A 57,671-nucleotide genomic window follows, 5' to 3' on the forward strand; every position below is an offset into this window, starting at 1 on the left:
ATAGATGGCATGCTTGTCGTCCCTACATCTGTTTTTGCTCGGGATAATAAAACTTATTTATTTTAAAGTCCTCCCATTCGTGGTAATCAATATCCTGGACTATTTTATTCATAAATTCTGCACATTCTTGTTTGCAAAGGTAGATGCCAAATAATGATTCACTTCTATTGACTAAAAAAGTCCTGCTACTATCAAAAAGTCGCACCAAATCCTTCCATGACCCTAAAACAAGTAATTCGTCACGATTTTTAATGGTTTGGATTACTTTGAAATTTCCTTGAACGCTTGATATTTTCATAATGATAAAAAGTTGATGCTGAAATAATTAAACAAATTTAAACAATATCACAAAGTGACTCAATAAGTATAAACACGTATATTTTATAGGAGCATTACTGAAACTTGGTGTTATTCTATGATATCACGATTCTTCTGAGCCCATATCAACAAAGAATTGTGTTTTTTTTCTAATTGTAACTTGACAATCATATTGCTTCTATGCTTGTCAACAGTACGCTCGGAGATAAAAAGTTTATTAGCAACATCTTTAGTAGAAAACCCCTCAGCGATTAATCTCAGGATTTTTACTTCTGAAGGAGTCAATGGATTTTCATCCGATTGGAATTTGTTTTTTTTCATCCCTTCAAAGATTTTCTCACTAAAAAATTGACCTCCATCTAATACGATGGCGACCGCTTTTGAAAGGTCGTCAAGTGCAAATTCCTTTAGAATATACCCGGATAAGTTCAATTCCTTTGCCTGATGATAGAGGTAAAGCTCCTTATGAAGGGTGAGTAAAATGACCTTCGTTTTGAGTTCTAATTTCTTGCAATCTGTAGCTATTTCGAGTCCCGTCTTATTTGGCATTTCCATGTCCAAGATGGCAAGTTGAGGCTTGAATTTGATAATTTGATCAATAGCACCCTGTCCCTCATTGGCAGTACCTACGATGTCCAATCCAATCTCGCTCAGGAAATCTTGCAATCCCTTCAATAAAATTGGATGATCATCCGCTATTACTACCGTTGGCTTTTGATTAGGCATACACGATAAAACTTAAACTGGTTCCAACCCCCTTTTCACTGTTGATTTTCATGCTTCCTTGAATAGAAGCAATTCGTTCTTTCAGTGTTTTCAGCCCGAGGCTTTGAAAGTCATTCAATTTTTCAGAAAAATCAAACCCTTTTCCGTTGTCTTCAATTTTCAATTCGACTCCTTTTTCAGTTCTTTTGAATAAAACCCGCAATGCGCTAGCTTCAGAGTGCTTTAAGACATTGTTAATTGATTCCTGCAAGATTCGATAGAGTTGTAATTCTTGTTCTTTTTTTAAGACTCCCCTTAATTCCTCTATTTCAGATGATACAAATATGTCAGTTTCTTGGTCTATCTGATGCAGCAAATGTTCGGCTGCTTTACTTAGGCCTAACTTTTCTAATTGCATTGGGTGAAGTGATCGGGCAATTGATCTTAGTTCGCTGATTGCAGTATCTAGCAGTTCTCCCGTTGTATTGTCTTTAGAGAGAGCCACTTTATTCTTGATCAAAAGTAAGCTTTGGCCTAAGCCATCGTGAAGATCTTTCGATATCCTTACCCGCTCTGCTTCTTGATTTTTTAGGAGCTCCTGAGAAAATCTCGATTGCATTTCTTTCTTCTTTTTCTCATGCTGCAAATTTTTCCAAAGGAAAATCAAAACTGCGGTTAAAATAAAGATAAAGACAATAACTGCTATAACTGTAAGTCTGGTCTTGTTTCTCTGGCTGATGGATTCTATCTCCTGGGTCTTTGCCAGGATTTCTTTTTCTTTTCTTTCTGTTTCGTACAGTGTTTGGTAATATGAAAAAGTGGCGGCTTGATTGGCAGCAAAAATTGAGTCTGTATAATTAGTCAATTCCTGGTTAATTTGATAGGCTTTGGCAGACTGTCCCAACTCGTTGTAGGTATCACCCAATAGCCGGTATGCTTTAATTAAATGATCCATGTTTTTAGATTCTTTGGCTGAACTGAGTGACTCTTGAGCAAGTTGATTTGCCTGAGAGAGATTACCTTGAGAATATGCTAATAGGGCTTTTGCATTAAGAAAAACAGGATTGGTGGTAGCTATTTCAGGCACTTGAGGAATCATTTCTTTTGCCTTGTCAAAATATTCTTGTTGCTTTTTTAAATCTCCATGTTCTCCATAATAGTTGCTAAGTGAAAGCTTGATCATGCATTCTGTATAGTAATCCCTAGGGTCAAAAGGAGTTAAAGAGTCTGCCTTGAGAAGGGAGGCTAGCTGATCTTTGTATCGTCCTTGTTTACCAAAATCTTCAGATTTATTATACAGCTGGATCGCAACGTTAAAACGGCTAGAAGTCTCTTCGTATGTTGAGATCAGCGAATTTCGAATTTTTTCTGCTTCGTTGTAGATTGCAAATTTACTGAACAATATAGCCATCCCACCATCAACATAATTCACATACTCACTATCCCCCAGTTCTAGATAGATATCTCTGGCAGTCTGATAATCTTGCAGACCGCCAAGTAGATCGCCTTTGTAATCCCTTGCTTGACCGCGGAAAAAATATGAATCTGCAATGAAAATAGAATCCTTTTCACTAAATCTTTCAATGGCTACACTATATTCAGTAATAGCCGAATCAAATTGTTCCAAACTAAAATAATCACCCGCAAGTTTCAGGTGAAGATTTCCTTTGTCTTGAGATTTGCTTAGCTCGTCTTCATGAGTAATTGCTCTCTTCAGCAGTTGCCTTTTCAGCTCAGGAATTTGAATAGATGAAGGATGGTTAATATAACGCAATACATGATCAGCCATGAGGTCATATTTGCCTTCTTTTTCACTGAGGTTGATCAATTCGCTCAAATAAACTCCTGCGATAGAATCACTGGGTTTTGATGCTTCGAAAAGTGCAATTAATTCATCGAGATTATTTCTCTGAATCGTGTCTTGTGCGGTTTTAGCGAGGGAGCTAAGGATTGTAGAAAAGGTAGCTAGTACAAAGCCCAATGAGAAGATCAATCGAATCATTTTTAAAGATAGGAAAATCAACAATTTGACGGCTACATGTTTGGTTTGGAATAGCAATTGTTTTTTAGAAGAAAAAAAGACACCGTTTAAACGGTTAAATCTCATGTTATCCTGACAATTTTCCATAGGAAAAGTTTTAAAGAGTAATCCAAACCTTAGACAGAAATACGGGTTTACATAAAGACAGTGTTCTTCTATTTCATTGATAATTAGCTGTTTAATCCTCGAATCGAGGTATGCCTTGTTTTCCTATACCATTTCAACCAAGTATTATGAATAAAGTTACCCCTATATCCATTCTTTTAATTTTAATGATATGGAGCTTTGATGCCTTTTCTCAGGAGATCCGAGTGAAGGGCAAAGTGATGGATGGAAAGCGTGAATCTGCGCTAGAGTTTGCAAATATTGCATTGCTTTCACCAGAAGATTCTGCTGTTGTCACAGGTGGAATGAGTGAATTAGATGGGAGTTTTGAGTTTTCTACCGCTGCAGGAGATTATATTTTAAGAGTTGGTTTCATTGGCTATTTGGAATTTCATGAAAAAATTGCCTTAGCAGAAAATAAAAATTCCGTGAATCTAGGTACGATCACGTTGGTAGAAGATGCTCAAAATCTGGACGAAATAGTAGTTGAGGGTGTGACTTCGATGTTTGAATCGGACATAGATAAGCGAACCTACAATGTGGAAAACAGTATTGTGGCAGAAGGACAAACTGCTTCTCAATTGCTCAGCACCTTGCCATCTATACAAGTGGATGATGAGGGAGGAATTACGATGCGTGGGAGCGGAAATATATTAATCTATATTAATGGGCGTCCGTCAAATCTTTCTGGTGATGATGCAGAGAGTATTTTGTCTCAATTTCCTGCGAATAGTATCAAATCTGTCGAGTTGATAACAAATCCATCTTCGCGATATGATGCGACTGGGGTCGGTGGGATTATCAATATCGTATTGAAGAAAAATGAGAAGACTGGCTTCAATGGGCAAGTGAATGCCTCAATTGGAACACGAGAAAAATATCAGGCTGGAGTCAATTTGAATTATGGAACAGAGAAAGCTAATTTTTATGCATCCTACAACTGGCAGGATCGCCGCCAACTAGAAACTGGTGAAGGAAGTAGAACTAACTACTTGGAGGAATTTTCCCCTAAACTTGAACAAGTTCAGGATGGTTATGAAGTTGAGAAGACACATTTAATCAGAGCTGGGGTAGATTATAATGTCTCTGATAGAGGGTTATTGGGAGTTTATTTTCAAGGAAATTTCGATGATGAGGTAGAATATGCAAAGATCACACAGCTTAATTTAAGTGAAACTAGTTCTGTGGATTCTAGTTTTATTCGGATCAATGACGAGTTGAGTAAAAGTGGCAATTACGAAGGAGGGATTAATTATACATGGGATATAGATTCACTGGGACAAAAGCTATTCACGACGGTTTCGTATTCCTACGATAATCGTGAGCAGACAGAATTTTACAATCAGGAATTTTTTAATGCAGATGGCAATTCTGACCCTACCAAAAGACTTGTTCAAACAAATGACAGACCCAGAATTAGCAATCTCTACGTAGCTCAATTGGACTACGAGAAGCCTTTTGTAAACGGAGCTTCCATAGAAACAGGTCTAAAAGCCACACTTGGAAACTGGCAATGGAGTCAGCAATTTGCGCAAGGAGATGAGTTCACAGACTTCCAACCTGTCGTAGTGGATTCTTTGACAGATACTTTTGATTTTGATGAGCATGTCTATGCAGCATATTTTACCTATAGAAATACCAAAGGTAAATTTGGCTATCAGCTGGGCTTGAGAGGAGAATACACTGAGACTTTAGGAGAAACTGTAAGGGACCAAGAAAGTATTCCAAATAATTACTTCAATGTCTTTCCAAGTGCTTTTTTTAGCTATACCCTTGCGCCAGAAAATGAACTTACTTTGAATTATACCCGAAGAATTTCCAGACCAAGTATTTGGGATTTAGCACCGATTTATAGAGTGAGAGATCAGTATAATTTCAGTATTGGAAATCCTTATCTACAACCCGAATTCACAGATAGCTATGAAGTAGGCTACATGAAAGGTTGGGAAAAATACTTGTTGAATGCCACGGTTTATCATCGCTATAGTACTGATGTAGAAACCAGAATCACTATTCTTACCGACGATAATGTGGCTATTCAGAGCCGTCAAAATGCAGACACGAGATCTAGTACAGGTTTTGAGTTGATTAATCAGATCCAGGTTTTCAATAATTTAGATGCAACTTTGACTGGGAACCTATTTTATTCCAAGATCAACGCTGAGAATATTGAGGAAGATTTTAGCAATGAGAATTTCAGCTGGACTCTGAATTTGCTGGCAAATTGGTTAATTCCAAATTGGTTTAATGTACAGGCTCAAGGTAATTATCGGGGTCCAATTGTATTGCCTCAAGGTCAAATCGAACCTCAATACAGTTTGAATATTGGACTACGTAAGGACATATTTAATGGTAAAGCAACTATTTCTGCCAATGTCAGCGATATTTTCAATACAAGAAACTTCAGAATTACGACAGCTAATCCTCGATTTGATGCGAAGCGTGTATTCCAGCGTGAAACTCGAGTAGGCACACTTGCTTTTACCTATAGATTTGGAGGGTTCAAAGAGAACAATGGTGAAAATAACAGCCGACGAGAAGGCGGAGATGATTTTGGCGGAGATGATTTTTAGAAGAGGATAAGGTATTTTACTTTTATCCATGAGCCTATTAACAGAGCAAATTAAAGCATTGCTGGAAGACAAAGCCATCCCTGAGAAGGCAGCATTTTTTCCGCGGTTTTTTAAGTCTATGCCTGGCGGCTACGGAGAAGGAGATAAGTTTCTTGGAGTTATAGTTCCAGAGCAGCGGAAAGTAGCCAAGGCAGTTTATAAGGAGATAAGTTTTGGGGAGATAGAGGAACTTTTACATGATGTTTATCATGAAGTAAGACTCACTGCTATCCATATTCTCGTGTATCGTTACCAAAACTTAAAGACAGACTATGATCGAAAGGAGCTGGTGGATTTTTATTTATCACAACTTGATTATGTAAATAACTGGGACTTAGTCGATAGCTCATGTTATCATATTCTGGGGCATTATTATTTGAATAGAGAAAAAAATCTCTTTTATAAATTGGCAGAAGCAGATCACCTCTGGAGGCAACGGGTAGCCATGATCAGTTCTTATTTTTGGATCAAGAAAGGTTATTATGAGGATGCTTTGGCCCTGGCTGAAAAGCTGCTTTATCATGATCATGACTTAATTCATAAAGCTGTCGGCTGGATGCTCCGGGAAATCGGCAATATGGATTTTGAAGTGGAATTAGATTTTTTAAGAAAGTACTATATCACGATGCCCCGAACTACATTGAGATATGCAATTGAGAAATTTGATCCTCAGTTAAGACAGCAGTTAATGGCGGGAAAGTTATAATGATGATTTTTTACCAACTAAGCCAAATGAAATTCGTGATTAAGGAAACTTTTGTCATTCAATATGCTTTAATCTTATTCAATCTTAGAAATAAACAATCCCCTATTTATGCAAAGACCCGATTTTAACGTCGAAGAAGTAAATAAAATTATCCGTGGACGTAGATCCATGTTTGCGGCTCAGTTCAAAGAAAATGACCCTGTGGACGATGCTATCATTGAAGAACTGTTAGAAAATGCACGCTGGGCTCCCACTCACAAATTAACTCAGCCATGGAGATTTATAGTATATACTGGAGATGGTTTGAAGAAGTTTGCTGATTACCAGGCAGACATGTATAAGCGTCGTGCGGAGAAGAATGGGACTCCGTTTTTGGAGGCTACTTATCAGAAGTTTAAGGAGGGGCCTTTGAAAGCTTCTCATGTGATTGCAATAATCATGAAAAGATCTGAGGGCATTCCTTTGATGGAAGAGATAGCGGCAGTCTCGATGGCCGTTCAAAATATGTATTTAACTGCTTCTGCTCATGGACTGGCAGCATATTGGGGAACTGGCGGCCCAACCTTCTGGCAAGAGGCAAGAGAAGATTTTGGCTTAGAAGGCGAAGATGCATTGATGGGCTTTTTCTATGTGGCAAAGCCATCATCTGATACTTGGCCGGAAGGTAAAAGAGAGCGTATGGATGAAAAAGTAGCTTGGATCAGAGAATAATTATTTCATAAAAAGCAGCAATGAAACTGAATCATTGCCGCTTTTTTATGAATGTTCTGATTAGAAGCCTACGAAAGCCGGTGGCTCAACCCCTTCAGTTCTAAGGTAAGCTATGGCCGAACCTCTGTGATGTGTGGAGTGATCCATCAGTAAAGCCATCACCTGCCGTCTAGTTACATTGCTGCCAAATACTTCAATAGACTCTCCAGCATCAGCGTCTGAAAGCGCTTTCATGGTATCGGTGCCATAGTCGTAGCACTTTCCTACATAAGCAGCCAAATCAGCCTTTGAAGCGGTTGCAACATCAATGGTGAATCCAGGATCACCTCCTTTTAAGAACCCTTGTGAAATTCCAACGATAGCATTACCAATGTGATGGATTTGCTCTTTGAAAGACATGGCTGAAGGATCAGTTTTGTAATCCATGCCAGATTCAGGCATTTTATCAAGAACATCTAGTGTGAATTGCTTACTATTTTCCCATTTGCTGAGGAACTCGTCTTTCGTGGTTTGTGCAGAAACGGCTGTAGAAGCCATCATAAAAATGGCAACTAGTATGTTGCCAGAGAAGAATTGAAGTGCTTTTTTCATTTGAATAGAGGTTGGTTATTTTCTTAAATTTCAAGTATTCCCAAACCAAATCAAACACTTTGTCTAATTTTAAACCATGTTAAGAAAATTGTGGATCGGATTGTTGTTAGTTGGCATGGTGAGCTGTGATGAGACTTATTTGCCAAAACCACCGGGCTATAACCGTATTGATTTGCCAGATCATTCTTTTGAGAGACTGTCTGAGGGATACCCTTATCAAATCGCCTATTCAAGTTATTCGAGAGTCGAAGCGGATTCTTTCAATTTAGCTGAGGAAGCTTGGGTCAATTTAAATTATGAAGACTTTGGTGCGAAAGTACATTTGACATATAAGCGAATCGATGGGGATAAGGTCAATTTTAGACAATTATCCAATGATGCTTTTCGCCTAACGTCACAGCATCAAGTGAAAGCTTATGGTATCGAGGAAGCAGTTCTCTTAACTCCCGAAGGATATACAGGCGTTATAGCAGAACTTACAGGCGAAGTGCCTACTCAGTTTCAGTTCTTTGTAACTGACTCCACAAAAAATTTCCTGCGAGGTGCTTTATATTTCAATACAGCGATGAAAAATGATTCTCTTGCTCCTGTAATAGAATTCATCAAGGAGGACATGGCCCACTTGATGAATTCAGTAAAATTTGTTGATTAACTCAGCTTTTTCCAGGATCGGATAATGATAATTCCTCCTACTAGCGCAATGGCTCCAGCAATAAATCCTGCCATCATATTTCCGTAGATGAAGAATCCTGTGGAGAATAAAGCTGCATAGACCATTACCGATCCAATCATCATCAAACCGATTTCTTTCGGTAATTGACCAATGACTTGCTTTTCGGCTGGATATCTATCAAGTACTTTTTTCCAACCAAAAGCTGCCGGAGTTACTTTTCTGTAGAAGGAAAGCAATACTTCGTCCTTTTCCGGAGCCGTCATGAACGTAACGATCAACCAACCAATCGTAGTAATACTGACACTATAGATTAGTTTCAGGTATGCCTGGTTTTCTGGGATCATGATCCAGTTCACTTTTGGATTGACCACCTCGAAGAAGATAGCCACTACGAATGAAATCGCCATAGCTGAGATTTCTGTGTAGGCGTTGATTCTCCACCAAAACCATCTTAGGATAAAGATTAGGCCTGTTCCGGCACCGATTTGAAGGAGAATGTTAAATGCATCCAATGCACTGGAAAGGGCTAGTGCCAAGACTGCAGAAAGTATCATTAACACTACTGTGGAAATTCTACCCACAGCTACCAATTCCTTGTCTGACGCCTCTGGCTTCATAAATCTCAGGTAGAAATCATTTACTATATAAGATGATCCCCAGTTTAGGTGTGTAGAAAGCGTGGACATGACTGCCGCAATCAGTGAAGCTAACACAATGCCTATCAAGCCTGTTGGGAGAAAGGTGAGCATGGCTGAATAAGCCAAATCGTCGCCTAGTTTATCTACAGGAATATTTGGGAAAGCAGTTTGTAAATCAGATATATTCGGGAAAATGATCAGAGATGAAAGTGCAATCAAAATCCACGGCCAAGGACGCATTGCGTAGTGAGCTATGTTGAAAAACAACGTGGCACCGATGGCATTCTTTTCATCTTTGGCAGAAAGCATACGCTGGGCGATGTATCCACCCCCTCCAGGCTCAGCCCCAGGATACCAAGTAGCCCACCATTGGATAGCGATTGGCATCAAAAAAAGTGGGATGTAGGCGTTAGGATCAGAGAAATCAGGGAGAAAGTCTAGCTTATCAGCCACATTCTCGTGTGTCAATAGATTATTCAAACTTCCAATCTCAGGAAGGTCAATGATAAAGTATGCTGCACCAAATGATCCTATCATCGCGATAAAAAACTGGAAGAAGTCAGTTAGCAATACACCTTTTAATCCACCAAGAGAGCTGTAAACTACCGTAACAATTGAAGCTATCAGCAAAGTCTGAACTGGTGTTAAGCCAAGCATTACGCCACCGATTTTGATAGCTGCTAGAGAGACAGTTGCCATAATTACCACATTGAAGAATACTCCTAGATATATGGCACGGAAAGCTCTCAAAAAAGCAGCTCCTTTGCCAGAATATCGTAATTCATAGAATTCTAGATCGGTCGTAACCTCAGATCTTCTCCATAATTTGGCATAAACAAATACGGTAAGCATCCCTGTCAGCAAGAAAGCCCACCATGCCCAGTTTCCTGCAACACCGTTTTTTCGTACGATATCTGTCACCAAGTTTGGTGTATCCGCAGAGAAAGTAGTCGCAACCATAGAAACACCTAATAACCACCACGGCATATTTCTACCGGAAAGGAAAAATTCTTTGGCCGAGGAACCAGCTTGTTTCGATGTGTAAAGCCCTATCAGTAGTGAGATGACAAAGAAAGCGGCAATGATCGCCCAGTCAATAGAGGTTACATTCATAGCGGATGGATTTAATATGTTCTTTAATTTTTTTCAGAAAATAGCTTCTACTTAAATAATAAATTTTACTAAAGTATTTATTTTCCAGCAAATGGAAAAAATCTGACGCAGAAGTTTACTTAGATTTTACCGTATTCGCTCAATTTCAAAATAAATGTATGGATAAGATTAATCTTTATGGTGAGATAGACTGAATTCATTAGGTACTTACTTCTGCTTTCGTGCTCCTCAGATGAAAATCTAGTGGTAGGTAGCGAAACCTCATTCGTTCTAGTTTAGAATGGTGTTAGTGGGTTAAGAGATGTTGTAATCTCTGATGAAATCGAGCATCACGCAAGCAGCGACACACAGTGGGATGATTACAAGTATGCTAGATTCCATATGGCCTTTATAATCAAATTATAATCAAATGAAATATTTTATTATAGTTGGACCGAATCTGTAGAACGACAGAGGGAGAAGGTACTACAATAGCATTGATCAATAGGCAAATTTTCTTATGCCAATAATTCGGATTTGCTCGCGATACTATAGCTTTGGGCCATGATTAAAGAACACATTGCGGGCATTCTAGCCAAGTATACATTTAATTCATTCGAAAATTTTGAATTCCAAGCCTTTGGAGCGGGTTTAATCCACGGAACCTATTTGATAGAGGCTGGAGATTTGAAATTTATTTTGCAGGAATTCAATAACAGTGTGTTTCAATATCCTGAGCGAATTTCGCACAATCAGCGCCTTGTCAAAACGCAAGGCGATGAAAATCAGCTACAATTCCAGTTGCCTTTGCCCATTCTTAATTCGGATAAAAAATTGATTACGGAATGGAATGGGAAGTTATTTCGGTTATTCGACTTCGTATGTGGACGTACTATTCAAGAAATTTCAGCTTTAGAGCAGGCATATTTGGCAGCAAAGGCTTACGGGGTTTTTGCGGATTGGGGAAAAGCAGTCGATACTAATCAGCTCCAAGAGTCTATCCCAAATTTTCACCGCTTGGATTTGCGGTACAAAAAGCTTCAGGAAATCGCAAGCGAAAAAGGAAAACTTCCTGCGGAGGATCAGGAAGTGTTGGATTTTTACTTAGGAGAAAGCGAGCTGATCGCTGAATACGTAACCTATCAAGCTGTCCTACCGAATCGATTGACGCACAACGACACCAAAATCAACAACCTGATTTTTTCTCATGATTTAAAAAAAGTGGCAGCTTTGGTCGATTTGGATACGTTGATGAGTGGGTATTTAATGTATGACTTTGGTGATTTGGTACGTACAGTTGCTTGCTCTAAGTCAGAGACCAGTCGAAATTGGGATGCTATCAAAATTGAAATCCCAGTTTTTGAGCAGTTGCTAAAAGGCTATTGGGATGGAGTAAAATCTATAGCTACAAGGGAAGAATCGAGATCTTTGCTACTTGCAGGAGAAGTGATGACCTGCATTATGGGATTGCGTTTTTTTACCGATCACCTACAAGGCAATGTTTATTACAAAGTGGAGTACCCAGAGCAGAATTTTCATAGGGCAAAAAACCAGATGACTCTGCTGCAAAGCCTTCAGGTAAATAAGCCAGATTTGGAAAAAATCTGGAAATCTGTCACGCTATCGTGAAATAGAATTCAGACAATTCCAGTCATTTTCATTGGCAATTGGGCTGAGTGGGTTTAATTTGCCTATCCCAAAAATCAATTTTCCTTGCCAGGTTTTTTTGACACCAAGATAGAATTTCTCAAAGGAGTTGGTCCTCAGCGTGCCGCTCTGATCAACAAGGAGTTGAATATTTTCACCTTCGGGGAACTGCTACAGCTTTATCCGTTTCGCTACGAGGACAGGACAAAATTTTTTAAGATCCGGGAGCTTCATTCAGAAATGGAATCTGTGCAGGTGATTGCCAAAATCCGAAAGGTAGAGCTGGTAGGAATGGGCAATAAAAAGCGTCTGGTTGCTCATGTGGCTGATGAAACCGGGGAGATGGAAATGACCTGGTTCAAAGGAATTGCCTGGGTTCAAAAGAATATCGTCGCAGGAGCAGCTTATGTTTTTTTGGGAAAACCTGCCCAGTTTGGTAGAAAATGGAGTATAGCGCATCCTGAGATGGAGCCGCTGACCACTGGCAATGAGAAAAGAAATAATTTTCAGCCTATTTATTCTACTACCGAAAAGCTAAGAGCCAGATTTTTGGATTCCAAAGGGATTTCCAAAATCATGGAGCAGTTGGTTCAGGTTTGCTTTCCTCATATTCAAGAGACCCTATCCGCTGAGATTTTGGGACAATATCAATTGATTGGAAAAAGGGAAGCAATGCGCCAGATTCATTTTCCCACAGAACCAACTCTTTTGCAAAGGGCTAGAAAGCGTTTGAAATTTGAAGAGTTCTTCTATTTGCAGCTCCGTTTGCTTATGCTGAAAGTCGCCAGGACAGAGAAGTTCCGAGGGCAGGTATTGAATAACACAGAGTTACTTACCCAGTTTTATACCCATCATATTCCGTTTGAGCTCACCAATGCCCAGAAGCGGGTAATCCGTGAATCCTACGGGGATATGAAGTCGGGGAAACAGATGAATCGTCTGATACAAGGAGATGTTGGTAGTGGGAAGACAATGGTGGCTTTTATCTGTGCTTTGATAGCAATCAGCTCTGGAGCACAAGCATGCTTGATGGCTCCGACGGAGATTTTAGCGACACAACATTATTCTGGTTTGAAAGAATTTGCAGATATGATGGGGTTGAAAGTGGCACTGTTGACGGGCTCTACCAAGAAATCTGCCCGCACGGTTATTCACGGAGAACTGCAATCCGGAGAATTGAAGATTCTGATCGGTACCCATGCGCTTTTGGAAGATGTAGTTCAGTTCCAAAACTTGGCATTGGCAATCGTTGATGAACAGCACCGTTTTGGAGTGGCTCAGCGGGCCAAGCTTTGGGCAAAGAATGAAGAATTCATCCCTCATGTATTGGTCATGACCGCTACCCCAATTCCCAGGACGTTGGCGATGACCCTATATGGCGATTTGGATGTGTCTGTGATTGATGAGATGCCTGCTGGACGCAAGCCAATTCAGACGGTACATCGCTATGATAAAGACCGACTAAAAGTGTTTGGCTTTATCAATACGGAAATCAAAAAAGGCAGGCAAGTTTACATCGTCTATCCCCTGATCGAGGAATCCGAAAAAATGGATTTGAAAAATGTAATGGATGGCTACGAAAGTATCTCCAGGGCATTCCCTAATTATCCGATCAGTATAGTGAATGGTTCAATGAAGGCCGATGCAAAAGATTATGAAATGCAGCGCTTCGTCAAGGGTGAAACTAAGATCATGGTAGCGACAACAGTGATAGAAGTAGGCGTGAATGTACCCAACGCTTCAGTTATGATTATTGAAAATGCGGAACGCTTTGGGCTATCTCAGTTGCATCAATTGAGGGGAAGAGTAGGAAGAGGTGCTGAACAGAGCTATTGTGTGCTGATGAGCAAGTATGAGCTTTCTAAAGACTCTAGGGTCAGGCTGGAAACAATGGTTCGTACAAACGATGGTTTTGAAATCGCCGATGTGGATTTGAGATTGCGCGGTCCCGGCGATTTGATGGGAACCCAGCAAAGCGGGATAACCGATTTGCTGATTGCTGATCTGAGTAAAGATGCCCCGATATTGACTTTGGCTAGGGATGCAGCGCAACAGCTATTGACTGTTGATCCTGAGTTGGTTCAGCCTGAAAACCTGCCTATTCTCAGACAAATCAAGCAGCAGAAGAAGCATGCAGTGAATTGGAGCAGGATCTCTTAGTTACTTCTTCTTTGAAAACAATCCTGCAATTCTTCTAAAAATCTGCTTTTCCTTTTCCCAGAAGAAGTTAAACTGACCGAAAATAAAGCCATAGATCAACAGAAAAATCTGATATAAAGGCAACACCAGCAAGAGATATAAAAAAGTGTTGACAAAGCCGCCTTTCTCGACCCCGAAAAAATCCAAGATTGGGTTTTTGATAAAGAGAATAGTAAAACCCGTACACGCAAAAACAACCAAAACTAAAACTACCTGAAGTAGGCTATCCAATTTCCACTTGGTTTGTAGGCGCTGAAGAAAGCCTGGCTTATCGTTTTTCACTGACATCTCCCAAAAGTAATAAGAATCAGTCTAAATAATCCTGAGATTTGCATTAGGTTTCTTAGTACGTAATCGAAATCCTAATGCATATTCAGTATTTGATAGCCGGCGCTTGGCCGGCTATCATTTTACCAAGTAAATAGGTCTTGATTAAGACTTTGTAATGCTTCTTTTTTGAATTTGGAATCAATCAGTACCGAGACATTGTGACGGCTACCCCCAAAGGATACCATCCTTACGGGATAATCAATCAAGGAATCGATGACGGATTGAATTGCGCCCTTGCTTTCCGAAACCATATTTCCCACAATGCATATGATCGTCTGGTCCCGATCTACTTCCACAGTACAGAACGTTCCCAGCTCTTCCATAATATGTTCCAAATGACTTAAGTCATCAATCGTAACTGATACTGCTACTTCGGAAGTAGTGATCATATCGATTGGTGTTTTATATTTTTCGAAAATCTCAAATACCTTTCTTAAGAAACCATAAGCCAAAAGCATGCGGCTGGATTTGATTTTGATAGCTGTAATGCCATCTTTGGCAGCAATAGCTTTGACTCCTATTGACTCCACCTTTGCTTTGATCAGCGTTCCATGAGCCTCTGGCTGCATGGTATTAAGCAATTTCACCGGTACATTGAATTGCTGCGCAGGCCAGATCGATGCAGGGTGAAGGATTTTTGCTCCAAAATAGGCAAGCTCGGCAGCCTCGTCAAATGACATTTCGGCAATTGGCCGCGTTTTATCAACGATTCTAGGATCATTGTTATGCATCCCGTCTATATCGGTCCAGATCTCACAGGCTGTGGCTTGAATTGCTGCCGCTACCAACGACGCAGTATAATCGCTTCCGCCACGCTTCAAGTTATCAACTTCATTCAGGTGATTTTTGCAAATAAATCCCTGGGTGATAAAAATAGCATCGTCCGGATGCTGGGCAAGGATTGCCTTCAAGCGATCTGAGATTTTCTGCAATTCCGGTTCGGCATTTTCATCAATACTCATGAAATCCAGTGCGGACAAGAATACCGCAGGAATCTCGAGTTCCTCCAAAAGCGAATGAAATAGCTTGGTAGAAAGCAATTCACCTTGGGCTAGAATATCACGGTTGATCGCTTCATTGAAGGAGATTTTCAGTAGGATATTCAGAAACTCAAAGTGTTCTTTGATGATTTCCTGGGCTTTTTCTCTAGCAGCTTCTGTATTGACAAGCTTGGGATAAAAGTCATTGTAATGAGCGTGGAGTTCGTCTATTCTGGATTTTGCCAGAACTTTATCTGCTGATGCCAAAGCTTCGCCGATGCCTACCAAGGAATTGGTGGTGCCTGAAAGAGCAGAAAGAACTACGATTTTTGATTCATCACCACGGGTGATCAGGTCTTTTACCTGGTGCATGCGTTCTGGACGACCCACAGAGGTGCCTCCAAATTTCATGATTTTCATAAGGGCTGTAATTATAGGTTAATAGGTTTTTGTTCTTAGAATCCAAGCATTTTCACAGCAGTGATAGCTGCTTCATCGCCTTTGTTGCCGTGCTTTCCTCCAGCTCGATCCATGGCTTGTTGTTGAGTATTTGGGGTCAATACTCCAAAAATCACCGGCTTGTTATATTTCAATGCAACATTGGTAATGCCATGAGCAACCGCATCGCAGATAAAGTCAAAGTGCTTGGTCTCTCCCTGGATCACGCAGCCTAGGCAAATCACCGCATCGATGCTTTCTTCCTGGGCTAGCCATTGGGCAGCAAGCGTGAGCTCAAATGAGCCAGGGACATTTTTACGGATGATGTTTTCTTTTTTTGCTCCGTTATCCAAAAGTGTCTGGTAGGCACCAGAATAGAGTGCTTCGGTCACATCTTCATTCCATTCGGAGACGATGATTCCAAAAGTCTTTTTACTGATATCCTTTAAATTTTTGGAGGAATGTGCGCTGAGGCTTTTTAGGGAAGTTGCCATATAAGATAACTTTTGAAGTTTTAGATTTAATAACCAAGATGTAAGTATCAAGAAATGGGCTCGAATAGCCAGGATGTTAATATTAATGACTCGGTTAAATCTGGAAAAGGAAAGTTTTGGGAAATGAGACGAAATAAACAAAAAAAGAGTAAGACCGCAGGGCCTTACTCTTCAAGTATGCTATTCAAGAAAGCATTACTTAGAGGCAAGACCTTCTAAGCGAGCTTTATGTTTTCGTGCAGCAGAAAATTCGAATGACTCGAAATACGTGTCTTCGATTTCGCCATAGGCAGCAATTGCTTCGGGGATTTTACCTGCTGCTTCATATGCTATGGCAAGCTTAGTCAAATACTTAGGTGTGAAAAACTCGTTCTCATCGTATTCAGCCGCTTTTTTGTAGCTAGCGATAGCTTGGTCTGTATTTCCAAGCTCCATATGGGCGTCTCCTATTAAAGAATAAGCTTTTGGTTGCACCAAGAAGTCATCTGCTGAAAATTGCTCCAATTCAGTGATTGCTTCTTCGTATTTTCTCTCAGAAAGATAGATTGAGCCAATGTAAAAATGTGCAAGATTTGCAGCATCTGTTCTTGGGTAGTCATCTACTATGTTCAGAAAGCCTGCATTAATACCGTCGCCATTCAAGGCAAGCTGAACGCTGTCTTGCTCGTAGAAATACACTGCTTGGAACATTTCCTTTTGTGCTTTCTCATTTTGGTTTTGGTTATTGATCTGGAAAAATAGAATTCCTCCAATCAAAATCACTGCTGCGATTAATACACCAGCTAGTACCTTACTATTCTTCTTTAAAAAAGCCTCACCTCTACCTAATCTTGTTGCTATCTCGGAAGGATCTTCCAAAATATCATTGTGATGATCTGGGTGTACTCTTTTAGTTTGTTTCGTTGCCATGCTACTCAAATTTCAGCCGCAAATATACGGTTTTTATAATTTCCACAAAGCCCAATAAAAAAGCCATGAAAGCTTTCTGTCTTCATGGCTTTTAAGACATTATGTTTTATTGATTTATTCCATTACAAATGGATAGTCTTCTTGGATGTAAACATCCTTGAAAGCATCCTGTCCGTCCGGCCAAGGTGATTCTTCAGCGAATTTCACTGCGTCTGTTACTTTTTGTTTTACGCCTTTGATAATTTCCTCGATCTCTTCTTCGCTGAGAATATTATTTTCTTTGATGGTCGCCAGTACTTGTTCTACTGGATCACGTTGCTTGTATTCCTCTACTTCCTCTTTGGTTCTGTATTTCTGAGGATCGGACATGGAGTGTCCTTTGTATCGGTAAGTTCTCATCTCAAGCAAGGTTGGGCCATCACCTCTTCTTGCTCTGTCTGCAGCTTCAGCCACAGCTTCGTGTACAGCTTCTACATTCATGCCGTCAACTGCAAATGATGGCATGTCGTAAGATTCACCTAAAGTAGAAAGGTCTTCCACATTAGAGGATCTTTTTACAGCAGTACCCATTGCGTAACCATTGTTTTCAATAACGAAAATCACTGGAGTTTTGTAAAGCATAGCCAAGTTTAATGCTTCGTGAAAAGCGCCTTGACGTACGGCACCATCACCCATGTAGCAAATTGCCAGGTTTTTAGTGCCTTTATATTTCTCGGCAAAGCCCATTCCAAGTCCCATAGGAATTTGGGCTCCTACGATTCCGTGACCTCCCATGAAATTTTTCTCTTTATCAAAAATGTGCATAGAGCCACCTTTACCTTTGGTAGTCCCAGTCGCTTTACCGAAAAGCTCAGCCATGATCGCTCCTGGGTCAGTACCTAATCCAAGTGGGTGAGCATGACAGCGATAAGCAGTAATCCACTTGTCGTCTTTGGTCAAAGCAGAAATAGCCCCAGAAGCACATGCTTCCTGACCAATATATAAATGACAGAATCCTCTGATTTTTTGTTGACCGTAAAGTTGCCCCGCTTTCTCCTCGAACCTCCTCATTAAGAGCATGCTCTCGTACCAGAAAGTGTAAGTTTCCTTCGAATATTTTACTTTAGACTTAGTTGCTACAGTTCTCTTTGCCATATCGTAATGATGAAAATATGCTAATTTTAGGTCTCAAATATAATCAACCCACCCTAAATAACAGGCTACCGCCGAAATAATTACCCAAACTCATGCACTTGAAGTCTCTCGAACTCTTACAATTCAAAAATCATGAGAAGACTCGACTTCAATTTTCCAGCGAGATCAATTGCTTTGTGGGATTGAATGGGAGTGGAAAAACCAACGTACTGGACGGAATTCATTACCTGTCTTTGACCAAAAGCGCGGTGCAGTCTAGCGATAGTCTGAATGTACAGCACGAGAAAGATTTCTTTGCGATTAAAGGTCAGTTTGAACTGGCAGAAGCAAAGTCACTGGAAGTGAGATGCACAGTAGAGTTGGGGAAGAAGAAGCAGATCTATCAAAATGGTAAGGCGCTCTCCAAAACTTCTGAGCATGTAGGGCTTATTCCTCTGGTATTAATTGCTCCAGATGATACTGAGCTGATCAAAGGAGGAAGCGAGGGACGAAGAAAGTTTTTTGATGGGCTGATATCTCAGCTTGATCATTCTTACTTGGATCAGTTGATTCGATATCATCATTTTCTCAAGCAGAGAAATGCTTTGCTAAAGAAATTTGCTGAGACCGGCAGAAGGGATCTGACACTCTTAGATAATTACGATACTGAGCTGATTGAACTCAGCTTGAGACTAGCCACTCGGAGGAATGAGCTATTGACAGAAATGGCACCTTTATTACAGAGTCACTACTCCGAAATTTCTCAAGGGCAAGAATTAGTCAGCGTGATATACGAAACAGAGGCTTTACGTGAGGACTTCGCGGACTATTTTAAAAGCCTTCGGAAAAAGGACATGATAACCAAGAATAGTAATGCTGGCATTCACAAGGATGATTTTGGCTTTATGATAGGGGAGCACCCTATCCGTAAAATTGGTAGCCAAGGACAACAGAAATCCTACATAATTGCACTCAAATTGGCGCAGTTTCAGATTTTTGAACAGGATAGAGGGGAAAAGCCACTATTGCTATTAGATGATATCTTTGATAAGCTCGATGATTTGAGAATTGCACAATTGATAAAACTAATCTCTCAACATGCGTTTGGGCAGATATTTCTAACAGATGCCAGACCCGAACGGTCAAGAAAGATTTTAGCTGATCTGGATGCTGAGGTTTCTTTCTTTTCCATAAAAGAAGGACTTCTTAGTCAGGATGATGTTTAACTAAAAAGAGGAGCTCCGGCTCCTCTTATCTTATTTCCAAAGATCAGCTGGATAATCTCCAGCGTCATGTAATTTTTTCAGGGAATCGATCACTACAGGTTTGTCTTCAGTGTACGTGACTCCAAACCAGATTTTTCCACCTTCTAATATTTCAAATGCTGCTTCATCAGCTTGAATTAGATTGTTAGCGACAGTTGGGATGTAGAATTCAGACTTGAGATTATCGAGGTTTGCGGGAAGAAACTCATTCCACATTTTTTCGATAGCTGCAAAAACATCTTGGTGGAATCCCCAGAAGTTCATGCTTACTGGAGTGTCTTCAGCTATTTCCAAAACTTCACCTTCTCCTTTGCTAACTATTTTGTTACCTTCTCTTGCGATAGATGTTCTTTCTACCATTCCGATTAGGTGGCCATTTTCATTGGTTTCGCAAACGCCGCGGCTGACGGTGCCATTTTCAGAAAGCACATTCTGAATAGCATAGCCTACCATTGCATGAAGATCTGGTTTAACCTCTGAGGTTAGAAATTTACCTATTGCATCAAAAGCTTCCTTTCCATAAAAATCATCTGCATTGATCACAGCGAAAGGTTCTTTGATCGCATCTTTTGCACATAGTACAGCATGTGCAGTACCGAAAGGCTTTTTGCGCTCTGCTTGCTTCAATTCAGCGGGAACAAAGCTGTCCAGCGATTGAATCACAATGTCAACTTCGATTTTGCCTTCAAGTTTTGGTAGAAATTTTTCTTTGGCTACATCGAGAATTTCTTCTCGTACGATAAATACTACTTTGCCGAATCCGGCTCTGATTGCATCAAAAATTGAATATTCAAGAATTGTCTCTCCGCTAGGACCAAATCCATCGATTTGTTTATTCCCGCCATAGCGGCTTCCCATGCCTGCTGCAAGTACTAATAAGGTTGGTTTCTGGTTCATAGTAGGTTCTTAAAACGATGGCAAAATTAAGTGTTTATGTCAGGGGGACAAGTGGATTTAAGTGTTTCGTAAAAAGTGATAGGTTTTACATTGAACCATGATTTAAATAATCGAAAGCTTCTTCAATAGATAATAGATGTTTTACTATCTATTTTATTTCGAAATCACATAAAAAAACGAATATGTAGGCAAATCATTACCCTTACTATGCTTTTTATTTAATTTTCTGTTTAGTTTTATGCCATAAATTTAAAAAACCATTAGACCCATTGAAAAAATGAAAAAAATTGAAGCGATTATCAGGACTTCCCGCTTTGACCAGATCCACGCCTGTGTAGCTGGACTGGGGGTGAAGTTTCTCACCTTTTACGAAGTAAAAGGAATGGGCTTGGAGCATGCCAGGCTTGAGATGTACCGTGGTGTTCCTTACGAGCCCGCTTATATCCCTAGGACCAAGATTGAAATCGTTACAGTAGAGGAACTGGTAGAACCTGTGATCAACTGTATTCTTGCAGAAGGAAAGACAGGTCAGGTTGGTGACGGAAAAATCTTCGTCTATGATGTGCTCGATGCCTACCGAATCAGAAACAGCGATACTGGAGAGCAAGCACTTTAATTTTATTCATTCATCCACCGAACCTATTATATCAAATGCAAGACTTATTTACCGTCAATAACTTATGGATGATGATCGCCACTACCATGGTTTTCATCATGCACTTGGGTTTTGCCAGCTTGGAAGCTGGACTTACCCGTTCTAAAAACACCGTTAACATCTTGTTCAAAAACACAATAATCCCGGCAATTGGACTTTTAACTTATGCTTTTGTTGGATTCAACCTGATGTATCCAGGAGCAGAATATGCCGGATCATTCTTTGGATTTGCAGGGTTTGGACTTACACTTCCAGACGGTTGGGATACCAGCAACTACAACGCGGGCTATACCTACTTTACAGATTTTATCTTCCAAGCCATGTTTGCAGCTACAGCGGCTACGATTGTGTCTGGAGCAGTGGCTGAGCGTGTGAAACTTGGGCCATTTATCTTTTTCTCTTTTCTCTATGTAGGAATTTGTTATCCGATCGTAGGGATGTGGAAATGGGGTGGAGGATTTCTTAATACACTAGAAACGCCATTTTATGATTTTGCCGGATCCACGATTGTACACTCTGTAGGTGGCTGGGGAGCTTTGGTAGGTGCTGCACTTTTAGGGCCAAGAATTGGCAAATATACTTCGCGGGGTATGACAGCGATTCCAGGTCATAGCATTCCATTAGCCACCTTAGGCGTGTTTTTATTGTGGTTTGGATGGTTTGGTTTCAACGGCGGATCAGTGCTTAGCGCCGATCCAGGATTGGTGTCCAAAGTTTTTGTGACTACTTCGATGGCTGCTGCTGCTGGAGCTTTTGGGGCACTGATCGTTTCTTACTTGATGTTCAAGACATACGATATCACTATGGTGTTAAATGGTATTTTGGCTGGCCTTGTTGGAATCACTGCAGGCGCTGATCAAATGGGAGTTAATTCCTCGATTATCATTGGACTGATCGGTGGTGGGTTGATCGTTTTGGCAGTTGTTTTCTTTGATAAAATCAAAGTAGATGATCCTGTAGGTGCGATTTCAGTTCACTTGGTCGGAGGTATCTGGGGTACTTTGGCAGTTGGCATCTTCGGAGATTTGGCTAGTGTAAGTCAGTTTTTCTCACAATTGATTGGCGTCGCTGCGGTAGGCTTGTTTTGTTTGGTTTTTGCCGGAGCCATTTTTTTCGTCCTGAAAAAAACCATAGGCATCAGAGTAGATGAAGCAGAAGAGACGGAAGGCTTGGATATCAATGAGCACAGCATGCGTGCATATCCAGACTTTGCAACAAAAGATTAACTATAGAATACCACTACCATAAATGAAAAAGCCCCGTTCCAAAATTTTGGACGGGGCTTTAATTTATAATGCTGGTTCAAAATATCTTATGAGAATTACATGATGGACTTTACCAAACATGAGGTAACACCAATCCTTGAATTCCTGAATTTCTGTGGGTGAAATTAACCTCAATCCTTTTCTCAGCTCTCGTTCAAATAAATATTTTGAAAAGCTGACCTTTTGTAAGATAGTCTTCACATATTCGATCATAGTCTAAAGAGTTTAAGGTTTTAACTGATTTTAAGTTTCAATACGGAGGCATTTGTCTATATGTTGCGTTATTTTAGAAATCAAATAGTAGAATATTCCCTATTTTCGCAACCATGATTAAAACGCTTGCCCGATTCATTTTCGTATGTAGCCTTTTCCTTATTTCAGGAATGGCTATAGCTCAGGATGTTCAAATTGAGCTTGGTCCTGCTGAGATCGGTTTGAATGAAACTTTCACAATTAAAGTAACACTTAGCAACGAAAAAATCAAATCCTACGATCAGTTTCCTGAAATCCCAAGTTTTCAAAAACAAGGAATCTCCCAGTCTTCTTCGATGAACCTCATCAATGGTCAAATGAGTAGTTCTAATAGTATCATCCAATACTACAAACCAAGTAGAAAGGGTGACTTTACGCTGCCTTCTTTTGAGCTTAACATCAATGGTCAAGCCTATTCTTCCAATGGAAAAAAAATAACAGTAGGAGATGCAGCAAATGCAATTAGTGGACGTGGCTCTGCTACTGATCCCTTTGCGGATTTCTTCGGACGGTCAGCAGTAGAGGATCCAGAGTATATAGAGCTGGAAGATGATGCTTTTTTCTCGGTGTCTGTGGACAAAGAAGAGGTTTATCAAGGCGAAGGATTCAACATTAGTTTGGCTTTTTATATGTCTGAATCCAATCAAGCTCAGTTTAATTTTCATGAGCCGGGCAGGCAACTAGATGATATTTTAAAGGCAATAAAGCCTACAAATGCATGGGAGGAAAATTTCAACATCAGCAATATTGATCGTGAACTAGTTACGATCAATGGAAAAAGATGGTCGAGGTTTAAAGTATATGAGGCTACCTTTTTTCCTTTTTCCGAAGGAGAAATAGTCATCCCAAGAATTCCTTGGGAAATGATCAAATATAAAATTGCTAAAAACCCGACTTTTTTTGGGGCAAATAGACAGGAGGACTTCAAGACCTTCTACTCCAGTCCAAAGACAATAATAGTCAAGCCACTTCCGCCTCATCCATTAAAGAATGAAGTGAGCGTAGGGCAGTTTCAGATTAGAGAAAACATCTCAACTATTGAAGTAGAAACAGGACAGGGTTTTGACTATAACTTTGGAATAAGTGGTGTAGGAAATATCAATGCGATCTCAGCACCAAAAAGAATACCTACGGCCAATCTGAACACCTATGATCCAAACGTCCGCCAGCAGATCAATCGAGGATATGGAAGAGTTTCCGGTATAAAAGAATTCAATTATTACATCACTATTAATGAGGCTAGCGAAGTTGATTTGGGCAAAAACTTTGAATGGGTTTATTTTGATCCAGAGCGGTCGGTTTATGACACGTTGAGACCTCAGGCAAAAATTACCGTAGCAGGTGAGAGTAAGGTCAATCAGGCGATTTCGAGTCAGCGATTAGGCGGACTTTATGATCGAATATCCACAGAAGACAATCAGTTTTTAAACGAGAAATATAAATACTATTTTACGGTCGCAATCAATGTTTTGCTACTCTTAGCAGTGGCATTGCTGGCTGTATTGATAATTAGAAAGAGATAATGGGCAATTCATTTGGAAAGCTATTCAAGATCACCACATTCGGTGAATCACATGGACTAGCTTTAGGGGTTATCATCGAAGGATGCCCAGCAGGACTGAAAATAGACGTGGATAAACTTATAGCAGAAATGCAACGAAGGAAACCAGGTCAGTCCAAGATTACCACTCAGCGTAAGGAAGAAGATGAATTTGAGATCAAATCCGGAGTTTTTGAAGGCGTGACTACAGGCACTCCTATCGGAATTGTGATCAATAATTCAGACCAGAAAAGTAAAGATTATTCTCATATCTCAGATAAATTTCGACCATCCCATGCTGACTTCACTTACTTTGAAAAGTACGGGCTAAGAGATTATCGCGGTGGGGGAAGAAGCTCAGCCAGAGAAACTGCCGCTCGCGTTGTAGCTGGCGCTATTGCAAAGCAGCTATTGGAAACAAAAGGAATTACTATCCAAGCCTATGTCTCCCAAGTTGGTGATTTGAAGTTGGCTAAAAGGTATACTGAATTGGATCTTGCCAAAGCTGAAGAGAATATTGTGAGATGCCCTGATCCTGTGATCGCTGAGGAAATGATAGAATTGATCGATTCGGTAAGAAAAGATCGGGACACTATTGGTGGTGTAGTGAGCTGTGTTATTAAAAATACCCCGGTAGGAATTGGTGAACCTGTATTTGATAGACTGCATGCGGAGCTTGGCAAAGCAATGCTAAGCATCAATGCAGTGAAGGGCTTTGAATTTGGAAGTGGATTTGAGGGAGTGAAAATGCGTGGTTCTGAGCACAATGATACTTTTGTTCAACAAGGAGATAAAGTGCGCACTCTGACCAATTATTCCGGTGGAATTCAAGGCGGTATTTCGAATGGAGAAGATATTTATTTCAATGTGGCTTTTAAGCCTGTAGCTACTATTATGACAGATCAAGATTCAGTGAATGAGTCTGGTGAAGCGGTGGTAGTTTCTGGGAAGGGGCGTCATGATCCCTGCGTAGTACCTAGAGCAGTACCGATTGTGGAAGCAATGGCTGCATTGGTCATAGCTGATTATATTTTGTTGTCAAAAAGTAATAAACTGCAAGACTTCTAAACCCATTTATATGTTTAAAAAGATACCCTTACATACCCAAATTATCATCGGACTTGTTCTGGGGTTGATTTTTGGTTTAGTAGTCATTAAGACTTCAATTCCCAATTCCTTCACTATAGATTATATCAAGCCATTTGGTACAATTTTCATTAATGGTTTGAAAATGATTGCTGTGCCATTGGTGCTGGCTTCACTCATTGTAGGAGTTTCTAATTTAGGAGATGTTTCCAAATTGAGCAGGATCGGCGGAAAGACTATAGGAACATATTTAGTCACAACAGTTCTGGCAGTGACCATAGGTTTGGTATTGGTGAATGTTTTTAAGCCAGGCAAAAGTTTACCTCCAGAAACTCGTGAAAATTTAATGAGTCTGTATGAAGGTGATGCAGGTTCCCGAGTTGGTCTGGCAGCGGAATTACAAAAGCAAAGTCCATTGCAGCCTCTTGTGGATATTGTTCCTGAAAATGTATTTAGAGCTACCACTGATAATGCCGCTATGCTGCAAGTGGTGTTTTTCGCCATCTTAGTAGGTATTGCTTTGCTTCAAATCCCAAAGTCAAAGGCTGGTCCTGTGATTGCGTTTTTTGACGGATTGAATGATGTTATTATCCAGATTGTAAACTACATCATGATGATTGCTCCTTACGGGGTGTTTGCCCTGATGGCTTCGCTGATTGTAGAGATTGCAGGAGACAACCCGGATTCTGCAGTTCAGTTATTGATGGCATTGTTGAAATATAGCTTGGTGGTATTAGGAGGGCTATTTACCATGATTTTGGTAGTATATCCTTTGATTTTGATGGCCTTCACCAAAGTGAAATACAAGGATTTTTTCAAGGCGATCAGGCCAGCTCAATTGCTTGCTTTTTCTACAAGTTCAAGTTCTGCTACACTTCCAGTTACCATGAAGCAAGTAGAGGAAGAATTAGGTGTGTCTGAAGAGATTTCCAGCTTTGTATTGCCTTTGGGTGCTACAATTAATATGGACGGAACCAGCCTATACCAAGGTGTTGCAGCGGTGTTTATTGCGCAGGCTTTAGGCATGGAGCTGAGCCTGACTCAGCAGCTAATGATTGTTCTGACTGCGACTCTCGCATCCATAGGTTCTGCTGGAGTTCCTGGAGCCGGACTGATTATGCTGATTATCGTATTGGAATCGATTGGTGTACCTGCTGCTGGTATTGCATTGATTATCGCACCAGATCGTATTTTGGATATGTTCCGAACAGTGGTGAATGTCACCGGGGATGCCACAGTTTGTACGATTGTGGCAAGTACTGAAGGAGAATTGCCGGATGGATTGATAAGAAAATCAAATCCACTGACTCCAAATGAATAAAAAATATTATAAGTAACAAGGTTATCCGCAATGATGCCAATAGCCAAAATTTCTTTGCTCACCCTGTTGGAAGACCGAAGACAGGTGACCGAAGTGGCCTCGATTCTAGAGTTTACCATCTCTTATATTGCTTTTGAACCCCTACTGGCAGAAAAGCAGATATACATGTAGTTTATAAAAACAAAATGGTCCCATCGCAATGTGACAGGACCATTTTTTATTGTAAGGAAAAACTGAAATTTACTTCAGACTTCCTGTCATTTCTTCAGGTTTCACCCATTCAGTGAATTGCTCAGAAGTAAGCAGATTCAAAGAGATTGCTGCTTCTCTTAAACTTGTACCTTCTTTATGTGCTTTCTTGGCAATTGCAGCGGCATTTTCATAGCCGATATGCGGATTCAAAGCTGTCACCAACATCAATGAATTCTCGAGATGTCTCTGGATCATCGCCGTATTTGGGGCTATACCTACCGCGCAGTGATCATTGAATGACACACATGCATCCCCTATCAGACGGGCCGAATTTAGGAAGTTAGAAGCAATCAAAGGCTTGAATACGTTTAATTCAAAGTGACCATTTGAGCCACCGATGGAAATAGCTACATCATTTCCCATCACCTGGGCGGCAACCATAGTCAGGGCTTCCACCTGTGTGGGGTTTACTTTGCCGGGCATAATGGACGACCCAGGTTCGTTTTCGGGAATTAAAATCTCGCCAATTCCTGATCTTGGTCCAGAAGAAAGCATCCGTACATCATTTGCGATTTTCATCAGGGAAACGGCCAATTGCTTTAAAGCACCATGAGATTCTACCATGGCATCATGAGCTGCAAGTGCTTCAAATTTATTTTCCGCAGTCACAAATGGCTGTCCTGAAAGCTCAGCAATCTTTTTGGCTACCAGCTGAGAATATCCTTTAGGAGTATTAAGGCCAGTTCCGACAGCTGTTCCGCCCAAAGCTAATTCTGACAAATGAGCTAAGGTGTTTTTTAGGGCTTTTAAGCCATGATTGAGCTGTGCTACATATCCACTAAACTCTTGACCTAGCGTAAGTGGAGTCGCATCCATAAAGTGTGTACGACCGATTTTTACCACATCCTTGAAAGCTTCAGCTTTTTCGGCTAAGGTATCCCTGAGTTTTTCCACACCAGGAATCGTAGTTTCCATCACCATTTTGTATGCAGCAATGTGCATAGCTGTTGGGTACGTATCATTGGATGACTGAGACTTATTTACATCGTCATTTGGGTGGATTTTCTTTTTAGCATCTTCTAAAGAACCACCAAGGAGTACATGCGCACGGTAAGCGATTACCTCATTGGAGTTCATGTTGGATTGAGTTCCTGATCCAGTTTGCCAGATTACTAGAGGGAATTGATCATCGTGCTTTCCTTCCAAAATCTCATCACATACTCTGCCGATGATATCAGCTTTTTCCTTATCCAAAACACCAAGCTCAGCATTGGTCTGGGCAGCGGCTTTTTTCAAAATAGCGAATGCATAAGTAATCTCTATCGGCATACGGTTTTTCTCGCCACCTATTTTGAAATTGTTAATGGATCTTTGGGTCTGTGCGCCCCAGTATTTGTCAGCAGGCACCTCTACAGGCCCCATGGTGTCTTTTTCTATGCGGATGCTCATATGATATGTTTTATTGAATCTTTTTGTGGCGCTAAATTAAGTCTTAGCGCCATTTATCCCTAAGAATACAAGCCTTAATCCTTCATTTGGAAATCGATCAGCTGGTGAAAAACTTTGCGCGAAGCTTTCACCTGTCTGTTGAAGAAATACATGGCTACGATATAATTGCCTAGGCCAATTATAAAACTAATACTGGCATAGGCGTAATTGGGAAGGAGGAATGAATAGAACGCTGTGAAAGCGAGTAAAATGATAGACCAAAATGCTATGAAAAAAAGTGCTCCAGGGAACAAACGATAATCAATAAACAAAATACACCCTCGGGGAGTAGTTTCGATTTTGCCCAAAATCAGAGGAAGAAATGTGTCAGCTCTGTTCACCACTTTTGAAATTCTAAACCCATTTTGTCCTATCAAACCATTGAAAATAATTCCATCCTTGCTCAGTGATCTTTGGTCCAAATAATTGACTTCTCGAGTCACACGATTCAAATGTCCTAGCACTTCCTCTTTGGAAAGAGCACTGACTAAGGTTTCGCTATCGTAGGGCAAAAGGTTCAAGATTCGTTATTTAACTGCAATACAGGAGATTTCTACATTAACATTTTTGGGAAGCTTACTTACTTCTACTGTTTCTCGGGCTGGAGGGTTCGATTTAAAGTAATGACCGTAGGCTTCGTTGATTGTGCCAAACTCATCCATGTTTTTGATGAAAATGCTACACTTGACAATATCGTTAAAAGTAAAATCAGCTGCTCTAAGAACTGCTTCTAAATTTCTCATTACTGCGTGAGTTTCCTCTGTGATGTTCTCATTGATTAACTCTCCGGTCTCAGCATCCAAGGCAATTTGTCCGGATACATACAGCGTATTCTCAGCCAATATTGCCTGAGAATATGGACCAATTGGTGCTGGAGCCTCTTTTGTGAATATGATTTTGTTCATTTGATTATAATTTTTACACTTTTCACTACTTACCGCATACAAACAATTACTTCATCTTCGCTTCATTCCAATATACATCCATTTCTGCCAAGGTCATCTCACTCAGTTTTTTGCCTGAGTGCTGAGCAGCGGATTCTAAATATTGGAATCTCTTTATGAATTTCTTATTGGTTCTTTCTAGGGCTTCTTCCGGATTGATATCTATAAATCGTGCGTAATTAATCAGAGAAAATAACAAGTCCCCAAATTCTCCGCTAGCTTTTTCGCGGTCGATTTCTGCATCATTGGCCGCGTTAAATTCTTCTTTGAATTCCAGCATTTCCTCTTCTACTTTCTCCCAAACCTGACTTTTTTCTTCCCAGTCAAAACCAACTCCACGGGCTTTTTCCTGAATTCGCATGGCTTTGATCAACGCAGGAAGTGACTTTGGGACGCCACCAAGTACAGATTTGTTTCCTTTTTCTGTAAGCTTTATTTTCTCCCAATTTTGCTTCACAGCTTCTTCGTCTTCAGCCTGGGTATCTCCGTAGATATGGGGATGTCTTCTGATTAGCTTTTCACAAAGCGCATCAATCATCGTTTTCATGTCAAAGTTGCCTTCTTCTGATCCGATTCTTGCATAAAACACGATGTGGAGTAGAATATCTCCCAACTCTTTTTTGATCTCACCTGAATCCCCTTCAAGAATTGCATCAGAAAGTTCAAAAGTTTCCTCTATGGTCAAATGTCTGAGACTTTCTGTCGTTTGTTTTTTATCCCAAGGACATTGCTCCCTGAGCTCATCCATGATAGTTAGTAATTTGTCAAAGGCAGCCAATTTCTCGGCTCGGGTACTCATATTTGTCATGGGTGAGGAAACTATGCTGTAATTAGGAACGTTTTCGAAGTAAAGCCTTAAATTTGCGCAAATTTATCCGTTATGACAACCGTATTTCTAACACTTGGTTTCGTTGCTTTATTCTTCATTTTGATGTCGGTGAGGCTTTTATTCCTTAAAAACGGCGAATTCAAGGGTACCTGTGCCTCCCAAAATCCTTACCTGAATAAAGATGGAGGAACTTGTGGTTATTGTGGAAAAACTGTAGATGCAAGTAGCAGCTGTGGCAATCCAGACAATGAAGTGGACAAGGTTCTAGCTAAATTCAAGTAAAGTGGTCCTGTCAATTGGCAGGATTTATCAGTTTTTAACCTAATCAAATTACTGTACGTGTCACTAATTAAATCAATCTCTGGCATCAGAGGAACGATCGGTGGTAAAGCCGGCAATGGCCTAACACCCATAGATATTGTCAAGTTTGCTTCTGCATATGGAGCATGGGTTCTTGAGCAAACAAACAACCCTAAAGTAATCATCGGCCGAGATGCCCGTCTCTCTGGTGAGATGGTATCTGGATTGGTTTCTGCCACGCTTCAAGGCTTGGGTATCCATGTGATCGACCTGGGTTTGAGTACTACCCCTACTGTAGAATTTGCTGTTCCTTTGGAAAAAGCTGGTGGCGGAATTATCCTTACTGCCAGTCATAATCCTGTCCAGTGGAATGCACTTAAGCTTTTGAATGATAAAGGTGAATTCATTTCAGATGATGAGGGAAAGGCTATTTTAGAGAAAGCTGAAAAAGAGGATTTCTCTTTCGCTGAAGTGAAAAAACTCGGTAGCTATTCTCAAATAAACGATTACATCGAGCGCCATGTGCAGCATGTGCTGGACTTGGAATTGGTAGATGTTGAGGCCATTAAAGCGAGAAATTTCAAAGTTGTAGTGGATGCGGTAAATTCTACGGGAGGCATTGCTGTCCCTATGCTCTTGAGAGCTTTGGGTGTGACAGAGATCGAAGAGATGTACTGCACTCCCGACGGGCATTTCCCTCATAATCCTGAGCCACTTCCTGAGAATTTGAGAGATATCTCCCTGAAATTGGAGCGAGGAAGTTATGATTTAGGTATTGTAGTAGATCCGGATGTGGATCGCTTGGCTTTTATCAATGAAGACGGATCAGCATTTGGAGAAGAATATACTTTAGTAGCAGTAGCCGATTACGTGCTTTCAAAGACTTCTGGAAATACGGTTTCAAATCTGAGCTCTACCCGAGCACTGCGCGATGTGACGGAGAAAAGAGGTGGAGTATATACTGCTGCTGCGGTAGGCGAAGTAAATGTAGTAAATCAGATGAAAGCGGTAGATGCCGTGATTGGAGGCGAAGGTAATGGTGGTATTATCTATCCAACTTCACATTATGGTCGGGATGCTTTAGTTGGGATCGGCTTGTTTTTGACACATTTGGCAAATTTTGGTAAAACAATTTCAAGACTAAGAGCATCTTATCCGAACTACCATATTTCTAAAAATAAAATCGAATTGACTCCGCAGATAGACGTCGATACTATTTTGCTTGAGATAAAGAAAAAGTATAAGAGCCATCCTATCAATGATATAGATGGGGTCAAAATCGAATTTGAAAAGGAATGGGTACATTTGCGAAAGTCAAATACGGAACCCATTATCCGTATTTATTCCGAGTCTGAATCCGAAGCCACGGCTGAGCATTTAGCTAAAAAACTTATTGCAGATATCAAAGAAGTAGTTAACGCTTCTATGATTTGATATACACACAGTAAAGAATATACAACCCAATACTAGTAGAATGAAAGTTTATTTAGACAACGCCGCCACCACAGCGATGGACGATCGGGTGATCGAAGCCATGATTCCATTTATGAGAAATCACTATGGTAACCCTTCTTCTGTCCACAGTTTTGGAAGAGAAGTAAGGACAGCCATAGAGCGGTCTAGAAAGAAGGTGGCTGAGTTACTAAATGCGACACCGGCAGAAATTTTCTTCACCTCAGGTGGTACCGAAGCAGATAATACTGCGATAGTATGCGGGATCGAAAGTCATGGCATTACCCATGCGATTACTTCCCCATTGGAGCATCATGCAGTCCTGCACACCTTAGAAATATGTGAGAAAAAGGGGCATATCAAGCTTAGCATTTTGGATGTGAATGATAGGGGTGAACTGGATATGAATCAGCTTGAAGACTTGCTGAAAGCACATCCAAAAAGCTTAGTTTCTCTGATGCATGCTAATAATGAAATTGGAAACATAAATGATTTGAACCGCATTGGTCCCCTTGCCAAGGAATATGGCGCATTTTTCCATTCCGATACCGTACAGACCATGGGTCACTATGTCCATGACTTGAAATCCCTTCCTATAGATTCAATAGTGGCTGGAGGGCATAAATTTCACGGCCCGAAAGGTTCCGGGTTTCTATATGTGAAAAAGGATAAGAAAATCCATCCATTGATCCATGGTGGAGCACAGGAGAGAAATATGCGTGGAGGTACCGAAAATGTTATCGGGATTATCGGAATCGCAAAAGCGCTGGAAATTGCCTATGAAGACATGGCTGAGCATCAACTTCACGTGGAAGCAATCAAAAAACATTTTCTCCATAGCCTTACCCAAGAAATTCCAGGAGTAGATTTCAATGGACTTTCTGCCGATATGGATAATAGTCTTTACACTGTTTTGAGTGTGAGTTTGCCACCATCGGAAGTCAATAGTGGTATGTTGCTTTTCAATCTTGATCTGGAAGGAATATCAGCTTCTGGTGGATCAGCCTGCAGTTCTGGAGCAACAGTAGGGTCGCATGTACTTAGGGCGATCAAGCATACCCCAGACCGAGATGCCGTCCGATTCTCTTTCAGTCGATTTAACACGATAGAGGAAGTCGATTATACCGTTGGGAAATTAAAAGAATTGTACACTGTGGAAGTATAAGATAAGGAGCTCAAAAGGCTCCTTTTTTATCCTGCTTATTAGCTTCATTTTCCTGTATATCCTATCGCATAGGGAGTCCAAATCTCATAGATGGGATCACCCTTGGAGCTAAGTCCGCTGTGATGCCACTCTCCATCGATAACCTCATAGTTGAAGTCAAGACTAGCGCCTACTCGGCTATCATCTCGGGAAAAGAACGTGATATTTTCAATGTATTTCCCACCTTCTGCAGTATAAGTTCCCCCGCCTGTTCCAGAGAATTCTTTAGTCTCCGAATTAAAAGCTATCCATTGAAATCTGCCTCCGCTCAGGATTTTGACAGTTCTTCTAGCTCCGGGAGTAGATCTTGATATTTCGTCATTTCTTTTTCTGCCCGTGATCACCCAGTTTCCGGTTAGATCGTCTTTCGCATCCGATACTTTTTCCCAGATTTCTACAAGCATTTTTCCATTGATTCTGGCCGAGATTACCATCTTTTCATTTACCCAGTCCAAGGTATAGCGATTTGATGTCCCTACTTGTTCGGGATCCAGTGTAAAAAAATCCAGAGTCTCAACATATTCCCCTTCCTGATAAGTAAAAGGACCGCCACCCGCACCATGGAAATGATTGTCTTCAACACGCTTAGACCCAAAAGCGAAATAATCATCTTGATAGATCTTGATGTATTCCATGTCTTTAACTTCCTGACCATCTTGATGAGTCAGTTTCCATGCCCCATTAAATTCCTGGGCATTCACTATGCCGACTAAGAATATTGCTGAGAAGAAAAGTAGTGTTGATTTCATGATTTCGGGAGAATTTTTACGTCTATTAATCTCAACAAGATTCCGCATAAAACCAATGTAATATTAATGATGTGGCCTATTTTCCTGATGAAAAGTTAAAATTTGCCTCGGTTTAAGTTGAATTTTCCGTATATCGTTTTTTCAAAATTGAATAGGGGGTATGTGAATTGATAATTGGATTTTCTCTCTATTTTTAGTTTTCATTCACCCAATTTTCTACTATGCTAAAGCGCGGAATCCGCAAATGGGATCTGGTTTTCCTGATAATTAATTCTGTGATTGGAGCAGGTATTTTTGGATTACCGGCTAAAGCATTCGCACTTTCGGGGCCTTATTCTTTGCTGGCTTTTGGAGTTTGTGCGGTGGTGATGCTAGTACTGATTCTCGTATTTATGGAAGTAAGTTCTCGCTTCGATAAAACGGGTGGCCCCTATCTCTACGTCAAAGAAGCCTTTGGCAGCATGCCTGCCTTTGCCGTAGGATGGGTTTTGATGTTGACTAGACTATTCAGCTATGCTACACTTGTTAATTTGTTGGTAATTTACATGGCCTTTTTTTCTCCAATTTTTCAAAAGGAATGGATGAGGATAGTCATGATAGTGGGTATAACCGGCGCATTGACAGGGATTAATTTGCTGGGAATAAAGGACTCCACTCGAACCACTAATATTCTTACGATTTCCAAGCTGGTACCCTTGACTCTTTTTATTGTGGTAGGGCTTTTCTTTTTGAATTCAGATGCATTTGATTTTAGTTCTCCACCAGCGATGCCTGAATTTGCTAATTCAGCTTTACTTTTGATTTTCGCCTTTGGTGGTTTTGAAGCGGGTTTGGTGATTTCCGGTGAAGTTGTAAATCCTCGTAAAAACCTTCCTTTTGCCCTTATGACAGGAGCACTTATTATTACGGTTTTCTATGTATTGATTCAAGTGGTAGCCATTGGGACCCTTCCTGAGTTAGCTACTTCTGATAAACCTCTTGCCGATGCCGCTTCTCGAATCATGGGCTATGGCGGAGGATTGTTTATTACCATAGGTGCGATAGTGTCTATTTTAGGGACACTGAATGTACAGATCCTCAGCGGCTCAAGGTTACCTTTTGCATTAAGTGAGTCTCAGCAATTCCCCAAACTATTCTCCTTCATACATCCACGATTCCACACACCTTCTGTTTCAGTTATATTTTTTGCCCTTCTGATCATTATCGTGGCCACGGTCTGGGATTTTATGGGGTCACTCGCTATTTCTGTGATTGCCCGATTGCTGATTTACTTACTGGTCTGTGGTGCATTGATTCGCTTGCGCAAAAGTCAGCCCAACGCAGATTATTATAAATTAAAGTTCGGAATTCCACTTGCAATCGCTGGAATAGCCGCCACCGTTTGGCTTCTCAGTAGTACCCAAATGGAAGAAATCACGGACATGGCACTTTGGACTGCCTTGGGATTCGTGATATATGGAGTTCATAAGATTTTTTCCAAAAAGTAGAAAACGGTCAGGTTCAGAGGGATAGGACTAGTGTGCTACCAAACCAATTTTATTTTTTGTTGACGGGGTAATTGTTTCTCTGTGATCTTTGCTCAGATTTGCCGATATTTTGTTTTCAAACCCAACCCAACCCAAGCTATTTCATGAAAGCCTTCCTACCTGCTGTTTTAAGCTCCCTTTTAATTTTTTCTGCTTGCCAGTCTAAAACCACTGAAATTGACTACACCGAATGGTCCCACTATGGCGGGCCAGAAGATGCTTCTCGCTATTCATCTCTGACACAGATTACAAAAGAGAATGTCTCTCAACTAGAAGTAGCGTGGACATACAATACGGGTGATGTTACGGAGCGATCACAAATCCAGTGTCAGCCAATAGTAGTAAATGGGCTTCTTTATGGCACTACACCCACGTTGGATGTGTTTGCAGTTCATGCCGCCACCGGTGAGGAAGTGTGGAGATTTGATCCTTTCGAAGTCCTGGGGGGTGAGAATTCTTGGGCAGGGACTAATCGTGGCGTGACTTATTGGGAAGATGGTGATGATAAGCGCATACTTTTCGGAGCAGGAAATTGGCTGATGGCTGTGCATGCCGAGTCGGGGGAGCCTATCCTTAGTTTTGGAGAACAGGGGAAGGTTGATCTTAGAAAGGACTTGGATACGGATAGCGAAGATTTTTTGATTGTCGCTAATGCTCCAGGTGTTGTTTATGGTGATTTATTGATTTTGGGGATGCGTCTGTCTGAGGGATTAGATGCTGCGCCTGGACATATTCGAGCCTACAATATCCGAACTGGCAAGCGGGAATGGATTTTTCACACCATTCCACAGGAAGGAGAGCCTGGCTATGATACCTGGGATCCCGATCATATCAAGCAGATCGGTGGAGCAAATAACTGGGCAGGAATGACGGTGGATAAGGCAAGAGGAATTGTTTTCGTGCCTACAGGTTCTGCTACTTATGATTTCTGGGGGGGCTATCGAACAGGAGATAATCTTTACGCAAATTCTTTGATTGCCTTAAATGCACAGACTGGAGAGCGAATTTGGCACTTTCAGGCAATTCATCACGACGTTTGGGACAGGGACTTTCCCGCAAATCCAAATCTAATACGTATTCAAAAAGATGGAAAATGGATAGATGCAGTCGCCCAAATATCAAAACAAGGAATGACCTATGTCTTTGATCGGGAGACTGGCGAACCTGTGTGGCCAATCACTGAAACCCCTGTTACCCCTACGGTCATGCCTGGAGAATATAGCGCTGCTACCCAACCCATACCTACCTTTCCAGAACCATTTATGAATATGGTCTTTGAAGAAAATAGTATTTTAAATCTTCATCCAGATTGGGAAGCTGATATAAGAAATCAACTTGATGGAGCAATCTATGGGGATACTTGGGCTCCTCCCCATCCTGAGAAACCGATTGTCCTTTTTCCCGGAATGGATGGTGGAGGAGAATGGGGAGGAGCGTCTTTTGATCCGACTACTCAAACTTTCTATGTGAACGCGAATCAGATTCCTTGGATAATTTCTATGACTCCAAATGCAGATTTCGAAAATGTAGGTAAATCAGTTTATACCAATTACTGTGGTACCTGTCATGGCTTAGATCGAACAGGAAACCCTCCTGCTATCCCTAGTTTACTTGGGGTAGAGGAAAAATACACCTACGATTCATTGGATATTTTGCTTCAAAAAGGTAGAGGAGCAATGCCTGCTTTCAATCATATCTCTACAGAAAACCGAAAAGTGTTATTAGAATATTTACTGGACAAAGCTCCTGATGAGGGTGATAAACAAGAGATGGAAGGTACTCCCTCACAGCTTTTTCCGCGCTACTATATGGATGGGTATAAGAAATTAGTGACTAAAGAGGGCCTTTATGGATCTAACCCTCCGTGGGGACTTTTGACCGCTATCGATATGATTACGGGTAAGAAGAAATGGCAAGTCACTTTAGGAGAAATCGACTCGCTCAGTGCGCAGGGTTTTGCCCCAACCGGTACTGAAAACTATGGTGGACCTGTCGTCACAGCTGGCGGAGTACTTTTTATTGCAGCTACGAAGGATGAGAAAATCCGTGCCTTCGATAAGGAAACTGGGGAGATTCTCTGGGAAGCTAGACTTCCAGCTTCGGGACATGCAACTCCCGCTGTCTATGAAATGGGAGGTAAGCAATTTATTGTAATTGCCTGTGGTGGGGGGAAAGGCACCAAGAGCGGAGATGCTTATGTGGCTTTCGCCCTTCCTGATTAAGAATTCAGCCTGAATTGTGGTTAAAGTAGTCGCTTTTTACCAAATGAATCCAATGCAAATTTACCTGCACCAAAAATCATAATTACCAAGAAAACAATAAAATAAAGCAATGGAAGCTCTTTTCTTCCAAAAGGATCCGCTGCATGAGCCACCAAAGCAGCTGCAAGCATAGTGATCATTAGGGGGATGGTTGCCAAGCGCGTTTTGAACCCAAGCATAATCAAAATAGCGCATACAACCTCAGCAAACACAGCGAGTGACAGGGAGACAACTGGGCCGAGACCAAGAAAGTCCATGAATTTAATGGGCTCATCGCTGAAAAAACGCATGAGTTTCGGATAGCCATGGGTCAATATCATGCCACCTGCACCTAATCTCGCGATCAGTAATCCTATATCTTCTAATACGGGTTTCTTCATTTTGTTAACGTTTTGGTCAAAGACAATCTAAAATAAAATTAGAAAATTAAATTTTGACTACTTTTTACATAAGCAGTTGCATGATTTTATAGCGATAGATATAAAAAAATCGGCAACTATTACAGCTGCCGATTTTTCAATGGGATTTATTAAGTTTTTATTACTTACCTTTTTTATTGACCATGGTCATTACAGTCTGGCCAATCACTTTTAAGTCAGTCAATAAATTTACGCTGCTCAAATATTTTAAGTCCAAAAGCATACGCTGACACATTTCCTCAACTGTTTCTGCATAGCCATAATCAATTTGTCCTATTGAAGTAATACCTGGACGGATTGTCAACAACTGTGTGTAAAGTGGTTGTTTCGCCACAATCTGCTTAATGAAGTGAGCACGCTCAGGTCTAGGACCTACTACAGACATATCTCCTACCAGTACATTGAAGAATTGAGGAATTTCATCCAAGTGGGTTTTTCTCATGAAATTACCCCATTTGGTAATTCTAGGATCATTATCTGTAGTCAATTGCGGACCATTAACCTCAGAATCTACAATCATACTTCTAAACTTATAAATATTAAATGGCTCTCCATTTTTTCCAATTCTTTCCTGCTTGTAGAATATAGGGCCTTTTGAAGAAAGCTTTGTAATCAACATTATTGTAAGGAAAACTGGCAGCCCAGCTAGGATTGCAACAGAAGAAAATAGAATGTCAAATGATCTTTTTACAAATCTTGTAGTGACTTCTATACTCTCATTCACTGTCTGCGATACAGAGCTTCTTGAAATGCTTGTAAGTGAAAACAAATCAGGTATAATACGCCCTGACTGATAGCCATTAAAAACAATTTCTTGTTGGGATGAGGTGTTACGTATCATTGGTTTAGTTTATTAATAATTCTAATAATAGTGTGGTGATATATACTATTCAATTGGGGTGCCAAGCAAAAACATTGCTCTTTGAACCAATAGAAAGGTTTTTAATAAGATTTTAACATTAATTATGTGGAAGCTATCCACACATCGAGTGTGTAATTACCTAAAGAAGAAATATCAGGTACGTCTCCAGTAAGCCTTTGTCATAGAAAATGACTTGCGAAGTCCAACAGGGAGTGACTGATAATGAAGTCCCAGTTTATAGCCAATCAATTTTGCTCCTGTGGCAATCAGGCTTTTAGGGATCAATAACGGATTGTGTTTAAAAGTGTAGGTGAGTTCTGATTTAAGATATTTGTAGCCCTCACTTTCTGCTCTACCAAACTTCTCGAAGATCCATTGGTTATTGACATGGAATACTCCGATGTCAAAATACCTTTTGAATTCTTCAGTGGCAGAATAATCATGTGAGTGGTGTATTTTGGAATCCGAAAGGTACGCCATTTTCCATCCATCCAACAACATTTTCCCCGCAATTAAAACATCTTCGCCTAAAATAGACCCAGTTGGAAAGCCATTGACTTCAAAAAAGGCTGTTTTCCTATAGGCAGCGAAGGAATTTGAGCAGGAAATTGTCCTAATTCCATAGCGACCAGCATCTTCCATGCTTTTCACTTTGGACTCGGTTGGATAGTTAAAAAGTCTTGCATGAGTTTCTAATACCTTCGCATTTTTATGCGGAAGCTGACGCCCATACACCATTCCAAGCATTGGATTTTCTTCAATAGCCTGAACCATCACCCCAATTGCATCTGCATCCGCAAGGATTGCGTCTTGGGTGAGAAAGACGAATATATCAGCATCCGGGAAGGTCTCAGCCGCCATTTGTCTAGTTCCTCCGTGGTCAAAATCTTTCTTATCAATCTGGATTAGATCGCAGTTTTCTTCATTGATCAATTCAAGTGTGCCATCAGTGGAACCAGAATCAATAATCACTAACCTAGAAATGGGGTAGTTTTGTTTTTTCACGCCATCCAGTACGTCTTTCCAGATTTTGCCAGCATTCAGCGTTGGGATAAAAAGATTGACTTTTATCTTGCTCAAATGCTCATGATTTTGCTGCTCATTCATCTATTTCTACCTCTCCGTAATTTGCCTTTCCTGAGGTTATTTTCTCGTTTGCTACGCTTGCTTTTCCTTTACCCACTAATAGTACCGAAACTGAATTCGCAATTCCAATATGTTCATTTCCTTCCATCTTCAAGTTGTTGGGATAGTGACTTCGGAAAGTTTGGTTTTCTGGTCCACCCGAGATTGAGGTCAACACATTGTCTTTTACCAATAAATTGGAAGAGTTGTCATCAAAGATGGCTGTATTGAAAGAAGTCACTTTATTAAGGATGATTTTGACGTTTTTAGCAGTATTCCGAAGGACAATAGCGGAGGCACGAAGACTTTTGATCTCATTGTTTTGAAGGATTGCTTCATTAGCTTTTACTATCAGAATCGCTGGATTTTCAGATTTGTTCTCAATAATATTTCCAATCAAATGCATACTTCCTTTCAAATTAAAATTGAAGGATGCGTTTGAAAAACTGTTGTTTTCGATAAGGAATTCATCCACTTGAATACCATTTGGCAGAGAAAGTGAGCCTAGTTCATTATCTAGAAGATGAATTTTCTGCGCCTTAGTATTTGCAATCAAATTGATGCTGCTGAAGCGGTTTTTCTCTAGCAGTAATTCTTTCAAGTCGCGTGTTACCTCTACTTGATTGTCAGCCCAGTTTTCCTTGCCCAAAATCAATCCGCAGCTTTCCACATAGATTGCGGGGCGATTGTTTCTATATGCTTCATTTTTATAGATAATGACATTGGAGACGTTGATCAGCGTCACAATACCAGAACCATCAGGCGTAGATTCGCCTTTCACAAAACCATTTCCACAGGTAATGTTTTCGGTTATTAAGCACTCGATATCTTTTGCTTTTTCCTTTGATCTATTATTAATATCTATCGCATCGGAGGCATTTTCTTCCAAAATATTATAGGAGAAATTATAATCTTTTTCCTTGCCAGAATCTCCAAAAGCGACCTGAATTGCCGACATTCCATTGTGACGAATGACATTATTGATTACTTCGACTTTTCTACTGCCGTGGATAAAAACACCATTTTCTCCATTCTTAAAAATTTCAGAATCGTGAATGGAAATGGTGTTACTTGACATAATTCGAATGCCGGTTCCTGGCTGATAACTATCCGTTTCGCTGCGGGGCATTCCGAAATGATGAATTCTTGTATTTGCGATTTCAATTCCGGTGCACTGAAACGTCATAATGCCGGGAAAGGCTCTGAATTTTGTCGAATCACCGGTTAACTCTGTATTGTAAATTCGGATTTGATGGCTTTTCAAAAGATAAATCCCTTCATTCTTTGATTCTCCCTTTAGCGAAATACTTAGGTTTTTGACTCCTTGACCCAAAATCAATGGATTGGGAGAGTTTTGCTTTTCTATGGAATATTCTCCAACCTTAGCGGATGAGTGATGCTTTAAAATGCCTTCAGAAAGAATATTCACTCCAGACTTTAGAAGAATTGTGCGAACGAGATATTTTCCTTCAGGGAAAAATAGGGTGTCCCCTTCAGCAGCCTGATCGATCAATTCTTGAATTGCATCTGTTTGATCGCTTTCTGAATCAGCCAAAACTCCAAAGTCAAGCACATTTATCATCGTTCCAACTTCCAAAGAATTGGTTTGGCAAATGCCTGAAAAAGGCAGAGCAAAAAGAAGCAAAAGGAGGAAATAAAAATGCTTGTTCATGTTTACTTTAAATGTCTATTCAGGTTTAATAGTGTCTATAAGACTGGTTCTAAACTCTGAGAATAATCGTCTATGGATAATCAACTTAGAATAGTTCCCCATGTTGCCGCTGCTGTTCTTTCCCAGCTAAATTCCTGTGCTCTTTCAAGCCCTTTTACAATGCATTCTACATAGAATGTCTCTTCGTTTATCAATTTTTCTATACCAGCTTGAATCGCTGAAATACTTGTTGGATCTACACAAAGTGCCGCTCCACCAGCGATTTCAGGAAGTGAACTGGTAGTTGAAGTCAAGACTGGTGTGCCTGAGGCCATGGATTCAATGATTGGTAAGCCGAATCCTTCCATCAGTGAAACAAACAACGTAGCATGGGCACCCCTATATAGTTTGGGTAAATCTTCTTCCTCGATAAAACCCAAAAAGCGAACCCTTTTTTGGATTCCCAGGCTATTGATTAAGGCGTCAAGTTCTGGGTCTGTATTTCCAGAAAGGAAAACCATAAAGTCATTGGGTATTCTTGCTTTCGCAAAAGCAGAAAGCATAGCAGGTACATTCTTGTTTTTCCTTCGATTTCCTACATATAGAAAGTAAGGCCGAACACTTTCGTATTCCTCCTCGTTTTGCAAAAAATGACTATCTACACCATTATATATCACTTTGATCAGGCTTTCTGGAATCCCTAGAATCTCGACTAGTTGACTTTTGCTGAAATGCGAAACCGTGATGATTTTCTTTGCTTTTAGGGCCAGCCTAGCGATCACCTGCTCGTAATAGATCTTGTGCAGCTTAGAATAATAAAACAAATGCATCAAATCATGAACAGTGAAAATAAATGGGGTCTTGGTGAAAGCAGGAGGCATAAAGGAAGGACTGTAGAAAACATCCGCACTTGACTTCTTTATTTCCTCACCCAGCATTAAGGGAGAGAGCAAACTTCCCAAGCCCATTTTACTTTGCACAAACTCGCATGAAGCTTCAGCAGGTACATAGTTCATCACCTCTTGGTATAACCTTCCAATGCCCGTATTTCCCGCCCATCGGCTGTCGATCAATATGTTTATTTTATTTCTCACAGGCTGAGTTTAATTTTTTGGAAGTTGACCGTACTCCAGCTGCCGATCAGAAAAGTCAGGCAAAAGTACATTACCACGTCATTATCATAGCCAGAATAAAGGATCATCATGATCGCTAGGATCGGTAGGAAAAGAACAATCCACAGTCTTGGATTGATTGTCTTGCGCCAAAAATCAATTATCAGCCAATAGAGGAAAGCCAAAAAAGACAGAAACCCCACTATTCCCAATTCTAGATAGGTAGAAAGAAACGTATTATGGATATGGGGCTCACCACGGTAGAATTGAGCATATTTCTCAAGAAATCCCGGTGCACTCAGAAATCCGTTTCCCAGAGGGGAGATTGTTTCAAAATGCTGGAAAAAGGCTTTCCAATAAACTAGTCTTATCCCCATTCCATCATTTGACGAAGTCAGAGAATCGACACGAATTACTTTCTGGAGCACAAATGGTGATGCTATTACGACAATAAGAAGTAGTGCTATTTTCCATTTTTTCGTCACAGATATCCATACCAAGAAGAATACACCAAGCAATAAAGCGACAATGGGAGTGCGTGATAGGCTCAAAAAAGCAATCAGAAATATGAATACAATTCTCCAGATTGAGAGTTTACTTTTCAATACCACAGGAATGCAGATAAATGAGAATCCCATCAAGGCGATGCGGGCGCCAAACATATTCTTGTCATCCAATCCCCAATAGTACAGCGAGTCTCTATAAAGCGAACTTGCCTGCCCCGAGGTATCGCTTCCGGTGATCAGTTTGAAATCATAAGCTTGATGATAGATCAAAAGCTGTACAAATGATAAAGCCAAAACGGTGAGAAGCACAGAATCCAGTTTGTTAATAAGTGATTCGTTATCCCGTGAACCTAACCATAGCAAAGCAAAAAATAGAAAGCAGAAATTGATGACCAGTTTGATGATATTAGTCAAAGCAAGAGATTCTCCCGGAAAATGGATGAGATAGCTGACGATGGCATAGGAGCTGAAAACTGCTAAAGCAATAGACCATCTGGGGAAGCTCAGTTGTGGAATTTCTCTGTAGAAAAAGTAAGAGCTGACCAGAAAAACCACTGGATAAACCTTAACAGGAAGAAACATGGAAATGATGGAAATCAAAAACAGAGATTCTGCAATAGAAATAGCCTTCCATTGACTTCCGTCGAGTGCGACCGTAGTATTGGTGAGAGTGATTTCTGGAGTGCTCATTTTAAATCTTCGATTATAGGTCTCCCAAAAGCCTGTTCCAAAACTGCCTCATATTCTCCGATCATCCGGTCAGGATCCAGAATCGAAGCCACGGATGCTCTCGCGGCTTGGCTAAATTTATTGTATAGCTCAGGATTCTCATAAAGCTTTCGCATCGCCTTGCTCAGTGAATCAGGCTTTTCATCATTGCAATACAAGCCATTAACTTCATCTTTTACAGTCTCTTGAAGGCCACCTCTTTTATTTGCAATGACAGGCACATGGTTGGCCAATGCTTCTATTGCAACCATTCCGAGGGGTTCTTCCCAAAGGGATGGAACTATCAAGACGTCGACTTCAGCCAAGAACTCTGTGGAATTCACATAGCCTACAAAATCTATTTTAGCACCCTTAGCTAGTTCTTTAAGACGCTGTTGGTATACTGGCTCACCTTTTCCAGCAATTCGTAAGTCAGTATCAAAGTCTAATTTCTGAAACTGCTCAATCAGCCATTCCAGACCTTTTACTTTCGAAAGTGTTCCCAGATACCCGAAGCGAATTGTTTGTCTTGGTTTTCTAGCTGGCTTTAATGGTGGATTTGAAACAGTTCGTGTGTTATAAATAATATTTTTGGAAGCATTGGCAAAGTATCCAAAGTCGATGAATCGCTGCAAGATGCTTTTGCTGATGCCGACTGCTGCCGAAACTTGTTTAGATTTATCTGCATGATTACTTCGCAATAGTTTACAGCTGAAACACTGATCTTCACAAGTCTGCTCGTTCTTAAACATGTTGCTGTTTGGGCAAAGCAAATAAAGATCATGTAATACCTGCACAATTGGAATTCCTGCCTGATGAATTGGAGTCCACACAGCTGCGGACCATCCTGCAAGATTGTGACAGGAGACGACATCCGGTTTTTCTTTGGATAGCACTTCTTTCACCACCGATGCCATTGACCCGTTTGTTTGGTCTCTATAGTGCCATGTCAGTCTAGAAAGCTTGCTTTTCTTAGCTTTGGAATAAGGCCAATAAGCATTTTGCAGACCTGCGCGATACACAGTAACTCCATCCACCTGCTCTTTTTTCAACCCCTCCTCTGGCATCAAACTCAGCACCAGTACCTCATGACCGAGAGATTTCATCCCTTCCACGATCAGCTTAAGGGAGATCTCAGCGCCACCTTCGATCAGCGGGCTATAGAGAGAATTGATGTATAATATTTTCATAAATTGGATTTCGCTGAAAAAATGAATTCAATCGAGCAGGGTCTTATACAGGTCAATTAACTGAGCAGACACATTTTCTTTTTCGTTCTTCTTTTGCACCATTTCCCGCATTCTAAGTCCTTTTTCCTGCAAAGATTCTGGGTTATTTCGTTTCAAGGTTATGGCCAGCTGAATTTGTTTTTTAAGTGCTTCCCTGTGCTCACTCTCGGAGGCATAACTGTAGTCAAATACGTCTTCTCCTGCACCTAAGTCATCAATAGTGCCAATTCTTGGACAAATGACTGTTCTTCCATAAGAAAATGCCAAGATCACAGTTCCTGAATTCAAACTGCTTTCCAATGAATAAGGGAGGACTAACAGATCTGACTTATGAATATAGATTGGTAAGACCTTGTCAGGAATGAATTTCAGCTCAAGTGAAATATTGCTTGCTTCAAAAGCTAACTTTTGTAATTCTCTTTGATAAGATTCAGAATTCGGATTGCCAGCAATTGTCAGGTGGATATCAGTTGGGAATTGCTGAGCGATTTCAATCAGCAATTCAATGTTTTTATAGGGCTTGATAGCTCCTAGAAAAAGTAGCTTCAATGGAGAATTAGATTCGACCGAGCTTTCAGGTAACATTGGGCCATAGACATCGATAAAGTCTGGATGTGGAATGTGGGCGATTTTGGCCTGTAGATTTGGATATTGGCTACGTAAAATATCTTTCGTGATCGAAGCATGAATTACAACAGCATCTGCCTGAGTTACGATTTTCCGGGTTAATGCCCTACTTAATTTTCCTGATTTTTTCTCGTGAGAAAGCCTGTTGTGCATGGTCCATACCAGCTTCTTATTTCCTAATTTAATTGCGGCCAGCACCACCAATTTCCTGAAATAGCTTTTCCACATGCTTTTCGTACTGCTATCATCAAGGTTCTCAAACCAGTTTAGATGAAGTAGTTTAATCGATTGGAAATGGGTTGCCGAAGATAAAAAATCATCCAGTGGGCTCACCTGAAAGCCATGCTTTTCCAGTGCATTGACCAAAATAGCGATGTATCGGTTTTCCTTATTCTCACAGGGATTAAAGATGATTTTGGTATTTGAATCCATTGGGATCAAGATCAGTTTGAATTCATACTTTTCGCAAGCGCTACTCCTATGTCCTTGATTGACAAACCGAATCTGTCCCGGGTATTCATCCAGTTTTTTGCTTTCTCCAGAGGGTTACTACGCATAGACAGTATCATGGTGTAAAGCTTCTTCTTATGCATGTAAGCATCTTTTTCCTTCAATAAATGCTGATAAATCACCTTTTCCGAAGGATGCGGAGGATTGTTTTTCAGGAAATCTCCCAGCCAGTCCGAATAGCTTAAGTCCGCCATCATTTTATGCAAGTCATTTCCTGTTGAAGTAATAGAAAGCTTATTGCTTCTATATTCGAAAACAGGCTTATTACTATGCGCAATCCCGTTTTTCGCTGAGGCGATAAAGGCAGTGATGTCATCTGAACCCCAAGCGAGCGGAAGTTTGTAAAAGCCTCCTTGGGCCTTTAAAGCGGAAATGTTATAAAGGTAATCCGAGATATAATTTGAACGTAACTGGCGCAGGCGATGCCAGATCGAATCATAGACATATTCAAAAGCCGGAAGGGCTGGTGTGAGCACTACATCATTCCCATCGTCATCGATGATTTTGCTTCGGCAGTGATAGACATTTAAGGTTGGGTAGGTTTGGATCAAATTTTCAAATTCAGCCAAATAATCTGTCGCCAATCGGTCATCATCACCCATTATGACGATATATTCCCCAGTTGACAGGTCTAGGCATTTGTTCCAGTTGTCTACTAAATCATAAGCTCCCACATTCTTTTCGTTCTTGTAATAACGGATTCTTGTATCTGTATTTTTCAAAACAATCTCTTCAACTGGCTCTGGAGAGCAATCATTCAATATGATTAATTCAAAGTTTACAACCGTCTGGGCAAGTATGCTGTCAATACATTCTTGGAGGTATTTGCTCTTATAAGCAGGAATACAAATCGAAAATTTAATCTTGCTCATTGGACGGGTTTTTCAAAAGTTTCGTACGCAGAAATTCAATATCTGCGGCTTTGATGATAAAGAGAAAGTGAAATGCGGCAAAAACCATAGTGAAAATCGCTGAGTTTATTATGATTCCTAGCAATCCTTCGGGTATTTCTATCCATTTTCCTAGGCCAAAAGCAAAGCCAAAAGCAATGACAGCACCTAAGACAGATGGTGAAAAAGCTCCGAAAAATATCTTCATACTATCCAACTTGAGCACTTTAGGAATATAATAAATATAAAAGAAACCAATCTGAATCAGCATATAAGCCAAATAACCAATTACTGCCGCACCGACATTCAGAGCAGGCGCAAGAATCACTGTGATTGGAAGTGAAAGAATACAAGCTGTTGCCGACGAATAAATCAAGAAGCGGGTTTTCCCCGATGAAAGCACCAAACTAGCCACGGGAGTATTGTGCATATTGAGTAGCACTGTGAGTAACCAAATATTCAACCAAATAGCCAAATGGAGGTAATCTTTCCCCATATAGAGGAGTAGGAGAGATTCCGAATTCAGTATCAGAAGAAAAACGATAAAACTTAAAAAGATAGAAATGAAACGGGTTGCAATAAAAACCATCTTCTCCATCTTGGGGTGATTTCCTTCTTGGTAGACTTTTGAAGCCGATGGCAAAAGAACCTGGAGAAAGATTGTTCCAAAGGAAATAATCAGCATCGCAATCGTCTGAATTACACGATAATCTGTCAGCACATCTATACCCGAAGCGAAATTGGCCAGTAGAATTGGGCGCAATTCATTTGCTGTCAACTGGAAGAGTCCCATCAGGAATATTGCAGAACTATAACCTATAATTTCCCGAAAGATTTTTCCATCCCATTGTGGTCGTAGAAGTTGTGTCAAAGGAATAGGAAAAACTCCTAAGCGAAGAATATTTAGAGGGATAGGCACAAGTGTGGAAATCGTGAAGAAAAGAAAATAAAGAGGCATAGACCACTTGAAGTGAATCGCAGCTATAGCCACCACAAAATTCAACACACTGCTGACTACCGTGACGCGGTTTACGTAACCCAATTCATCTTTCGCGCTGAGGAGTTGGATGATGACATTTGATAGCCAGTTCAAAACCGTACTGCCTGACAGGATGTACATCATGATCCGATATGTTGGGATTTGATCGGGATTAAGATTAAAGAAAAACTGGCCGTAATTGGCCATAAACATAAAAATCACGGCATTGACCAAGCCTATTGTGCCGTAGAAAATAATACTTGAACGGGAAGCTTTTCCAATGTTTTCCCAATCTCCTTTAGCCTCCCACATCGAGAAAAAACGTACTGAGCCTACGTTCATACCCAAATCCATAAGCCGTAGATATGCATTTAGTGAAAATGCTAGTGCAATTAATCCATAGTCAGCTTTACCATAAAAGCCTACTAATAATGGGATGGTCACAAATTTGGCTGCTGCATCTAGGATCTTAGCTAAAATTCCCCAGACTGAACCTGAAAAAATACGATGGACTGCAACTGGTTTGGTGTTCAAAATAGTCTTTTGATGATTTTGTACTGAATGTACAGCCTACTTACCAAAAATAGTTCCCGAGCTTAATTTCTCTGGATTTAAGGCAGTGACCATTTCATCTGCCTCGTCTAATATGAGAAGCGTAACTTTAGAAAGGTCTACGGCATTTCGCTTTATCAGATCAATTAATCGCCCTGGGTAGCAATGATGACATGAGCGCCACTCTCGACCTTAGCGATTTGAGGTTTCAATGGTGAACCACCAGATATTAGAGCTGTCAGTATCTCAGGCATATATTTACCAAAGACTAGAGATTTGCATGAATTTGTTGTCCTAATTCCCTGGTTGGTACGAGAATAACAGCTTGCACAGAAGAATCTTCAATATCGATATTCATCAACAGCAGCAGACAAAAAGCAGCTGTTTTACCAGTACCCGTTTTTGCTAAACCTACAAAATCCGCCTTTTATTTAATAAAATAGGTATGGCCTTGTTTTGTATTTCCGTTGGCGTGTTAATTTTTAAATCTCCTAAAGCCTTTATAAGATTCTTTGAAATACCTAATGTTGAAAAGTCTGCCACGATGCTAATTTTTTTGACGAAGGTAGCATTATTTCCCGACTTGAAATGCTCTGGTTTTAATAAGTAAGCTCACCTGAGATATTATCTACTTCTTTTCTTTAGCGTAATCAGAAAGCATTCCTTCAAACAACCAATTTGCGAGGGCCTGCCTGTTATCGGCAATGACAAATCGTCTTTGGTCTTTCTCATTCTTTATGTTGCCTAGTTCAACAAAAATTGCGGGTGGGTGGCTGTATTTGATCACATAGAGGCTACTTCTGGTGCTAACGCTTCCAGTGTACCCTCTATTCGGTTGATGCCGGTCATATTTAGACTTGATTTTTTCATGAATATTCGTGGCAAGCTTTTTACCCGAGGGGCTATTTTCATGATGGTAAAAAAACACATCGATATTTTCACTCTTACTCCTACTATCAACATGTATAGCCATCATTCTTTGATATGAGCCTTTGTGTTTTCGGTACAATTTATTTACTGCATTCGTTCTTTGTCTTAACCGTTCCTTCTGATTTAATGGAATAATTTCGTCCGGATAGCATCTTTCATCTGTGTCATTCAACAAAATGCTTTCGTCTCTTATCCCGTCGTCTTCATCCTGAATAATCATGTACACCGTTGCCCCATGCTCCATGAGTCTTCTCGCTAACCTGATACTCACATCATAAGCATACTCATCCTCTGCTAAAAGATAAGAACCATATTTACTCATAGCGCCAGGGTCTGGCCCACCATGCCCCGATAACAAGTAATAAACTGCTCCTTTTAGGCTTTGGTCGATAATTTCCAACCGTTCATATTTCTTTCCAAAAAAAGGAACATCCAATACCATACTTTTATCCTCCAGAGCTGATTTTGCAGCATCTTCTTTAACCGAAATATCAATGGTGGAAGGAGAAGTCTCCTTGGTATTAGCCGCCAATTGTACATTGGCGGTACTATCAACTTTATTAGGCAACAAATAGCTTCTTCCTTTATAGAGACTGTTGTTTTCCCCTAAATTTTGCTGATTTAATTCCAGAAATGACTGTAGATGCGTGGCTGGATTTAATCCATTTTCCCTCAGTAGCATAAAAATGCCGTCTCCTTCTTTTGCAGTTACTTCTTGATATGGACCGCTCTGACCCACTAAATCAGTGAGAGAAAAGAAAACAAAAAAGGAAAAAAATAATATACTTTTAATAATAATAGACATTCAAGTTACTAAATCATTTCTGTAATGGCAGTAAATATCAAAATAACAGATTCATTAAGTCAATTTCAAATATTAAGCCAGAATAGATAAATATATAAAATCAAGTATCTTTTTTGCAAGGATAACTTCGACTTGGCCAAAACAAGTTCCTTGATACTGTTTTAAATGAAAACTTGGAACTTTTGAGGTTTAAAATAACAGGCTATGGACTATTATCTATGGATCAAATAACTAATTAACACATATGACAAAAGTTTTAATTATAGGTGCTTTCGACCGTTATAATTACGGGGATTTACTTTTTCCATTGGTGATCGAAAGACAATTGAGTTCCTACGGGAAGAATTTCCAGTTTGAATATTTTGGACTGATTGAAAGTGATCTCTCAAAAGAGGGAGGACTTCCTACGAAAGGACTAAAGAAATTTTATAAAGCATGCAGTGATCCCTCTGACCCAGTTCAAGTGATTATCGCTGGAGGTGAAGCATTAGGCGTTACATGGAATTCGCTTTATGCAGCTCTTAATCCTCTTTTTCAACGAATTAATAAAAGGCATGTAAAAGTGAATAAGGTATTGGACCTGAATACCTGGACCAAGAAGATACTGAAAGGAAAGACAATTCTGCCTTTTGTGTTTGATAAAAGTGATTTTGATGGAGTTCAGTCAGTTATATTGAATTCTTTGGGTGGTTCAGGGCTCAGTCCTGCAGTTTTCGTTAAATACGATTTCCTAAAAGAGAAGCTTCAGAATGCAGATTATTTTGCCGTCCGTGATCAGTTGACTGTGGAGAACTTGAAGGAAAGCGGATTAAGTGTAGATCTTTTTCCAGACTCTGCAATTTTAATGTCTGAGTTTTACCCCTTAAGTTTTCTTCGAACTAAGGTGACTCGGCAAGTAGCTGAATATGTGAATGCAAATGCAGGTAATTATGTTTTTGCGCAAATAAATAAAAAAACTACCCGTGGTCATGAGCAGTCTATTGCAAGTGGACTGGATGAGGTACAGCTGAAATCCAAAACAGATATTTGTCTTTGCCCCATTGGAAAAGCACTAGACCATGATGATCACGAAGCGTTGCAGGAACTTGGTCAGCTTATGAATACCCCACATGTGTACTTCGATGCAGATAATATCTGGGATATCATGTACTTGATCGCTAATGCGAAGTGCTATGTAGGAACAAGTTTACATGGTGCTATTACAGCAATGAGTTTTGCCGTTCCACATGTTGGTTTGAAAGTGGAAAAATTGGGAGCTTATCTGGAAACTTGGGGAGTAAAAGGGAATCAGCGATCAATCGAGTTTACAGAGATTTATAAACAGTACCAAATTGCAACATCCCATTCAAAAGAAGCCTTGGAAGCTTCCAGGGATTTACAGATAGTGGAGATTAAAAAGGGATTTGATAAAATGGTGAAAGTTTTGGAAAAGGGCGAAATCACAAAAAGTATATGAAATTGAGCATGACGAATTCGACACACAAAGGGATATTATCCTCCAAGCGAGATTCTCCCGAATAAATTTCGGGACAGTCTATGTGGCAATAAATCAAATATAAAGATATGAAATTTGTGATCGTAATCACAAAAAACGTATGAATTTTGTGATTGTAATCACAGAAATGATATTAAATTTGTGATTATATTTATTTCATATGTCATCAGCCCCGATCGTCAGAACTATAGTGCCATCAATTAAGGAACGTATGTTTCGGAATAAGGCGGTATTGCTCTTAGGTCCACGGCAAGTTGGCAAAAGCACGCTATGTGAGACAATGCTAGCGGACATAGGAAATCCATGGTTATATTTAAATGGAGATGAAGCTGATGTAAGATCCGAACTTACTGATGTCACTGCGTCACGGCTTAAGAGCATTCTTGGGGATCACAAAATACTTTTTATTGACGAAGCCCAACGGATCCCTGGAATTGGGTTGACATTGAAAATAGCCGTAGATCAGTTGAAAGATATCCAAGTTGTTGCGACGGGATCGTCTGCTTTTGATTTGGCGAATCTTTCTAACGAGCCTTTGACTGGACGTAAATTTGAATTTTTCTTATACCCTTTGAGTTTTGGCGAAATGGTTAATCATCATGGTCTGCTTGCAGAAAAGCGCATGATTGAGCATAGAATGATTTATGGATGCTATCCTGAAATTGTAACAAACCCGGGTGAAGGAAAAGAGCTTTTGAAGCTTGTGGCAGGAAGTTATCTATATAAAGATCTGCTAATGCTAGAGCAAATCAAAAAACCTGTCCTATTGGAGAAACTACTCAAAGCTCTTGCTCTTCAGCTAGGCAGTGAAGTTAATTACCATGAACTTGCTCAAATAGTAGGAGCGGATAAGATTACTGTAGAAAAGTATATCGACTTACTGGAAAAAGCCTACGTAATATTCAGAATGCCCGCATACAATAGAAATGTGAGGACTGAATTGAAGAAGGGGAAGAAGGTCTATTTCTACGATTGTGGAATTAGAAATGCAATTTTAGGCAATTTCAACCAACTGATAAACAGGACTGATACCGGAGCACTTTGGGAGAATTATTTTCTCGTAGAGCGCATGAAATATCAAGCCTATAAAAAAGTGGATACTAAATACTATTTCTGGAGAACTACGGCACAGCAGGAAATAGATTTCATTGAAGAAGTGGAAGGACGAATGATTGCAATAGAATGCAATTGGAGTGATAAATTGAAAGTCAGGTTTCCCACAACATTTACTGATGCATACCCTGAATCTAAGCTAGAAGTAATTACTCCCAAAAACTTTGAGGGGATGTTAGGCTATAATCTCTAATCTGATCCAGATCACCTCACTATACATTGTAATAGAAAGATTTGGGCCAATATTTTAGTGGGGTTTACTGACAGGCTGTCACCTTACTAAGTCAAACAGGTATTATTCATTTGACTTTTAAGAGTTTTTTCTTTCACTATTCCCACAACATTATAGTATTCTTTAAAATTTCCTCTTTCGGTACGAAGGTTGTTTAAATAATGGCAGGTTAAATAAGTTAAACCTGTATTTATCAAGTTTTCAACACTTAAAAACTGTAATTCAATTCTGATTTGTTTCTGTTTCTGTCAATCCACAAGGGAGAGGCAGCTTTGGGAAAAATCAATTTATTATAAAAAAACAAAAATGTCTAAGCAAAGAATTCTCATCAAATATGGTGGGAATGCGATGATCAATCCCCAGTTGCAGCAGGAAATTGCCGCACAGATTTTTAAACTTCAAGAAGCGGGATTTGAAGTCATCATGGTACACGGCGGTGGACCTTTTATCAACAAAGCACTAGAAAAAGCAGCTATCAAATCCCATTTCGTGGATGGTCTCAGAGTCACAGAAGAGCTTGCTTTCGCGGAAATCCAAAAAGCACTGATAGGCGAAGTCAATGCCAATCTTATTTCCACCCTAAACCAGAATCACTTGAAAGCCATTGGTCTTTCCGGTAAAGATGCGGGGATGGTTCTTGCGAAAAAATACCAGCATAAAACTGCCGATGGGAGTTTTGCAGATCTTGGTCTGGTGGGTGAAATTACCAACATCGATGATAGCTTAATCAATTTGCTTTGCGAAGCGGGTTATGTACCCGTTGTTGCATGTGTAGCCGATGGAACAGACGGAACCTCCTACAATATCAATGCGGATACTTTTGCAGGCAAACTTGCAGCAGCTGTGAGTGCTGATCAACTTATCGTACTGACAGATGTGGATGGACTTTTTCTCAACTACCCAGATCCTGCATCCATTATTCACGACCTTAATGAAAGTGCCTTGAAAGAGCATTTGGGAACGACCATCCAAGGAGGCATGATCCCGAAAATTCAATCTTGCATGCTGGCTTTGAAAGAAGGAGTGAAAAAAGCCATCATACTAAATGGCACCAAGCCTGAGCAGATCACAAATTATGTGATTGATAAGGAGAAAATTGGAACTACTTTGACACTATAATAGACTATGACGAATCAAGATTTATATACCAAAGACAAAGAGAATTACTTACCAACATTCAATCGCTTTCCTATAGCTTTCATCAAGGGAAAAGGAAGTAGACTCTGGGATGCTGACGGTAAGGAATACATTGATTTATTGGCTGGGATAGCCGTGAATAACGTAGGGCATTGCCATCCTAAGGTCGTGAAAGCTATTCAGGAGCAAGCAGCTCAGTTGATGCATATTTCTAATTTTTTCGTGAGTCCACAGCAAGTTGCACTAAGTGAATTGTTGGTGAAAATTTCAGGTCTAAACCGTGTCTTCCTGACCAATAGTGGTGCTGAGTCCGTAGAAGGCGCGATTAAAATTGCCCGAAGATATGCTCACAAACATGGTAAAGGAGGAAAAGTCATTTCCATGCAAAATTCATTTCATGGTAGGACTTTAGCGACTATAGCTACAGGTCAGGAGAAATATCAACAAGGATTTGGGCCAATTCCAACTGGGTTTGCGCAAGTTCCATTTAATGATCTTGCGGCAGTGCAAGCTGCCATCGACAAGGACACAGCAGCTGTAATTGTGGAGCCTATCCAAGGTGAGGGAGGAGTTGTGCCTGCGGAAAAAGCTTATTTGGAAGGACTGAGAAAGCTTTGTGATGAGCAAGGTGTTTTGTTGATTTTTGATGAGATCCAATGTGGAATCGGCAGAACAGGGAATTGGTTTGCTAAAGATCACTATGGAGTGCAGCCGGATATCATGACTTTGGCGAAAGGCCTAGGTGGAGGAGCGCCAATCGGAGCTTTGCTTTGCAATGAGAAAGTAGCCAGTGCCATTGAGTTTGGCGATCATGGGACAACTTTTGGAGGAAATCCTCTTGTGGCAGCATCAGCGTTAGCGACTATTGAAGTCATTAATGAGGAGCAGCTTTGCAAAAGAGCTACCGAAACAAGCGAATGGCTGCAAGGTAAATTGGCTGAGTTGATAGCAAAACATGATGAGCTAGAGTCTGTCCGAGGTTTGGGTTTGATGCTGGGAGTAAAAATGAAATCCGAAGCCAAGCCTATTGTAATGCGGTTGCTTGAAGAAGGAATTGTGGCAAATGCGACTGCAGTAAATATTTTGAGACTAGTGCCAGCACTCAATATCAGCAGAGACGAGCTGAATATTTTCCTCGAAAAACTAGACGAAATCTTATCTGAAACCATTGTTTCTTCCCAAATATGAGCATTCAAAAATTAAAAGTAGCCATTGTTGGAGCATCTGGATTTACAGGGTCTGAATTGGCTAGATTACTTCTAAATCATGGAGGAGTTTCTATAGAAATGATCACTTCGGAATCTCATGTGGGCAAGCCTTTTTCAGACTTGCATCCGCAGTTTTTCAATCGATTGGACATTCCTTTGGTAAGTGCAGGTGAGGTAAGCAAGAAGAAGCTAGATGTGATTTTCTTGGCCTTGCCACATGGTGTTTCCATGGATTTTGTAGCCAAGTGGAAGGATTCAGGTGCGAAAATCATTGACCTTTCTGGTGATTTTAGACTTTCTACACCAGCCATTTATGAAGAATGGTACAACAAAAAGCATAGCTATCCTGAAGGATTTAATACAGCCGTTTATGGGCTGCCAGAACTTTTTGCAGAGCAGATCAAAGGAGCAAGTTTAGTAGCTAATCCAGGTTGCTATCCTACCGCATCGATCCTAAGTATGGCTCCGCTTTTTGCGAAGCAATTAGTAGAGGAGAAATCTTTGATCATTGATGCGAAGTCCGGTCTTACAGGAGCTGGGATTAAGGCGAGTGCGACGACACATTTTTCAAATGTAAATGAGAATTTCAAGGCATATGGCATCGCAGGTCACAGACATACTATTGAGATCGAAGAGCAATTAGGAGCTTTGGCAGGCAAACAGACAGCAGTTCAATTTACGCCGCATCTGCTTCCTGTGGATAGAGGAATTTTGGTTACGGCATATGCCAAAGTTAAAGGAGAAATGAATCAGGAGAAATTAACTGAAATCTATCGGGACTTCTATCAAAACAAGCCATTTGTTAGATTGAGAAATGAGGCTCCAGGAATCAAAGATGTGCGAGGAAGTCATTTTTGTGATGTATTTCCTGTTTGGGATGCGAGAACGGATCGCGTCATTGTCATCTCAGCAATTGACAATTTGCTTAAAGGTGCCGCTAGTCAGGCGGTTCACAATATGAATTTAATGTTTGGCTTGACAGAGTCAGAAGGATTGAACCAAGTGCCATTAAAACCTTAATAAGAATAAAATGATTAAAAACATAACTAACGTACGCGGTATTAAATGCTGGGGTGCGCATACTGGAGTAAAATCCATGAAAAGGGATTTGGCAATTATTTATTCAGAAGTACCAGCTGCAGCTGCAGGGACTTTTACGCAAAATAAAGTGAGAGCAGAACCGATTAAAATCACGGAGAAAAACTTGGAAAATAACCAGGCTCAGGTGATCATCTGTAATGCAGGAAATGCAAATGCTTGCACTGGCGATCAGGGAAGAGAGGGTGCTGAGGCTATGGTGAGAACAACAGCTGAATTATTGGGAATACCAGAGGAGGATGTTATTGTGGCTTCCACCGGTATTATCGGAGTGGAGTTCCCCACAGAAGATGTAGTAGAAGGTTTGAAAGTCAATATTCCTAAGTTGAGCAATGAATTAAAAGCCGGTTCTTTTGTTGCAAATGCGATTTTGACTACAGATACTTTCGCGAAGGAAGGATTTGTCGATTTTCAGCATGAAGGCGAAAGAATAAATCTGGGTGGAGTGGCAAAAGGATCAGGAATGATTCATCCAAACATGGCAACCATGCTGGCTTTTGTTGTGACTGACTTTAACATTGATGAAAAGTTGCTTCAAGAGGCGGTGACTTACTGTGTGGATCGATCGTTCAATATGATCACTGTGGATGGCGATACTTCAACCAATGATATGGTAGCCGTGATGGCCAATGGCTTAGCAGGAAATAGAAAAGTAACAAGTAAGGAAGATCCTGGATATGAAGTGTTTTTGGAAAAACTGCTTGATCTATTGACTCATTTGGCTAAACTCATTGTATCTGATGGAGAAGGAGCTTCCAAGTTTATAGAATACAAAGTGACTAAAGCGAGAACTGAAGCAATAGCTAGAATTCTGATTCGGGCGATTTCTGATTCCACTTTGGTGAAAACAGCTATGTTTGGCCGTGATCCAAACTGGGGACGTATAATCGCAGCTGCTGGGAACGCTGGCGTTTCTTTCAATTACAAAAAAGTGAATCTATTTATTGGAGATCAA

Annotated in this window: 51 protein-coding genes and 1 pseudogene (1 of these 52 only partly in view); 24 read left to right on the forward strand and 28 right to left on the reverse strand. The window is 40.4% G+C overall.

The genetic code is table 11. The features are described from left to right. Positions 1-22: 22 nt before the first annotated feature. From SYJ56_RS05670 to SYJ56_RS05680, 3 genes are all read right to left on the reverse strand, one after another. The gene (locus SYJ56_RS05670) at positions 23-298 is read right to left on the reverse strand and encodes a hypothetical protein (RefSeq protein WP_323832669.1); all 276 of its coding nucleotides are present in this window, start codon (positions 296-298) and stop codon (positions 23-25) included. 110 nt (positions 299-408) lie between these two features. Next, positions 409-1,044 (reverse strand): response regulator transcription factor, encoded by a 636-nt coding sequence (locus tag SYJ56_RS05675; protein ID WP_323832670.1) that lies wholly within the window; start codon positions 1,042-1,044, stop codon positions 409-411. Continuing rightward, positions 1,037-3,151 carry a tetratricopeptide repeat-containing sensor histidine kinase gene (locus tag SYJ56_RS05680; RefSeq protein WP_323832671.1) on the reverse strand — a complete coding sequence of 705 codons (2,115 nt, stop codon included), beginning with the start codon at positions 3,149-3,151 and terminating at the stop codon, positions 1,037-1,039. The genes SYJ56_RS05675 and SYJ56_RS05680 overlap by 8 nt, the downstream gene beginning before the upstream one ends. Positions 3,152-3,297: 146 nt before the next feature. Here SYJ56_RS05680 and SYJ56_RS05685 point away from each other — a divergent pair, with 146 nt between their 5' ends. From SYJ56_RS05685 to SYJ56_RS05695, 3 genes are all read left to right on the forward strand, one after another. Further along, positions 3,298-5,742 (forward strand): TonB-dependent receptor, encoded by a 2,445-nt coding sequence (locus SYJ56_RS05685; protein WP_323832672.1) that lies wholly within the window; start codon positions 3,298-3,300, stop codon positions 5,740-5,742. A 28-nt stretch (positions 5,743-5,770) separates the two neighbouring features. Next, positions 5,771-6,487 (forward strand): DNA alkylation repair protein, encoded by a 717-nt coding sequence (locus SYJ56_RS05690; RefSeq protein ID WP_323832673.1) that lies wholly within the window; start codon positions 5,771-5,773, stop codon positions 6,485-6,487. A gap of 108 nt (positions 6,488-6,595) precedes the next feature. After that, entirely contained in the window at positions 6,596-7,198 is a 603-nt protein-coding gene (locus tag SYJ56_RS05695; RefSeq protein WP_323832674.1) for a nitroreductase family protein, read from the forward strand. Positions 7,199-7,258: 60 nt separating this feature from the next. Here SYJ56_RS05695 and SYJ56_RS05700 read toward each other — a convergent pair whose 3' ends face one another. Then, entirely contained in the window at positions 7,259-7,789 is a 531-nt protein-coding gene (locus tag SYJ56_RS05700; protein ID WP_323832675.1) for a DinB family protein, read from the reverse strand. 76 nt (positions 7,790-7,865) lie between these two features. Here SYJ56_RS05700 and gldD point away from each other — a divergent pair, with 76 nt between their 5' ends. Then, positions 7,866-8,441, forward strand: coding sequence for a gliding motility lipoprotein GldD (gldD, locus tag SYJ56_RS05705; RefSeq protein WP_323832676.1), 576 nt, complete (start codon positions 7,866-7,868; stop codon positions 8,439-8,441). Here gldD and SYJ56_RS05710 read toward each other — a convergent pair. After that, positions 8,438-10,213, reverse strand: a complete 1,776-nt coding sequence (locus SYJ56_RS05710; RefSeq protein WP_323832677.1) for a sodium:solute symporter family protein — start codon at positions 10,211-10,213, stop codon at positions 8,438-8,440. The genes gldD and SYJ56_RS05710 overlap by 4 nt on opposite strands. Before the next feature lie 543 nt (positions 10,214-10,756). Here SYJ56_RS05710 and SYJ56_RS05715 point away from each other — a divergent pair. Together SYJ56_RS05715 and recG are read left to right on the forward strand one after the other, a co-directional pair. After that, positions 10,757-11,821 carry a phosphotransferase enzyme family protein gene (locus tag SYJ56_RS05715; protein WP_323832678.1) on the forward strand — a complete coding sequence of 355 codons (1,065 nt, stop codon included), beginning with the start codon at positions 10,757-10,759 and terminating at the stop codon, positions 11,819-11,821. A gap of 84 nt (positions 11,822-11,905) precedes the next feature. Then, a complete protein-coding gene (recG, locus tag SYJ56_RS05720) occupies positions 11,906-13,999 on the forward strand; it encodes an ATP-dependent DNA helicase RecG (protein ID WP_323832679.1) in 2,094 nt (697 codons plus the stop codon). On the opposite strand, the gene SYJ56_RS05725 is transcribed toward recG, so the two are convergent. The 5 genes from SYJ56_RS05725 to pdhA form a co-directional block, all read right to left on the reverse strand. Further along, positions 14,000-14,326, reverse strand: a complete 327-nt coding sequence (locus SYJ56_RS05725) for a DUF6787 family protein (RefSeq protein WP_323832680.1) — start codon at positions 14,324-14,326, stop codon at positions 14,000-14,002. A gap of 122 nt (positions 14,327-14,448) precedes the next feature. After that, positions 14,449-15,768 carry an aspartate kinase gene (locus SYJ56_RS05730; protein WP_323832681.1) on the reverse strand — a complete coding sequence of 440 codons (1,320 nt, stop codon included), beginning with the start codon at positions 15,766-15,768 and terminating at the stop codon, positions 14,449-14,451. Positions 15,769-15,803: 35 nt separating this feature from the next. Further along, the gene (gene ribH, locus SYJ56_RS05735) at positions 15,804-16,280 is read right to left on the reverse strand and encodes a 6,7-dimethyl-8-ribityllumazine synthase (RefSeq protein WP_323832682.1); all 477 of its coding nucleotides are present in this window, start codon (positions 16,278-16,280) and stop codon (positions 15,804-15,806) included. A gap of 195 nt (positions 16,281-16,475) precedes the next feature. Then, the gene (locus SYJ56_RS05740; RefSeq protein ID WP_323832683.1) at positions 16,476-17,189 is read right to left on the reverse strand and encodes a tetratricopeptide repeat protein; all 714 of its coding nucleotides are present in this window, start codon (positions 17,187-17,189) and stop codon (positions 16,476-16,478) included. A 114-nt stretch (positions 17,190-17,303) separates the two neighbouring features. After that, positions 17,304-18,323 carry a pyruvate dehydrogenase (acetyl-transferring) E1 component subunit alpha gene (pdhA, locus tag SYJ56_RS05745; protein ID WP_323832684.1) on the reverse strand — a complete coding sequence of 340 codons (1,020 nt, stop codon included), beginning with the start codon at positions 18,321-18,323 and terminating at the stop codon, positions 17,304-17,306. 92 nt (positions 18,324-18,415) lie between these two features. Between pdhA and recF the strand changes: the two genes are divergently transcribed. After that, positions 18,416-19,528, forward strand: coding sequence for a DNA replication/repair protein RecF (gene recF, locus SYJ56_RS05750; RefSeq protein WP_323832685.1), 1,113 nt, complete (start codon positions 18,416-18,418; stop codon positions 19,526-19,528). A gap of 30 nt (positions 19,529-19,558) precedes the next feature. Here the strand turns inward: recF and SYJ56_RS05755 are convergent, their stop codons facing one another. After that, complete coding sequence (locus SYJ56_RS05755) at positions 19,559-20,464, reverse strand: nucleotidyltransferase family protein (protein WP_323832686.1); 906 nt, start codon at positions 20,462-20,464, stop codon at positions 19,559-19,561. A 277-nt stretch (positions 20,465-20,741) separates the two neighbouring features. On the opposite strand from SYJ56_RS05755, the gene SYJ56_RS05760 reads away from it, so the two are divergent. The 6 genes from SYJ56_RS05760 to SYJ56_RS05785 all read left to right on the forward strand — a co-directional run bounded on the left by SYJ56_RS05760 (position 20,742) and on the right by SYJ56_RS05785 (position 26,754). After that, positions 20,742-21,080: a P-II family nitrogen regulator gene (locus SYJ56_RS05760; protein ID WP_323832687.1), complete on the forward strand. Its 339-nt coding sequence runs from the start codon at positions 20,742-20,744 to the stop codon at positions 21,078-21,080. A gap of 35 nt (positions 21,081-21,115) precedes the next feature. Continuing rightward, positions 21,116-22,345 (forward strand): ammonium transporter, encoded by a 1,230-nt coding sequence (locus SYJ56_RS05765; protein ID WP_323832688.1) that lies wholly within the window; start codon positions 21,116-21,118, stop codon positions 22,343-22,345. A gap of 365 nt (positions 22,346-22,710) precedes the next feature. Next, positions 22,711-24,159 (forward strand): BatD family protein, encoded by a 1,449-nt coding sequence (locus SYJ56_RS05770; protein WP_323832689.1) that lies wholly within the window; start codon positions 22,711-22,713, stop codon positions 24,157-24,159. Beyond that, positions 24,159-25,244, forward strand: a complete 1,086-nt coding sequence (gene aroC / locus SYJ56_RS05775; protein ID WP_323832690.1) for a chorismate synthase — start codon at positions 24,159-24,161, stop codon at positions 25,242-25,244. Before SYJ56_RS05770 ends, aroC begins: the two co-directional genes overlap by 1 nt. A gap of 10 nt (positions 25,245-25,254) precedes the next feature. Continuing rightward, the gene (locus SYJ56_RS05780) at positions 25,255-26,583 is read left to right on the forward strand and encodes a dicarboxylate/amino acid:cation symporter (protein WP_323832691.1); all 1,329 of its coding nucleotides are present in this window, start codon (positions 25,255-25,257) and stop codon (positions 26,581-26,583) included. A 30-nt stretch (positions 26,584-26,613) separates the two neighbouring features. Next, positions 26,614-26,754 (forward strand): hypothetical protein, encoded by a 141-nt coding sequence (locus SYJ56_RS05785; protein ID WP_323832692.1) that lies wholly within the window; start codon positions 26,614-26,616, stop codon positions 26,752-26,754. A 69-nt stretch (positions 26,755-26,823) separates the two neighbouring features. Here SYJ56_RS05785 and fumC read toward each other — a convergent pair whose 3' ends face one another. The 4 genes from fumC to mazG form a co-directional block, all read right to left on the reverse strand. Continuing rightward, positions 26,824-28,224: a class II fumarate hydratase gene (gene fumC / locus SYJ56_RS05790; RefSeq protein WP_323832693.1), complete on the reverse strand. Its 1,401-nt coding sequence runs from the start codon at positions 28,222-28,224 to the stop codon at positions 26,824-26,826. Positions 28,225-28,298: 74 nt separating this feature from the next. Next, positions 28,299-28,784: a hypothetical protein gene (locus SYJ56_RS05795; protein ID WP_323832694.1), complete on the reverse strand. Its 486-nt coding sequence runs from the start codon at positions 28,782-28,784 to the stop codon at positions 28,299-28,301. A 6-nt stretch (positions 28,785-28,790) separates the two neighbouring features. Next, positions 28,791-29,168 carry a RidA family protein gene (locus SYJ56_RS05800; RefSeq protein WP_323832695.1) on the reverse strand — a complete coding sequence of 126 codons (378 nt, stop codon included), beginning with the start codon at positions 29,166-29,168 and terminating at the stop codon, positions 28,791-28,793. Between the two features lie 46 nt (positions 29,169-29,214). Then, complete coding sequence (gene mazG, locus SYJ56_RS05805; RefSeq protein ID WP_323832696.1) at positions 29,215-30,015, reverse strand: nucleoside triphosphate pyrophosphohydrolase; 801 nt, start codon at positions 30,013-30,015, stop codon at positions 29,215-29,217. 72 nt (positions 30,016-30,087) lie between these two features. Here mazG and SYJ56_RS05810 point away from each other — a divergent pair, with 72 nt between their 5' ends. Genes SYJ56_RS05810 through SYJ56_RS05820 form a run of 3 tightly spaced genes read left to right on the forward strand, consistent with a single transcriptional unit; the run spans position 30,088 to position 32,953 of the window. Then, positions 30,088-30,318, forward strand: a complete 231-nt coding sequence (locus SYJ56_RS05810; protein ID WP_323832697.1) for a hypothetical protein — start codon at positions 30,088-30,090, stop codon at positions 30,316-30,318. 57 nt (positions 30,319-30,375) lie between these two features. After that, positions 30,376-31,770, forward strand: a complete 1,395-nt coding sequence (gene glmM, locus SYJ56_RS05815; RefSeq protein ID WP_323832698.1) for a phosphoglucosamine mutase — start codon at positions 30,376-30,378, stop codon at positions 31,768-31,770. A gap of 40 nt (positions 31,771-31,810) precedes the next feature. Further along, complete coding sequence (locus SYJ56_RS05820) at positions 31,811-32,953, forward strand: cysteine desulfurase family protein (RefSeq protein WP_323832699.1); 1,143 nt, start codon at positions 31,811-31,813, stop codon at positions 32,951-32,953. 44 nt (positions 32,954-32,997) lie between these two features. Here the strand turns inward: SYJ56_RS05820 and SYJ56_RS05825 are convergent, their stop codons facing one another. Beyond that, positions 32,998-33,741: a hypothetical protein gene (locus SYJ56_RS05825; RefSeq protein ID WP_323832700.1), complete on the reverse strand. Its 744-nt coding sequence runs from the start codon at positions 33,739-33,741 to the stop codon at positions 32,998-33,000. A gap of 221 nt (positions 33,742-33,962) precedes the next feature. On the opposite strand from SYJ56_RS05825, the gene SYJ56_RS05830 reads away from it, so the two are divergent. Further along, positions 33,963-35,228, forward strand: coding sequence for an APC family permease (locus SYJ56_RS05830; protein WP_323832701.1), 1,266 nt, complete (start codon positions 33,963-33,965; stop codon positions 35,226-35,228). A gap of 143 nt (positions 35,229-35,371) precedes the next feature. Further along, the gene (locus SYJ56_RS05835) at positions 35,372-37,489 is read left to right on the forward strand and encodes an outer membrane protein assembly factor BamB family protein (RefSeq protein ID WP_323832702.1); all 2,118 of its coding nucleotides are present in this window, start codon (positions 35,372-35,374) and stop codon (positions 37,487-37,489) included. A gap of 20 nt (positions 37,490-37,509) precedes the next feature. On the opposite strand, the gene SYJ56_RS05840 is transcribed toward SYJ56_RS05835, so the two are convergent. The 12 genes and pseudogenes from SYJ56_RS05840 to SYJ56_RS05890 form a co-directional block, all read right to left on the reverse strand. Next, a complete protein-coding gene (locus SYJ56_RS05840) occupies positions 37,510-37,908 on the reverse strand; it encodes a DoxX family protein (protein ID WP_323832703.1) in 399 nt (132 codons plus the stop codon). A 160-nt stretch (positions 37,909-38,068) separates the two neighbouring features. Continuing rightward, positions 38,069-38,788, reverse strand: a complete 720-nt coding sequence (locus SYJ56_RS05845) for a sugar transferase (protein WP_323832704.1) — start codon at positions 38,786-38,788, stop codon at positions 38,069-38,071. 174 nt (positions 38,789-38,962) lie between these two features. Then, on the reverse strand, positions 38,963-39,889 hold the full coding sequence (locus tag SYJ56_RS05850; protein WP_323832705.1) for a glycosyltransferase family 2 protein: 927 nt from the start codon (positions 39,887-39,889) through the stop codon (positions 38,963-38,965). A gap of 19 nt (positions 39,890-39,908) precedes the next feature. Further along, positions 39,909-41,606, reverse strand: coding sequence for a right-handed parallel beta-helix repeat-containing protein (locus tag SYJ56_RS05855; protein WP_323832706.1), 1,698 nt, complete (start codon positions 41,604-41,606; stop codon positions 39,909-39,911). Positions 41,607-41,686: 80 nt separating this feature from the next. Further along, on the reverse strand, positions 41,687-42,679 hold the full coding sequence (locus SYJ56_RS05860; protein WP_323832707.1) for a glycosyltransferase family 4 protein: 993 nt from the start codon (positions 42,677-42,679) through the stop codon (positions 41,687-41,689). Then, complete coding sequence (locus SYJ56_RS05865) at positions 42,676-43,893, reverse strand: O-antigen ligase family protein (protein ID WP_323832708.1); 1,218 nt, start codon at positions 43,891-43,893, stop codon at positions 42,676-42,678. Before SYJ56_RS05865 ends, SYJ56_RS05860 begins: the two co-directional genes overlap by 4 nt. Next, on the reverse strand, positions 43,890-45,101 hold the full coding sequence (locus tag SYJ56_RS05870) for a glycosyltransferase family 4 protein (RefSeq protein ID WP_323832709.1): 1,212 nt from the start codon (positions 45,099-45,101) through the stop codon (positions 43,890-43,892). The genes SYJ56_RS05865 and SYJ56_RS05870 overlap by 4 nt, the downstream gene beginning before the upstream one ends. A 27-nt stretch (positions 45,102-45,128) precedes the next feature. Then, positions 45,129-46,199, reverse strand: a complete 1,071-nt coding sequence (locus SYJ56_RS05875) for a glycosyltransferase (RefSeq protein WP_323832710.1) — start codon at positions 46,197-46,199, stop codon at positions 45,129-45,131. Positions 46,200-46,210: 11 nt separating this feature from the next. Beyond that, positions 46,211-47,149, reverse strand: coding sequence for a glycosyltransferase family 2 protein (locus tag SYJ56_RS05880; RefSeq protein WP_323832711.1), 939 nt, complete (start codon positions 47,147-47,149; stop codon positions 46,211-46,213). Further along, on the reverse strand, positions 47,136-48,680 hold the full coding sequence (locus SYJ56_RS05885) for a lipopolysaccharide biosynthesis protein (protein ID WP_323832712.1): 1,545 nt from the start codon (positions 48,678-48,680) through the stop codon (positions 47,136-47,138). The genes SYJ56_RS05880 and SYJ56_RS05885 overlap by 14 nt, the downstream gene beginning before the upstream one ends. Positions 48,681-48,966: 286 nt before the next feature. Further along, positions 48,967-49,107, reverse strand: a pseudogene (locus SYJ56_RS25915) (DEAD/DEAH box helicase); the annotation flags it as partial. 219 nt (positions 49,108-49,326) lie between these two features. Then, a complete protein-coding gene (locus SYJ56_RS05890) occupies positions 49,327-50,433 on the reverse strand; it encodes an N-acetylmuramoyl-L-alanine amidase family protein (RefSeq protein ID WP_323832713.1) in 1,107 nt (368 codons plus the stop codon). Between the two features lie 244 nt (positions 50,434-50,677). On the opposite strand from SYJ56_RS05890, the gene SYJ56_RS05895 reads away from it, so the two are divergent. The 6 genes from SYJ56_RS05895 to argJ form a co-directional block, all read left to right on the forward strand. Further along, on the forward strand, positions 50,678-51,889 hold the full coding sequence (locus SYJ56_RS05895; RefSeq protein WP_323832714.1) for a polysaccharide pyruvyl transferase family protein: 1,212 nt from the start codon (positions 50,678-50,680) through the stop codon (positions 51,887-51,889). 250 nt (positions 51,890-52,139) lie between these two features. Next, complete coding sequence (locus SYJ56_RS05900; protein ID WP_323832715.1) at positions 52,140-53,234, forward strand: ATP-binding protein; 1,095 nt, start codon at positions 52,140-52,142, stop codon at positions 53,232-53,234. Between the two features lie 345 nt (positions 53,235-53,579). Beyond that, complete coding sequence (argB, locus tag SYJ56_RS05905) at positions 53,580-54,392, forward strand: acetylglutamate kinase (protein ID WP_323832716.1); 813 nt, start codon at positions 53,580-53,582, stop codon at positions 54,390-54,392. A gap of 6 nt (positions 54,393-54,398) precedes the next feature. Then, on the forward strand, positions 54,399-55,598 hold the full coding sequence (locus tag SYJ56_RS05910) for an aspartate aminotransferase family protein (protein WP_323832717.1): 1,200 nt from the start codon (positions 54,399-54,401) through the stop codon (positions 55,596-55,598). Then, positions 55,595-56,638, forward strand: a complete 1,044-nt coding sequence (argC, locus tag SYJ56_RS05915) for an N-acetyl-gamma-glutamyl-phosphate reductase (protein WP_323832718.1) — start codon at positions 55,595-55,597, stop codon at positions 56,636-56,638. The genes SYJ56_RS05910 and argC overlap by 4 nt, the downstream gene beginning before the upstream one ends. A 10-nt stretch (positions 56,639-56,648) precedes the next feature. Further along, positions 56,649-57,671, forward strand: partial view of a bifunctional glutamate N-acetyltransferase/amino-acid acetyltransferase ArgJ gene (gene argJ, locus SYJ56_RS05920; protein ID WP_323832719.1) — the 5' portion only. It continues 189 nt past the right edge of the window; 1,023 of the gene's 1,212 nt are visible here — the first part of the coding sequence; its start codon is at positions 56,649-56,651; its stop codon lies beyond the right edge, outside the window.

The sequence above is a fragment of the Algoriphagus aurantiacus genome (genome assembly GCF_035156405.1).
Taxonomy (GTDB): domain Bacteria; phylum Bacteroidota; class Bacteroidia; order Cytophagales; family Cyclobacteriaceae; genus Algoriphagus; species Algoriphagus aurantiacus.

Coding starts and splice junctions, on each gene's coding strand:
- SYJ56_RS05670 (WP_323832669.1), bottom strand. CDS start 298: ATGAAAATATCAAGCGTTCAAGGAAATTTCAAAGTAATCCAAACCATT.
- SYJ56_RS05675 (WP_323832670.1), bottom strand. CDS start 1,044: ATGCCTAATCAAAAGCCAACGGTAGTAATAGCGGATGATCATCCAATT.
- SYJ56_RS05680 (WP_323832671.1), bottom strand. CDS start 3,151: ATGGAAAATTGTCAGGATAACATGAGATTTAACCGTTTAAACGGTGTC.
- SYJ56_RS05685 (WP_323832672.1), top strand. CDS start 3,298: ATGAATAAAGTTACCCCTATATCCATTCTTTTAATTTTAATGATATGG.
- SYJ56_RS05690 (WP_323832673.1), top strand. CDS start 5,771: ATGAGCCTATTAACAGAGCAAATTAAAGCATTGCTGGAAGACAAAGCC.
- SYJ56_RS05695 (WP_323832674.1), top strand. CDS start 6,596: ATGCAAAGACCCGATTTTAACGTCGAAGAAGTAAATAAAATTATCCGT.
- SYJ56_RS05700 (WP_323832675.1), bottom strand. CDS start 7,789: ATGAAAAAAGCACTTCAATTCTTCTCTGGCAACATACTAGTTGCCATT.
- gldD (WP_323832676.1), top strand. CDS start 7,866: ATGTTAAGAAAATTGTGGATCGGATTGTTGTTAGTTGGCATGGTGAGC.
- SYJ56_RS05710 (WP_323832677.1), bottom strand. CDS start 10,213: ATGAATGTAACCTCTATTGACTGGGCGATCATTGCCGCTTTCTTTGTC.
- SYJ56_RS05715 (WP_323832678.1), top strand. CDS start 10,757: ATGATTAAAGAACACATTGCGGGCATTCTAGCCAAGTATACATTTAAT.
- SYJ56_RS05725 (WP_323832680.1), bottom strand. CDS start 14,326: ATGTCAGTGAAAAACGATAAGCCAGGCTTTCTTCAGCGCCTACAAACC.
- SYJ56_RS05730 (WP_323832681.1), bottom strand. CDS start 15,768: ATGAAAATCATGAAATTTGGAGGCACCTCTGTGGGTCGTCCAGAACGC.
- ribH (WP_323832682.1), bottom strand. CDS start 16,280: ATGGCAACTTCCCTAAAAAGCCTCAGCGCACATTCCTCCAAAAATTTA.
- SYJ56_RS05740 (WP_323832683.1), bottom strand. CDS start 17,189: ATGGCAACGAAACAAACTAAAAGAGTACACCCAGATCATCACAATGAT.
- pdhA (WP_323832684.1), bottom strand. CDS start 18,323: ATGGCAAAGAGAACTGTAGCAACTAAGTCTAAAGTAAAATATTCGAAG.
- recF (WP_323832685.1), top strand. CDS start 18,416: ATGCACTTGAAGTCTCTCGAACTCTTACAATTCAAAAATCATGAGAAG.
- SYJ56_RS05755 (WP_323832686.1), bottom strand. CDS start 20,464: ATGAACCAGAAACCAACCTTATTAGTACTTGCAGCAGGCATGGGAAGC.
- SYJ56_RS05760 (WP_323832687.1), top strand. CDS start 20,742: ATGAAAAAAATTGAAGCGATTATCAGGACTTCCCGCTTTGACCAGATC.
- SYJ56_RS05765 (WP_323832688.1), top strand. CDS start 21,116: ATGCAAGACTTATTTACCGTCAATAACTTATGGATGATGATCGCCACT.
- SYJ56_RS05770 (WP_323832689.1), top strand. CDS start 22,711: ATGATTAAAACGCTTGCCCGATTCATTTTCGTATGTAGCCTTTTCCTT.
- aroC (WP_323832690.1), top strand. CDS start 24,159: ATGGGCAATTCATTTGGAAAGCTATTCAAGATCACCACATTCGGTGAA.
- SYJ56_RS05780 (WP_323832691.1), top strand. CDS start 25,255: ATGTTTAAAAAGATACCCTTACATACCCAAATTATCATCGGACTTGTT.
- SYJ56_RS05785 (WP_323832692.1), top strand. CDS start 26,614: ATGATGCCAATAGCCAAAATTTCTTTGCTCACCCTGTTGGAAGACCGA.
- fumC (WP_323832693.1), bottom strand. CDS start 28,224: ATGAGCATCCGCATAGAAAAAGACACCATGGGGCCTGTAGAGGTGCCT.
- SYJ56_RS05800 (WP_323832695.1), bottom strand. CDS start 29,168: ATGAACAAAATCATATTCACAAAAGAGGCTCCAGCACCAATTGGTCCA.
- mazG (WP_323832696.1), bottom strand. CDS start 30,015: ATGACAAATATGAGTACCCGAGCCGAGAAATTGGCTGCCTTTGACAAA.
- SYJ56_RS05810 (WP_323832697.1), top strand. CDS start 30,088: ATGACAACCGTATTTCTAACACTTGGTTTCGTTGCTTTATTCTTCATT.
- SYJ56_RS05820 (WP_323832699.1), top strand. CDS start 31,811: ATGAAAGTTTATTTAGACAACGCCGCCACCACAGCGATGGACGATCGG.
- SYJ56_RS05825 (WP_323832700.1), bottom strand. CDS start 33,741: ATGAAATCAACACTACTTTTCTTCTCAGCAATATTCTTAGTCGGCATA.
- SYJ56_RS05830 (WP_323832701.1), top strand. CDS start 33,963: ATGCTAAAGCGCGGAATCCGCAAATGGGATCTGGTTTTCCTGATAATT.
- SYJ56_RS05835 (WP_323832702.1), top strand. CDS start 35,372: ATGAAAGCCTTCCTACCTGCTGTTTTAAGCTCCCTTTTAATTTTTTCT.
- SYJ56_RS05840 (WP_323832703.1), bottom strand. CDS start 37,908: ATGAAGAAACCCGTATTAGAAGATATAGGATTACTGATCGCGAGATTA.
- SYJ56_RS05845 (WP_323832704.1), bottom strand. CDS start 38,788: ATGATACGTAACACCTCATCCCAACAAGAAATTGTTTTTAATGGCTAT.
- SYJ56_RS05855 (WP_323832706.1), bottom strand. CDS start 41,606: ATGAACAAGCATTTTTATTTCCTCCTTTTGCTTCTTTTTGCTCTGCCT.
- SYJ56_RS05865 (WP_323832708.1), bottom strand. CDS start 43,893: ATGAGCACTCCAGAAATCACTCTCACCAATACTACGGTCGCACTCGAC.
- SYJ56_RS05870 (WP_323832709.1), bottom strand. CDS start 45,101: ATGAAAATATTATACATCAATTCTCTCTATAGCCCGCTGATCGAAGGT.
- SYJ56_RS05875 (WP_323832710.1), bottom strand. CDS start 46,199: ATGGATTCAAATACCAAAATCATCTTTAATCCCTGTGAGAATAAGGAA.
- SYJ56_RS05880 (WP_323832711.1), bottom strand. CDS start 47,149: ATGAGCAAGATTAAATTTTCGATTTGTATTCCTGCTTATAAGAGCAAA.
- SYJ56_RS05890 (WP_323832713.1), bottom strand. CDS start 50,433: ATGTCTATTATTATTAAAAGTATATTATTTTTTTCCTTTTTTGTTTTC.
- SYJ56_RS05895 (WP_323832714.1), top strand. CDS start 50,678: ATGACAAAAGTTTTAATTATAGGTGCTTTCGACCGTTATAATTACGGG.
- SYJ56_RS05900 (WP_323832715.1), top strand. CDS start 52,140: ATGTTTCGGAATAAGGCGGTATTGCTCTTAGGTCCACGGCAAGTTGGC.
- argB (WP_323832716.1), top strand. CDS start 53,580: ATGTCTAAGCAAAGAATTCTCATCAAATATGGTGGGAATGCGATGATC.
- SYJ56_RS05910 (WP_323832717.1), top strand. CDS start 54,399: ATGACGAATCAAGATTTATATACCAAAGACAAAGAGAATTACTTACCA.
- argC (WP_323832718.1), top strand. CDS start 55,595: ATGAGCATTCAAAAATTAAAAGTAGCCATTGTTGGAGCATCTGGATTT.